The sequence below is a fragment of the Paraburkholderia steynii genome (assembly GCF_900100565.1).
Classification (GTDB): Bacteria; Pseudomonadota; Gammaproteobacteria; order Burkholderiales; family Burkholderiaceae; genus Paraburkholderia; species Paraburkholderia terrae.
Map to the genome: position 1 here is coordinate 57,672 of NZ_FNDI01000030.1, position 53,253 is coordinate 110,924.

At 61.0% G+C, this 53,253-nt stretch carries 43 protein-coding genes and 2 pseudogenes; 34 read left to right on the plus strand and 11 right to left on the minus strand.

The window, feature by feature from the left end; all coding sequences use genetic code 11:
- Positions 1-41: 41 nt before the first annotated feature.
- Positions 42-725, minus strand: coding sequence for a TetR/AcrR family transcriptional regulator (locus BLT65_RS37170; protein ID WP_091787810.1), 684 nt, complete (start codon positions 723-725; stop codon positions 42-44).
- A 212-nt stretch (positions 726-937) separates the two neighbouring features.
- Between BLT65_RS37170 and BLT65_RS37175 the strand changes: the two genes are divergently transcribed.
- The 16 genes from BLT65_RS37175 to BLT65_RS37250 all read left to right on the plus strand — a co-directional run bounded on the left by BLT65_RS37175 (position 938) and on the right by BLT65_RS37250 (position 19,800).
- Positions 938-2,446, plus strand: coding sequence for an aldehyde dehydrogenase family protein (locus BLT65_RS37175; RefSeq protein WP_091787813.1), 1,509 nt, complete (start codon positions 938-940; stop codon positions 2,444-2,446).
- Between the two features lie 95 nt (positions 2,447-2,541).
- Positions 2,542-4,215 (plus strand): GMC family oxidoreductase, encoded by a 1,674-nt coding sequence (locus BLT65_RS37180; RefSeq protein ID WP_091787816.1) that lies wholly within the window; start codon positions 2,542-2,544, stop codon positions 4,213-4,215.
- Between the two features lie 90 nt (positions 4,216-4,305).
- Positions 4,306-5,385, plus strand: a complete 1,080-nt coding sequence (locus BLT65_RS37185; protein WP_091787819.1) for a sugar ABC transporter substrate-binding protein — start codon at positions 4,306-4,308, stop codon at positions 5,383-5,385.
- Positions 5,386-5,465: 80 nt separating this feature from the next.
- A complete protein-coding gene (locus BLT65_RS37190) occupies positions 5,466-6,401 on the plus strand; it encodes an ABC transporter permease (RefSeq protein ID WP_244186913.1) in 936 nt (311 codons plus the stop codon).
- Between the two features lie 17 nt (positions 6,402-6,418).
- Positions 6,419-7,918, plus strand: a complete 1,500-nt coding sequence (locus tag BLT65_RS37195) for a sugar ABC transporter ATP-binding protein (RefSeq protein ID WP_091787825.1) — start codon at positions 6,419-6,421, stop codon at positions 7,916-7,918.
- 7 nt (positions 7,919-7,925) lie between these two features.
- A complete protein-coding gene (locus tag BLT65_RS37200; protein ID WP_091787828.1) occupies positions 7,926-8,885 on the plus strand; it encodes an ABC transporter permease in 960 nt (319 codons plus the stop codon).
- 52 nt (positions 8,886-8,937) lie between these two features.
- Complete coding sequence (locus tag BLT65_RS37205) at positions 8,938-9,687, plus strand: electron transfer flavoprotein subunit beta/FixA family protein (protein WP_091787831.1); 750 nt, start codon at positions 8,938-8,940, stop codon at positions 9,685-9,687.
- A gap of 11 nt (positions 9,688-9,698) precedes the next feature.
- Positions 9,699-10,631, plus strand: coding sequence for an electron transfer flavoprotein subunit alpha/FixB family protein (locus BLT65_RS37210; protein ID WP_091787834.1), 933 nt, complete (start codon positions 9,699-9,701; stop codon positions 10,629-10,631).
- A gap of 24 nt (positions 10,632-10,655) precedes the next feature.
- Entirely contained in the window at positions 10,656-11,663 is a 1,008-nt protein-coding gene (locus tag BLT65_RS37215; RefSeq protein ID WP_091787837.1) for a Gfo/Idh/MocA family protein, read from the plus strand.
- Positions 11,660-12,511 carry a shikimate dehydrogenase family protein gene (locus BLT65_RS37220; protein WP_042304693.1) on the plus strand — a complete coding sequence of 284 codons (852 nt, stop codon included), beginning with the start codon at positions 11,660-11,662 and terminating at the stop codon, positions 12,509-12,511. Before BLT65_RS37215 ends, BLT65_RS37220 begins: the two co-directional genes overlap by 4 nt.
- A 184-nt stretch (positions 12,512-12,695) precedes the next feature.
- Positions 12,696-13,712 carry an aldo/keto reductase gene (locus BLT65_RS37225; RefSeq protein ID WP_042304692.1) on the plus strand — a complete coding sequence of 339 codons (1,017 nt, stop codon included), beginning with the start codon at positions 12,696-12,698 and terminating at the stop codon, positions 13,710-13,712.
- A 128-nt stretch (positions 13,713-13,840) separates the two neighbouring features.
- Entirely contained in the window at positions 13,841-14,863 is a 1,023-nt protein-coding gene (locus tag BLT65_RS37230) for a zinc-dependent alcohol dehydrogenase (protein ID WP_208545860.1), read from the plus strand.
- Positions 14,864-14,933: 70 nt separating this feature from the next.
- Positions 14,934-16,421, plus strand: coding sequence for a sugar ABC transporter ATP-binding protein (locus BLT65_RS37235; protein WP_091787843.1), 1,488 nt, complete (start codon positions 14,934-14,936; stop codon positions 16,419-16,421).
- A gap of 3 nt (positions 16,422-16,424) precedes the next feature.
- A complete protein-coding gene (locus BLT65_RS37240; RefSeq protein WP_208545861.1) occupies positions 16,425-17,417 on the plus strand; it encodes an ABC transporter permease in 993 nt (330 codons plus the stop codon).
- A 27-nt stretch (positions 17,418-17,444) separates the two neighbouring features.
- Positions 17,445-18,383 carry a substrate-binding domain-containing protein gene (locus tag BLT65_RS37245; protein ID WP_052426772.1) on the plus strand — a complete coding sequence of 313 codons (939 nt, stop codon included), beginning with the start codon at positions 17,445-17,447 and terminating at the stop codon, positions 18,381-18,383.
- Between the two features lie 115 nt (positions 18,384-18,498).
- Positions 18,499-19,800, plus strand: coding sequence for an MFS transporter (locus tag BLT65_RS37250; RefSeq protein WP_091787850.1), 1,302 nt, complete (start codon positions 18,499-18,501; stop codon positions 19,798-19,800).
- A gap of 657 nt (positions 19,801-20,457) precedes the next feature.
- Here the strand turns inward: BLT65_RS37250 and BLT65_RS37255 are convergent.
- A complete protein-coding gene (locus BLT65_RS37255; RefSeq protein WP_091787853.1) occupies positions 20,458-21,408 on the minus strand; it encodes a LysR family transcriptional regulator in 951 nt (316 codons plus the stop codon).
- A 100-nt stretch (positions 21,409-21,508) separates the two neighbouring features.
- On the opposite strand from BLT65_RS37255, the gene BLT65_RS37260 reads away from it, so the two are divergent.
- Together BLT65_RS37260 and BLT65_RS37265 are read left to right on the plus strand one after the other, a co-directional pair.
- A complete protein-coding gene (locus BLT65_RS37260; protein ID WP_091787856.1) occupies positions 21,509-22,528 on the plus strand; it encodes an aldo/keto reductase in 1,020 nt (339 codons plus the stop codon).
- A gap of 10 nt (positions 22,529-22,538) precedes the next feature.
- On the plus strand, positions 22,539-22,967 hold the full coding sequence (locus BLT65_RS37265) for an SRPBCC family protein (protein ID WP_042304686.1): 429 nt from the start codon (positions 22,539-22,541) through the stop codon (positions 22,965-22,967).
- 80 nt (positions 22,968-23,047) lie between these two features.
- On the opposite strand, the gene BLT65_RS37270 is transcribed toward BLT65_RS37265, so the two are convergent.
- On the minus strand, positions 23,048-23,983 hold the full coding sequence (locus BLT65_RS37270; protein ID WP_091787859.1) for a LysR family transcriptional regulator: 936 nt from the start codon (positions 23,981-23,983) through the stop codon (positions 23,048-23,050).
- Positions 23,984-24,163: 180 nt separating this feature from the next.
- Between BLT65_RS37270 and BLT65_RS37275 the strand changes: the two genes are divergently transcribed.
- From BLT65_RS37275 to BLT65_RS37290, 4 genes are all read left to right on the plus strand, one after another.
- Positions 24,164-25,303, plus strand: coding sequence for an iron-containing alcohol dehydrogenase (locus BLT65_RS37275; protein WP_091787864.1), 1,140 nt, complete (start codon positions 24,164-24,166; stop codon positions 25,301-25,303).
- A 68-nt stretch (positions 25,304-25,371) separates the two neighbouring features.
- Positions 25,372-26,688, plus strand: coding sequence for an MFS transporter (locus BLT65_RS37280; protein ID WP_091787867.1), 1,317 nt, complete (start codon positions 25,372-25,374; stop codon positions 26,686-26,688).
- Between the two features lie 69 nt (positions 26,689-26,757).
- Entirely contained in the window at positions 26,758-27,960 is a 1,203-nt protein-coding gene (locus BLT65_RS37285) for an alpha-hydroxy acid oxidase (protein WP_091787870.1), read from the plus strand.
- A 17-nt stretch (positions 27,961-27,977) separates the two neighbouring features.
- A complete protein-coding gene (locus BLT65_RS37290) occupies positions 27,978-28,766 on the plus strand; it encodes an SDR family oxidoreductase (RefSeq protein ID WP_091787873.1) in 789 nt (262 codons plus the stop codon).
- Between the two features lie 63 nt (positions 28,767-28,829).
- Here BLT65_RS37290 and BLT65_RS37295 read toward each other — a convergent pair whose 3' ends face one another.
- Both BLT65_RS37295 and BLT65_RS37300 read right to left on the minus strand, forming a co-directional pair.
- Entirely contained in the window at positions 28,830-29,798 is a 969-nt protein-coding gene (locus tag BLT65_RS37295; RefSeq protein WP_007740930.1) for a cyclase family protein, read from the minus strand.
- 71 nt (positions 29,799-29,869) lie between these two features.
- Positions 29,870-30,184, minus strand: coding sequence for an NIPSNAP family protein (locus BLT65_RS37300; protein WP_091787876.1), 315 nt, complete (start codon positions 30,182-30,184; stop codon positions 29,870-29,872).
- Positions 30,185-30,424: 240 nt separating this feature from the next.
- Here BLT65_RS37300 and BLT65_RS37305 point away from each other — a divergent pair, with 240 nt between their 5' ends.
- Entirely contained in the window at positions 30,425-32,014 is a 1,590-nt protein-coding gene (locus BLT65_RS37305; protein WP_091787879.1) for an aldehyde dehydrogenase (NADP(+)), read from the plus strand.
- A 1,119-nt stretch (positions 32,015-33,133) separates the two neighbouring features.
- Here the strand turns inward: BLT65_RS37305 and BLT65_RS37310 are convergent.
- The 4 genes from BLT65_RS37310 to BLT65_RS37325 all read right to left on the minus strand — a co-directional run bounded on the left by BLT65_RS37310 (position 33,134) and on the right by BLT65_RS37325 (position 36,804).
- Positions 33,134-34,099: a hypothetical protein gene (locus BLT65_RS37310; RefSeq protein WP_091787919.1), complete on the minus strand. Its 966-nt coding sequence runs from the start codon at positions 34,097-34,099 to the stop codon at positions 33,134-33,136.
- A gap of 11 nt (positions 34,100-34,110) precedes the next feature.
- Positions 34,111-34,980, minus strand: a complete 870-nt coding sequence (locus BLT65_RS37315) for a DUF2092 domain-containing protein (RefSeq protein WP_091787922.1) — start codon at positions 34,978-34,980, stop codon at positions 34,111-34,113.
- A gap of 45 nt (positions 34,981-35,025) precedes the next feature.
- On the minus strand, positions 35,026-35,325 hold the full coding sequence (locus tag BLT65_RS37320; RefSeq protein ID WP_091787882.1) for a hypothetical protein: 300 nt from the start codon (positions 35,323-35,325) through the stop codon (positions 35,026-35,028).
- A gap of 300 nt (positions 35,326-35,625) precedes the next feature.
- Entirely contained in the window at positions 35,626-36,804 is a 1,179-nt protein-coding gene (locus tag BLT65_RS37325) for a porin (protein WP_091787885.1), read from the minus strand.
- A 221-nt stretch (positions 36,805-37,025) separates the two neighbouring features.
- Here BLT65_RS37325 and BLT65_RS48840 point away from each other — a divergent pair, with 221 nt between their 5' ends.
- Positions 37,026-37,217 (plus strand): DUF2950 family protein, encoded by a 192-nt coding sequence (locus tag BLT65_RS48840; protein WP_425273193.1) that lies wholly within the window; start codon positions 37,026-37,028, stop codon positions 37,215-37,217.
- Positions 37,218-38,008: 791 nt separating this feature from the next.
- Here BLT65_RS48840 and BLT65_RS37330 read toward each other — a convergent pair.
- The gene (locus BLT65_RS37330) at positions 38,009-38,632 is read right to left on the minus strand and encodes a lipid-binding SYLF domain-containing protein (protein WP_091787888.1); all 624 of its coding nucleotides are present in this window, start codon (positions 38,630-38,632) and stop codon (positions 38,009-38,011) included.
- A gap of 703 nt (positions 38,633-39,335) precedes the next feature.
- Here BLT65_RS37330 and BLT65_RS37335 point away from each other — a divergent pair.
- The 10 genes and pseudogenes from BLT65_RS37335 to BLT65_RS37380 form a co-directional block, all read left to right on the plus strand.
- Positions 39,336-40,730, plus strand: a complete 1,395-nt coding sequence (locus BLT65_RS37335; protein WP_143036635.1) for a PAS domain-containing sensor histidine kinase — start codon at positions 39,336-39,338, stop codon at positions 40,728-40,730.
- Between the two features lie 20 nt (positions 40,731-40,750).
- On the plus strand, positions 40,751-41,383 hold the full coding sequence (locus BLT65_RS37340; protein WP_229513636.1) for a response regulator transcription factor: 633 nt from the start codon (positions 40,751-40,753) through the stop codon (positions 41,381-41,383).
- Positions 41,384-41,508: 125 nt separating this feature from the next.
- Complete coding sequence (locus BLT65_RS37345) at positions 41,509-41,904, plus strand: response regulator transcription factor (protein WP_091787894.1); 396 nt, start codon at positions 41,509-41,511, stop codon at positions 41,902-41,904.
- A 367-nt stretch (positions 41,905-42,271) separates the two neighbouring features.
- Positions 42,272-42,658, plus strand: coding sequence for a response regulator (locus BLT65_RS37350; protein WP_091787898.1), 387 nt, complete (start codon positions 42,272-42,274; stop codon positions 42,656-42,658).
- Between the two features lie 159 nt (positions 42,659-42,817).
- Positions 42,818-43,273: a lipid-binding SYLF domain-containing protein gene (locus BLT65_RS37355; protein ID WP_208545862.1), complete on the plus strand. Its 456-nt coding sequence runs from the start codon at positions 42,818-42,820 to the stop codon at positions 43,271-43,273.
- A 546-nt stretch (positions 43,274-43,819) separates the two neighbouring features.
- Positions 43,820-45,103, plus strand: coding sequence for an efflux RND transporter periplasmic adaptor subunit (locus tag BLT65_RS37360; protein ID WP_091787900.1), 1,284 nt, complete (start codon positions 43,820-43,822; stop codon positions 45,101-45,103).
- A 12-nt stretch (positions 45,104-45,115) separates the two neighbouring features.
- Positions 45,116-48,307, plus strand: a complete 3,192-nt coding sequence (locus tag BLT65_RS37365; protein WP_091787903.1) for an efflux RND transporter permease subunit — start codon at positions 45,116-45,118, stop codon at positions 48,305-48,307.
- 1 nt (position 48,308) lies between these two features.
- Positions 48,309-49,808 carry an efflux transporter outer membrane subunit gene (locus BLT65_RS37370; protein ID WP_091787906.1) on the plus strand — a complete coding sequence of 500 codons (1,500 nt, stop codon included), beginning with the start codon at positions 48,309-48,311 and terminating at the stop codon, positions 49,806-49,808.
- Positions 49,805-51,094, plus strand: coding sequence for a paraquat-inducible protein A (locus BLT65_RS37375; RefSeq protein ID WP_091787910.1), 1,290 nt, complete (start codon positions 49,805-49,807; stop codon positions 51,092-51,094). The genes BLT65_RS37370 and BLT65_RS37375 overlap by 4 nt, the downstream gene beginning before the upstream one ends.
- A pseudogene (locus tag BLT65_RS37380) lies at positions 51,063-51,890 on the plus strand (PqiB family protein); the annotation flags it as partial. The gene BLT65_RS37375 and the pseudogene BLT65_RS37380, both read left to right, overlap by 32 nt.
- Positions 51,891-52,051: 161 nt before the next feature.
- Here the strand turns inward: BLT65_RS37380 and BLT65_RS37385 are convergent.
- Positions 52,052-53,199 (minus strand): annotated as a pseudogene (locus BLT65_RS37385) (IS3 family transposase); the annotation flags it as partial.
- Positions 53,200-53,253: the final 54 nt, after the last annotated feature.

Below are 53,253 nucleotides of genomic sequence, written 5' to 3' on the forward strand. Positions count from 1 at the left end.
GGCGCGCGAAGGGCGGTTGCGTACTCCGCGCGCCCGGGTTGTCAGGGGCGCACGATTCGCAGGATGGTCTCGATGTTGAACTCGAGACGGCTTTTCAGCGCTGCCTTGTCCATGAAGTCGATGTCGAAGATGACACCGCTCGTGAAACGGTTCGTCAGGTAGTAGTAGCCGATAGCGGCCATCGTGATGTGCAGTTGCCGTGCGTCGACACCCGAACGAAACACGCCCGCTTCGACGCCGCGATCGAGGATGCGCTGCAACATGGAGATAAAGCCCTGGTGCAGATCGTGGAACCGCTGAGACTTCTTGACGTGGCGTGCCTTATGAAGATTTTCGCTGTTCACGAGCGTCATGAACTCCGGGTTTCGAAGGTAGTAGTTCCAGGTATGCGTGGTCAGCGCAACGAGCGCGTCGTCCGGCGAGAGATGGTCGAGATTGAGCTTCTGCTCGGCAGAACGGATGTCGGCGTAAGCATCTTCAAGAACGGCGACGAAGAGCTCCTCCTTGCTGCCGAAGTAGTGATAGATCATCCGCTTGTTGGCTTTGGAGCGCGTCGCAATGGCTTCGACACGCGCGCCGGCTAGGCCGAGTTTCGCGAATTCTTTTTTCGCCGCTTCGAGGATGTTGGCCTTGGTGACCTCCGGGTCACGCTGCCGGGGCTGCCGCGTGACAACCGCTTCTGCGGACTTCGATGCGCGTCGTTGGGGCGTGGTTGCAGCGGTCATATGGGTCGTAGAGAAGTAGGGTTGATACGCCGGTACAGGGGCCTAATGACGGTGACTATAAACCAAAAGGCCGGTTGTCAGGAAGTAACTGGATGGTGCAGAATTGGGCCAACAACATCGCGCTTCAGGCCAGGGACAGGGCGACGACACTGCCCTCGACGAGAAATGGTTGCGAGCGACGCCGTAAAGAATTGCACATATTGGAGGCAGGAATGAAAGATCTGGGTGAACTGGCAGCCTCGCTGCGCTTACCGTCCGAACCGGTGCGTACGCCGATGTTCATCGACGGCAAGGACTATTCGGGCGCAGATAGCGAATGGGTAACGCGCAAGAGTCCGGGGCATGGCGTGCCGGTGACGGCCACGACGCGGGCATCGAAGCGTGACCTGGATGTCGCCGTCGCCGCCGCGCGGCGTGCATTCGACGACGGCCGCTGGTCGCGGCTGTCGGGCGAGGCGCGTGCAGCGGTGCTGCTGAAAACGGCGCAACTGATTCGCGACAATGTAGAGACGCTGGCGTATCTCGAGACCCTCGAAAGCGGCAAGCCCATCGGCCAGTCGCGCGGCGAAGTCACTGCGGCGGCAGGGATCTGGGAATATGCGGCGGGGCTTGCCCGCGTCGTGCATGGCGACTCGCACGACACGCTCGGCCCCGACATGTTCGGTCTGGTTGTGCGGCAACCGGTCGGCGTGGTGGGCATCGTTACACCGTGGAATTTCCCGTTCTTCATTCTTTCGGAACGTTTGCCGTTTGCTTTGGCTGCGGGATGCACTGTGGTCGTCAAGCCCGCGGAACTGACGTCGACCACGACGCTCAAGCTCGCCGCGTTGCTCACCGAGGCAGGCCTGCCCGATGGCGTAATGAACGTCGTGACGGGGCTCGGTTCGGTGGTCGGCCAGGCACTCGCCGAACACATGGACGTCGACATGATTTCATTCACCGGCTCGACGCCCGTGGGCCGCTCGGTGCTCACGGCCGCTGGCGGCAACATGAAAAAGGTCGGGCTGGAACTGGGCGGCAAGAATCCGCAGATCGTCTTCGCCGATGCCGATCTCGACGATGCCGCCGATGCCATCGCCTTCGGCATCGCTTTCAACGCGGGGCAGTGCTGCGTGTCGGGTAGCCGCCTCGTCGTTCACCGCTCGGTCGAAGAAGAACTGGTCGAACGCGTGAAGGCGGTACTTGGAAAGGTGCGTGTCGGCGATCCGCTCGACGCGTCCAACCACGTCGGCGCCATCGTCGAAGCGCGGCAGTTCGACAAGATTCGCGGCTTCATCGACGCCGGCACGCGCGATGGTGCGCAACTCGTCTGCGGCGGCACTTCCAGCAACGAAGGCGAGCGCTTCTTTATCCAGCCGACGGTGTTTCGCAACGTGCAACCGGGCAGCACACTCGCCCAGGAAGAAATTTTTGGGCCGGTGCTCTCGGTCACCGCCTTCGATACCTTCGAGCAGGCCATCCAGTTGGCGAACGGCGTGCCGTACGGCCTCGCGGCAAGCATCTGGACTCGCGACCTGCAAGGCGCATTCAAGAGCTTGCGCGAGGTGCAGGCCGGGCGCATCTGGATCAACTGCACGATCACGGGCGGTCCCGAACTGCCGATCGGCGGTGTCAAGCAATCGGGCATCGGTCGCGAGACGGGGCGCTATGGCGTCGAGGAGTACACGGAACTCAAGTCCGTGCATGTTCAACTCGGCAACCGGCCACGCTGGATCGCGTAAGGCCATTTTTCAACGAAAGCGGTCGCTGAGAACCGCGCGCAACGGTTGGGCCACGCGGAAATGCGCGGCCGCGGAACGCAGAATCGGAGACAGCAATGTATGACTATGTGATCGTGGGTGGTGGCCCGGCAGGCTGCGCGTTGGCAGCACGTCTGAGTGAAGACGCAAGCAACCGGGTACTGTTGCTCGAGGCCGGCCCCGCTGATACGAATCCCTACATCCATATGCCCGTCGGCTTCTTCAAGATGACGGGTGGCCCGTTGACATGGGGCTATCGCACCGCGGCGGCAGCCGAGACACAACGCCGCCAGATTCCGTTCGCGCAGGGCCGTGTGCTCGGCGGCGGCAGTTCGATCAATGCGATGGTTTATACGCGCGGCCAGCCGTCCGATTACGACGCCTGGGAGCGCGACGGTTGCACGGGCTGGGGCTTTCGCGACGGCGTGCTGCCCTATCTGCGTCGGATGGAAGACAACGAGCGCCTGTGCAATGAGTATCACGGCGTTGGTGGCCCGCTCGGCGTGTCCGACCTCATCAGCGTCAATGAACTCACCAAGGCCTTCGTCCGCGCCGGTCAGGAAGCCGGCCTGCCGTACAACAGCGACTTCAACGGCGCGCAACAGGAAGGCGTCGGCGTGTATCAGGTCACGCAGCGCAATGGGCGGCGTTGCAGTGCCGCAGTGGGCTATCTGCGGGACGCGCGCGCTCGCAGCAACCTGACGGTGAAGACGAATTGCCTAGTGTCGCGCATCGTGATCGAGAAGGGGCGCGCGGTGGGTGTCGAATTCGCCGACCAGCACTCGCGGACGAACGTTGTCGTTGCGCGGGCCGAGCGCGAAGTGATCGTGACGGCGGGTGCGATCGGTTCTCCCAAGTTACTGATGCTCTCCGGCATTGGCCGACCCGCGGCCTTGGAGCGCGCGGGCGTCAAGCCGTTGCATTCGCTCAATGGCGTCGGTGAGAACCTGCAGGATCATTTCGACATTGATATCGTGTACGAGCTCAACGGCCACTATAGCCTCGATAAGTACGCGAAGAAGCACATGATGCTGCTCGCCGGCCTCGAATACAAAATCTTCAACAAGGGTCCGGTCACGTCGAACATCGCGGAGGGCGGGGCGTTCTGGTATTCCGACAGCAGCGTGCCGACGCCCGATCTGCAGTTCCACTTCCTGCCCGGGGCTGGCGTCGAGGCCGGCGTGCCGCCTGTTCCGTCAGGTTCGGGTTGCACGCTCAATTCATATTTCCTGCGCCCGAGAAGCCGTGGCAGCGTAACGCTGCACAGCGCGGATCCCGCCGATGCGCCCGTCATCGATCCCGCTTATATCCGCGATCCCTATGACCTGAAGGTCGCCGTGGAAGGCATTCGTCAAAGTCGCGAAATCATGACGCAGAACGCATTGCGCAAGTTCATCAAAAGCGAGCACTTCCCTGGCGGAACTGTGCGCACGCAGGCGCAATACGAAGAGTACGCGCAGCAATACGGGCGCACCGGGTATCACCCGGTTGGTACCTGCAAGATGGGTGTGGACGACATGTCCGTGGTCGATCCGCAGTTGCGGGTACACGGCATCGAAGGTCTGCGCGTCGCAGATTCATCCGTCATGCCACGCATCGTCAGTTCGAACACCAATGCGCCGACACTGATGATCGCAGAGAAAGCGTCGGACCTGATTCGCGGGCGCGTAGCGGCGCAGGCGCCGGCGGCAGGCCAGTTGGCCAGCTATTCCGGCCGGGCAGTGCCCGTTGCCGCCGCGACGCTGGCGTAGGGTTGGGCCGCACGGCCTGAGAGGGAGAGTTCTGGTATCGAACTCCATAACAATGAGTAACTATCTATATATTTATTGGAAGGAGACATCATGTCCAAACACGATCAACACTCGGCTCTTTCACGCCGTGACTTCATCAAGCTCGGTGCAGGGGCGGCCTTTGCCATGGTAGGCAGCAGTGTTTCGGGTTTATCGCTCGGTGCGGGCCAGACCACCCTGGCCTGCTCGTTCCGGTCGCTAACGAACCCGTATCACGCGGCCTTCAACAAGGGCGCGCAAAGCTTCGCGGCAAGCGTCGGCTTGCCGTATGTGCCGCTCACCACTGAAGGGAGCTCCGAGAAGGGCATCGCGGATATTCGCGCACTGCTGCAACGAACGGGCGGCAATCTCGTGCTCAACGTCGATCCGAATGATTCCGCCGATGCGCGCGTGATCGTCGAGGCCTGCTCGAAAGCGGGCGCGTTCGTCACGACTATCTGGAACAAGCCGAAGGATCTGCATCCGTGGGACGTGAACCCGAACTATGTAGCCCATCTTTCCTATGACGGCGTCGCGTACGGTGAAGAAACCGCCACGCAACTGTTCAAGCAGATGGGCGGCAAGGGAGGCGTCGTCGCGCTTGGCGGCATTTTCAGCAACGTGCCGGCGATCGAGCGTAAGGCCGGGCTCGACGCGGCGCTGAAGAAGTTTCCTGGCATCCAGCTGCTCGATTTCCAGGTCGCGGACTGGAACTCGCAAAAGGCGTTTCCGATCATGCAGGCGTGGATGACGCGATTCAACTCGAAGATCAAAGGCGTGTGGGCCGCGAACGACGACATGGCGCTTGGCGCGATCGAGGCACTGCGCGCCGAAGGTCTCGCAGGCCAGATGCCCGTGACGGGCATGGACGGCACGCCACCCGGTCTGAGCGCGATCAAGGCCGGTGAGCTGGTCGCTTCCGTCGACTGGGATCCGTACTGGCTGGGTGGCATCGGTCTCGCAATGGGTCTTCAGGCGAAGGAGAAAAAGATCGACGTGGCAGCGCTGCCTAAAGACCGGCGCGAGTCCTATTGCAAGGCAACGTTCGTGACCAAGGCTAACGTCCAGGACGTGCTGAAACGCGCGGCTGCGCCTGGCGGCGAATGGAACAATCTCTATGCCCGCGTCGCGGGTCCAGTGGTGTATCGATGAACAAGCTGACCTTGGCGCCCACCCGGCAGGCCGTGCCCACAAAAACAACCGGGACCCCGATCGTATCGAAGCAGGCACTCGTGCGACGATTTGCACCGCTGCTGGTGCTGGTGGCGCTCGGTCTTTGCATCGGCGCGCTGAACCGCGACTTCTTCGATCCGATGAACCTGTCACGGATTGCGATAGGTGCCGCGATTCCTCTCACCATCGCACTCGGTGCCGCGTTCGTCATTCAGCTCGGCAGCATCGACCTGTCGGCCGAAGGCATCGTCGCGGTCGCAGCGATTGCGGTATCGATGCTGGTCGAGAACTCGTACAACGACAACCACTTCGGGCTGTGGGTGCTGGCCGTGGCGATTGCCGCAGGTACCGCGCTGGGTCTTGCCAACGGCGTGCTGCACGTGTTTCTGCGCATTCCGTCGTTCATCACGACACTGGCGATCGGCTTCGTTGCAACGGGGATCGGTACGGCGTGGCTGTCGGGGAACACGATCCGTGTGAGCGACCCTTCGCTGCGCGCCATCTCGATTACGCGCTATCTGGGTCTGCCTCTGTCGGTCTGGATCGCGATATCGATGCTCGGGATTGCGTGGTTTGTCTACAAACACACACTGCTCGGCCGACACACGCTCGCAATCGGTGGCGGGGAGGATCTCGCGCGGCTAAGTGGGGTGCGGGTATCGCGCGTGCGCATCGCGGTGTTCGCGCTGGCAGGCGCTTTCTATGGCGTGGCGGGCATCCTCGCTGTTGCGCAATACGGGCAGGGACACGCACGCATTGCCGATGGTCAGTTGTTCGTTGCGATTACCGCAATCGTAGTGGGCGGTACTTCGCTCGCAGGCGGCAACGGCAGCCCGATGAACACATTGATCGGCACGCTGATCGTGATTGTGCTCGGCAACGGCATGGTGCTGCTCGGTGTGCCGCCCTACGTGCAACAGGGCATCCAGGGTGTATTGATCATAGCGGCCGTGACCCTCGCGCTCAATCGCTCGCGCCGGCGCATCGTCAAATGAGCGTGAGGAGAACAGACATGCTTTCACTGAAGAACGTCACCAAGCGCTTTCCGGGTGTGCTCGCCCTGGACGACGTATCGATTGAAGTCAGGCCGAATGAAATCGTCGGTCTGATTGGCGAAAACGGCGCGGGCAAGTCCACGCTGATGAAACTCCTGACGGGTGCATACCGTCAGGACTCGGGCGAGATCGAGCTTGGCGGCAAGCCGCTCGTGATCCGCAACCCGCGCGACGCGACGTCCAAGGGTATCGCGATGGTCTATCAGGAGCAATCGATCCTGCCGAATCTGACCGTTGCCGAGAACCTGTTCCTCGGTCGCGAAGAAGACTTCGTCACCTTCGGCCGGATGAACTGGGCAAAGCTCAAGCGCGCCGCGAAGAAGGAACTCGCCACGGTGCGTCTGGACGTTGATCCGCTGACGCTGTGCGAGGACCTGTCATTTGGCCAGCGACAGATGGTGGAACTCGCGCGAGCTTTGTCGCTTGCTAGCCGCACGGGCGGCACGCCGATCATCCTGCTCGATGAGCCAACTTCTGTGCTCGAAGCCGGGGAGATCGAAATCCTGTTCGGGCTAGTGCGTGAACTCAAATCGCGTGCGTCGTTCGTGTTCGTATCGCACCGGCTCGATGAACTGCTGTCGCTCAGCGACCGCGTGTATGTGATGAAGGATGGGAAGGTGGTGTCGGAGATGTCGTCGGGCAATGCGTCGGTGACGAAGCTCCACGAACTGATGGTCGGCCGGTCCCTGCATAGCGAGTACTACCGCGAGAACCTGCAAAAGCCTTGCCGCGCGGAGGTCGCACTGTCGGTGCGCCATGCGTCGCTGCGGCACGTGCTCAACGACGTTTCCTTCGATGTCCACTGCGGCGAAGTGTTCGGTGTCGCGGGCGTGGTCGGGTCCGGGCGCGAGGAACTGTGCCGGATCATTGCGGGGCTGGAAAAGCTCGACGCGGGGGAGGTGATGGTCGGTAAGACCCGTCTGAAGCCGCAGGCCAATCATGCCGTCGCGCTTGGCATCGGATACGTTCCGCGTGAGCGAAAGGTCGAGGGGCTCGTCACCCAGATGAGCGTTGCGCAAAACCTCACGTTGCCGCGTCTTGGCGCCGTTAGTCGTGGTGGCGTGGTGCGCAAGGCGAGCGAACGCGCGCTTGCCAACGAATGGATTCAGCGGCTACACATCAAGACGCCAGGGCCTGATGCATCCTGCCGCAACCTGTCGGGCGGCAACCAGCAGAAGGTGGTGCTCGCGAAATGGCGTTTTGCAGGCAGCCGGATTCTCGTGCTCGATCATCCGACGCGCGGCCTCGATGTCGGTGCAAAAGAAGAGGTCTATCAACTCATCCGCGAACTGACAGCGGAGGGTGTCGCCGTCGTGCTAACGGGCGATACGCTCGAAGAAATTCTCGGGCTTAGCCACCGCGTGATGGTCATGCGAGACGGCCGCGCCGAAAAGGTGCTGCCATGCGAGGTTGGGCACAAGCCCTCGCAGGTCGAAATCGTCGAACACATGGTCTGAGGTCAACATGCCACAACTGAACCCATCACTCGCGGCGAAGCTGCGCGACAACGCGCCCTTTCTCGCACTCATCGTGCTGTACGTGTTGATTGAAATCGCGCAGCCGAGCTTTCTGGCACCTTCGACGCAACTCGGCTTGCTCGCCGACAGTTCGACGCTGTTCATCATGGCGGCCGGCACGACCTTTGTCGTGTTGCTCGGTAGCATCGACCTGTCGCTGCAATCCGTGGCGTCACTTGCGAGCGTGATCGTGGCGATGCTGCTGCCACGTTACGGAGCGATGGCTGCCGTCGTCGCACTCGCTGCGTCGTTTGGCATTGGCCTGCTTAGCGGCTTGATCCAGACCATGCTGCGCATTCCGTCCTTCATCGCGACGCTTGCGGTGGGCGGGATTGCGTCGGCGGCTGCGTTGACGCTCTCCGGCACGCGCTCCATCGCTATCAGCGACGAGATGCGCAACGCTTCGCTCGGCTGGACCACGGGCACTTCGTTCGGTGTGCCGCATGAAATCCTGCTTGGCGTCGCAGTGTTTGCGTTCTGTCTGTTTCTGCATCGATCGACGGTATTCGGCCGCCACGCTGACGCGATCGGTGCCGGCGAGCCTGCGGCGATCGCTTCGGGTGTGCGCGTCTGGGTGACCAAATGCCTGGTGTTCGGCACGTCGTCTTTCTTTGCCGGGCTTGCGGGTGTCGTCATGGCAGGCCGGCTGGGCAGCGGTTCGCCAACGCTGGCAGATCAGTTCCTGCTTCCCGCCATCGCCGCAGTGATCGTCGGCGGGACGGCGCTGACGGGTGGCGCGGGCGGCATCGGCAGGACCCTGGTGGGTGCGCTCCTCGTGTCGGTCGCGCGCGTGGGCATGACATTCGTTGGCATTAGCGTGTTCGCGCAGCAGATCGTGTTCGGACTGATCCTGATCGTCGCGGTGACGGTGGCGTTCGATCGTTCGAAGGTGCTGGTCATCAAGTGAGATTCGACCCGGCCCGTTGCGCGCCGGCTTTTGTTGAAGGAAGAGGTTGCACATGAAAATTCTGGTCACGGTCAAAAGAGTGGTCGATTACAACGTCAAGGTTCGCGTGAAGTCGGATGGAAGCGGCGTCGATATCGCGAACGTGAAGATGTCGATGAATCCGTTCGACGAGATCGCCGTTGAAGAAGCGGTTCGCCTGAAGGAAGCGGGCGTGGCGACGGAAGTCGTTGCGGTGTCGTGCGGCGCGACGCAGTGTCAGGAGACGCTGCGCACGGCGCTAGCCATTGGAGCGGATCGCGGGATTCTCGTTGAGTCGACGGAAGAATTGCAGCCACTCGCGGTCGCGAAGATTCTCAAGGCGCTTGTCGACAAGGAACAGCCGCAACTGGTGATTCTCGGCAAGCAGGCCATCGACGACGATTCGAATCAGACGGGTCAAATGCTGGCCGCGTTGGCTGGCTTGCCGCAGGCGACGTTTGCATCGAAGGTCGTGGTTGCGGACGGCAAAGCTACGGTGTCGCGTGAAGTCGATGGCGGCGCGGAAACGCTCTCGCTCAAGCTGCCTGCAGTCGTCACCACTGATCTGCGTCTGAATGAGCCGCGCTACGTTACGCTGCCGAACATCATGAAGGCGAAGAAAAAGCCATTGGAGACGCTGAAACCTGCCGATCTCGGCGTCGATGTCGCACCGCGCCTGAAGACGGTGAAAGTCGCCGAGCCGCCGAAGCGCTCAGCCGGCGTGATGGTGCCGGACGTGAAGACGCTGGTCGAGAAGCTCAGGAACGAAGCCAAAGTACGCTAAGGACGGTTGAAATGACGATTCTGGTAATTGCAGAACACGACAACGCATCGATCAAGGCCGCAACGCTGAACACGGTTGCCGCTGCGTCGAAGATCGGCGGTGATATTCACGTGCTGGTTGCGGGTTGCAATGCGCAGGGCGCAGCCGACGCCGCCGCGAAGATCGCGGGCGTTTCCAAGGTGCTGCTCGCCGACGCGCCGCAACTCGCCGACGGACTGGCTGAGAACATCGAAGGCACGGTGCTGAATATCGCGAGGGACTATTCGCATATCCTGGCGCCCGCTACCGCTTACGGCAAGAACATCGCGCCGCGCATTGCCGCGCATCTCGACGTCGCGCAGGTCAGCGACATCACGGCTGTGGGTAGCGCCGATACATTCGAGCGCCCCATCTACGCTGGCAACGCGATCGCGACAGTGCAATCGGGCGATCCCGTCAAGGTCATCACCGTGCGTACGACGGGCTTCGACCCCGTGGCGGCCGAAGGCGGCAGCGCGTCGATCGAGAAAATCCAAGCCGCGGCAGACGCGGGGATGTCCGCGTTCGTAAACCGCGAATTGACGAAGCTGGACCGGCCGGAACTGACATCGGCTTCGGTCATCGTGTCGGGTGGCCGTGGACTGGGGAACGGCGAGAACTACACGAAGGTGCTCGAACCCCTGGCGGACAAACTCGGTGCGGCGTTGGGCGCGTCGCGTGCCGCCGTAGATGCGGGCTTCGTTCCGAATGACTATCAGGTCGGCCAGACGGGCAAGATCGTCGCGCCGCAGTTGTACGTGGCCGTCGGCATTTCCGGCGCGATCCAGCATCTGGCCGGCATGAAAGACAGCAAGGTCATCGTCGCCATCAACAAGGATCCAGAAGCGCCGATCTTCAGCGTCGCCGACTATGGTCTGGCTCAGGATCTGTTCGAAGCCGTGCCAGAGTTGACGGCGCTTATCTGAAGTAGCTTCGTAGAGGACGTACCGATGCGTAAAAGTCGAATTGCGATCGTTGGCGCCGGTCTGGCCGCAACACCTCACGCGCTTGCACTAAACGAGCTGAACGACGAAGTGGAGGTGGTGGGCGTAGTCGGCCGGTCGGCCGAACGGCTGGAGCGCTTCGCCAACACGTATGGCTTCCCGATTGCCAGCTCGTTCAACGCCGTATTGGATGATGCACGTGTCGATGCCGTTCTGGTGCTGACGCCGCCGCACACGCATCTCGAACTCGTCGAGCAGGCCGCTGCCGCGCGCAAGCATGTACTGCTTGAAAAGCCGCTCGACATATCGATGCCTCGCGCAGAACGCGCGGTCGAGGTCTGTCGCAAGGCCGGTGTTCAACTCGTTGTGGTCTTCCAGAATCGCTTTCGTCCCGCTGTTGAGCGGCTTGCAACGCTCGCGAAGAGCGGCGCACTGGGCGCCATCGCCTATGCCGGGGTCGATCTGCGCTGGTGGCGGCCCCAGTCCTACTACGATGAGCCCGGTCGCGGGACGTATGCCCGCGATGGGGGCGGCGTGCTGCTGACGCAGGCCATTCATTCGCTCGACATTCTGATGTGGCTGGCGGGAGACGTATCAACGGTAGTCGGTGCAACGGCAACAACAGCTTTGCATTCGATGGAAGCAGAAGACTTCGCGAGCGCCACACTCACGTTCGAAAGCGGCGCCGCCGGTCACGTGCTTGCGACGACGGCGGCGTATCCAGGTTTTCCTGAGCGAATTGAGCTGATCGGCACCAATGGGACAGCGGTTCTCGAAGGGGGACATCTGCGCGCGTTTTTCCACGATGGTCGTGTCGATGAATTTCATGATCCTTCGTCGTCGGGATTTGGCGCAAAGCCGATGGACTTTTCCCATACGGCCCATCGCGATTTGCTGAAGGATTTTCTACGCGCGATTCGCGAGGACCGCAGCCCTTTGGTAACCGGCGACGATGCGCTGCGCGTGCAGCGTCTGATCGAACGCATTACCGCACAGACAGGACGCCGCCCGTGACGCACATCGATGGAGAAACACGGATCGTTGCCATTCTGGGCGACCCCATCGCGCAGGCAAAGTCGCCGCAACTCTTCAATGCTTTCTTCGAACGGCACGGCGTGAATGCGGCCCTCGTACCGTTTCACGTGCCCGCTGCGGACCTTGGCCTTGTGCTCGATGGGCTGCATGGCATCGTCAACCTGGCCGGTGTGGTCGTGACGGTGCCGCACAAGCTCCAGGCGACCGCTTACGCGGCGCGATTGTCGGAAGCGGCGCAGCAAACTGGCGCGGTCAACTGTCTACGGCGCGAAGCCGACGGTTCCTGGACGGGCGCGATGTTCGACGGTGCCGGCTTCGTCAAAGGCCTGCTTGGTCGTGCGCATGTGGTTCGCGGCAAATCGGCGCTGATTGTCGGTACAGGCGGCGCGGGTGTGGCAGTCGCGCATGCGCTGATCGACGCGGGTATCGCATCGCTCGATCTCTTCGACAGCAATGCAACGTCGTTGCAGCGGCTCACGCAGGCATTACAGGGGCGTGGGAGCGGCGTGGTCGTCGGAGAGAGTGCGGCGCGCGCTCGGGCCGGTCACGATTTCGTCGTCAACGCGACGCCATGTGGCATGCGCGCTGGCGATCCACTTCCGATCGACCTCGCCGATGCTGGTCCGCATGCCGTCATCGCCGACCTGATCATGAAGCCGGCCCAAACGCGCCTGCTGGAAGAAGCGGAAGCCCGAGGTTTAGCCACCCATCCGGGGCGGCATCTGCTCGAAAGCTCGGTCGAAGAGATGGTCGCGTTTCTAGGTCTGCTTGCGCAATCGCAAGAACGTTCAACAGCCGCCTGCAAGGCAGAGATCGAATCTCCGTAAGGCGGCGAAAAGGCTTCGGGAAAACCCCCTTTGATTGCTCCAGGATCGGGGCATAGTATGAGTCGTAAGTAACTATCCGGTGGGTTATGAAATAAGTCCGGAGATAGCCGATTTTCCTTCGCAACGAGTTGCATCGGACCAGACCACGCGCGAAAGCGCCGACTCTGGTCGACAGGAGATAACGATGAATCCAGCAGAAAAGCGCAAATGGCCGCGCTCGGGACTCGAAACAACGCTAATGGGCTTCGGCGCCGCGCCGATCGGCAACATCTTCCGGCCGATCACGGAGGAGGATTCCGCGGCCCTGATCAAGGCCGCCTGGGACGCCGGCGTGCGGTATTTCGACACCGCTCCCATGTACGGCCATGGTTTGAGCGAAGCTCGCTGCGGGCAGGGGTTGCGCTGGTATCCGCGCGACCAATATGTGCTGTCGACGAAGGTGGGACGGCTTCTCAAGCCCCGCAAGCGCGCGGAAATCGACTTTACGCCGTGGGTCGACGGCCTGCCGTTCGAAATGAAGTTCGACTACAGCTACGACGGTGTCATGCGGTCGATCGAGGACAGCCTGCAGCGACTGGCGTTGGAGCACATCGACATCGCACTGATCCACGACATCGACAGCTATACGCATGGAGACAGGCAGCCGGAAATGTTCGAGGCGGCCATGTCGGGCGCGGCGAAGGCGCTGCTGAAGTTGCGCGACGAAGGCGTCGTGAAGGCGGTAGGCGTGGGCGTGAACGAATGGCAGGTTGCGCATGAGGCCATCAAATGCAACGACTTCGACTGTCTGCTGCTCGCCGGACGTTACACGCTGCTCGAGCAGGACGCGCTCGATGGCTTCCTGCCTCTGTGTGAGGAGCGGCAGGTGTCGGTCATCCTGGGTGGCGGCTACAACAGCGGCATCCTCGCGACGGGCGCGGTTCCCGGCGCGAAATACAACTATTCGGCCGCGCCCGATACGGTTCTCGAACGGGTACGCAAGATCGAGGAAGTGTGTCGGGAATACTCGGTGCCTTTGAAAGCGGCGGCGCTGCAGTTCGTCCTCGCCCACCCGGCAATACCCACCAACATTCCCGGCGTGCGCACGGTCGCCCAACTGGAAGACAACCTGCAAACGTTCCGGGCACAGATCCCGTCCGCTTTCTGGGCCGAACTGAAGCGTCGTGAGCTGATCCGGCAGGACGCGCCCACTCCTCAATAGCGTTTCGTCGCCAACCCGCAATCGGGTAGCAAAGAACGTCTCACGGGTTCCGCGCCCGCCTCCTCCACCGCGCGATTGCGTGGCGGATGGGACAGGTCGTGCCCGCGTTTCAATGTCAGGGAGAAGTCATGAAAGCTGCTGTACTTGTTGCTCCGATGCAGTTCGAGCTGCGCGACGTGCCTGTTCCCGATTGCGGCGCGTCCGATGTGCTCATCAAGGTCGAGCGCTGCGGGATTTGCGGAACCGATTTGCACATCTATCACGGCAACTACTCAAGCGACCGTCTGCCGTTGATCCCGGGACACGAGTTCTCCGGGACGATCGCCGAAGTTGGCTCAGCCGTTAAAGGGCTAAAGGTCGGTCAGGCGGTCACCGCCGACATCAATCTCGGTTGCCGCAGCTGCTTCTATTGCCGCAAGAACGAGATTCTCAACTGCACGCAGATGGTTCAGCTCGGCATCCATGTGAATGGCGGCATGGCCGAGTACGTGCGCGTGCCGGCCTATGCGGTCGTCCCGTTGCCCGCGGCGATGCCCGTTGAAGAAGGCGCGATGGTCGAGCCGCTTTCGTGCATCGTGCGCGCGTTTCGCAAGGGCCATCTGCGGCTTGCCGAGAGTGTGCTGGTCATCGGCGCGGGACCGATCGGCCAGATGCATATGCAGCTCGCCGTCCGTGCGGGCGCGGCGCCTGTCATTGTCGTCGAGCCGAATGAGCAGCGGGCGCGACTCGCAAAAGAACTGGGCGCGGATATGGTCGTGACCGACCCCGCCCAGCTCGAGGCCACGGTGCGCGGCGCAACCAATGGACGCGGCGTCGATGTCGCGATTGAAAGCGTCGGTTCCACCGAACTATACGAAAAGGCATTCACGCTGATCCGTCCTGGCGGCCGCGTGATTGCGTTCGGACTCGCCAAGCCGGGTCATACGTTCAGGATTTCCGCGCTCGACTTCGTGCTGCGCGAGCAGGGCGTGCAAGGCAGTGTCGCCGGCATGGGCGACGACATGCACGAAGCCGCGACCCTGCTCGGCTACAGGCGCGTGAACGTTGCGCCGTTTCTTACCACGATCTATCGACTCGATGACGTTCAGGCGGCGTTCAAGCGCCTTGCCGAAGACAGGAACGTATTGAAGATCCAGTTGCAGGTCGCATGAATTGCCCGGGCCGCCGCAGCGGTTCGAAGTCGTGTCAACGCGGTGTCGTTTCGCTCAGCAGAGGCAGTCCATGAAAGCTCTTGAAGTGAAGGGAATCAGCAAGTCCTACCCCGGTGTACGAGCGCTGGATCGCATCGAGTTTTCATGCAGCCGTGGATCCGTGCATGCGCTGGTTGGAGAAAACGGTGCGGGCAAATCAACGCTAATCAAGATTCTGAGCGGCGCCACTGCACCCGATGAGGGCGAACTGTTACTCGACGGCAAATCCTACTCACCGGCATCGCCGAGCGAAGCAGCGACGGTGGGCGTATCGACGATTTATCAGGAGTTCAACCTGATCCCCGGCTTGAGCGTTGCCGAGAATATTTTTCTGGGCCGTGAACGGATCAGTCGCGGCTTGCTCGATGCCGCATCCATGCGCAGCGAAGCGAAGGCGCTGCTCGCGCGCATCGGTGCACCGATCGACGTGCGAAGGCGTGTCGGCACACTGTCGGTAGCTGAACAGCAGCTCGTCGAGATCGCGAAGGCGCTCGCCGTCTCAGCGCGCGTGCTGATCATGGATGAACCGTCCGCGACGCTTTCCGATCGTGAGATGACCCTGCTCTATAACGTCGTGCGAACCCTGTCGCGCGATGGAGTGACGATTCTCTATGTGTCGCACCGGATGGATGAGATTTTCGACCTTTGCGACACCTGCACGATCATGAAAGACGGTCGCTCGGTCTGCACGCACAAGGTGGCGGACCTCGATCGCGCGTCTCTGATACGGCTCATGGTGGGCCGCGAAGTCGATACACGCTTTCCTGATCGGCGCGACAACGGCGACGAACCTGCTGCGCAGATCGTGCTCGATGTAAAGGCGCTGCGACTCGCGGAACGCGTAAAGGACGTCACTTTTAGCATACGTGCCGGTGAGATCGTTGGTCTCGCGGGACTCGTGGGTGCGGGACGTACGGAAGTGGCTCGTGCGATCTTCGGACTCGACGACATCGCGTCGGGCGAGATATCGCTGCGAGGGCGCGCACATCGCCCGAAGACGCCCGCCGAGGCGATCGAATCAGGCGTCGCATTGGTGCCGGAGGATCGCAAGGCTCAAGGGCTGGTGCTCGGCCTCAGCATCCGCGAGAACGCGATGCTTCCCACACTCAAGAGCATTTGTCGCTTCGGCTTCGTTAGCCGACGCCGCGAACAGTTACGAGTGGCGTCCGTGTGCCGGCAACTCGCGGTGTCGGCATCGAGCGCGGAAGTGCCCGTCGGAACTTTGTCGGGTGGCAATCAGCAGAAGGTCGTGTTCGGCAAATGGATTGCCCACGACTACACACTTCTGATTCTCGACGAACCGACGCGGGGCGTTGATGTCGGCGCGAAGGTCGAGTTCTACAGGTTGATTGACGAGATTGCCCGCTCTGGCAAGGCGGTTCTGTTGATCTCCTCGGAAATGCCTGAACTCCTGGGCATGGCGGACCGCATCGTCGCGCTGCGTGATGGCGTAGTGACGGGGGAAGCTTCCGCTCATGGCGCAACAGAAGAGTCGGTCCTTCAAATGATAGCGAGGTAAATCATGGCATTCGCAGAACCTATGTCGGGCACCGCTTCGAGCGGAAGATTTTCAGGCGGCGCGTATCGGCGCATTGAGCTCATCCAGCGCTTTGGCATTCTCGCCATCTTCATGCTCCTGTGCGTGACGGCGGCAGTGTCATCGCCTTACTTTCTCACGGCCGAAAACCTGTTGAATGTCGTACGCCAGGTGTCGGTGGTGGGACTGACATCGCTGGGCATGACGTTCGTGATATTGACGGCGGGCATCGATCTTTCCGTCGGATCGATTCTCGCGCTCACGACGCTCGCCATTGCGGGTCTCAAGCCATATGGGCCGGTGGCATCGCTCGCGGGCGGCCTCGCAATCGCGCTGATTTGCGGGTGGGCCAACGGCGTTGTCACGACCAAAGGCCGTATCCAGCCGTTCATCGTCACGCTTGGCATGATGACGGCGCTTGTCGGCGTCGGACTCGCTTATTCCGATGGTCAGCCGGTCATTGGTGTTCCGGCGTCGCTTGCATGGATTGGACGTGGACGCCTCGCAGGCGTGCCCGTTCAGGCGCTGCTTTTCATCGTGATGGCGGTGGCATCGGCGGTAATTCTGAGAATGACGCGCTACGGAAGGCACGTGTATGCCGTGGGCGGCAATGCGGAAGCCGCGCGGCTGTCGGGCGTACCTGTCGACAGGATTCGCTTGATTGCCTACTGCCTTTCCGGGTTGTTCGCGGGGCTCGGCGGTCTCGTGATGTCGACGCAACTGAACATCGGTGAAGCGAACCTCGGAAAGGGGCTTGAACTCGATGCGATTGCCGCTGTAGTGGTCGGTGGTACGAGTCTGTCGGGTGGCGCGGGTGGCATCGGAGGCACGATCGTTGGTGTCTTGCTGATCGGCGTGCTGAACAACCTTCTCAATCTGCTCAACATCCCTGCCTATACGCAGTTGATCGTCAAGGGCGCAATTATTGTCGGCGCGGTGTTGATCCACGCGCAACTCAGTCGTTCAAAGGGCCGATAGACCGGTCGTAAATCCCAGGAGACAACGATGTTCAACACGAAGCTGATGCAGATAGCGGCAGCCACGACTCTTGCATTCGGATGTGTCGCGAGCGCGCTCGCTGCCGACACGATTGGCCTTTCGCAGGAGAGTCTCGATCATCCGTGGCTCGCGACCCAGCGCAAGCAGATCAACGACGCTGCCGCCGCGGCCGGCGTACGTGTGCTCGCCACCGACGGGCAGGGCAATGTCGCGGGCCAGATCGCAGGCATCGAAGACATGGAGTCGAAGGGGATCAAGCTTCTTCTGGTGCAGGCCGGGAAAGCAGAGGGTTTGCGTCAGGAGCTGGCGTCGCTAAAGGAGCGAGGCGTGCAGTACATGTTCGTCGGCAAGCCGATCGAGAACGCGGGCGCAATCACAATGGTATCGGGAGATAACCGCGCACTGGGTGTGGATGCCGGTCAGTACATCGTCGAAACGCTGACAAAAAAATACGGCAAGCCCAAAGGCAACATCGTATTGCTCGAAGGCATTCCAGGTGACGAGACATCCGTGAACCGGATAGGCGGCGTTACGTCGGTGACCGGGAAATCCGCGGACATCAAGGTAATCGCGAAACAACCGGCCGATTACCGCCGGCCGAAAGCCTACGCTGTGATGCAGAACATCCTGCAGGCGCATCCGGCCGGCACGGTCGACCTTGTATTCGCCGCGAACGGCGAGATGGCGCTCGGCGCGATCCAGGCGATCAAGGAGAGCGGCCGGTCGAGCGAGATCAAGGTGTTGGGCCTCGACGGGCAGAAGGAAGAGTTTGAAGCGATCCGGGCCGGTGACGAAGCTGCCACGTGGCTGTATCCGCCCGCTGGAACTGAAAGCATGGCAGTCGCGATAAAGATCCTGAAAGGGGAGAAGGTGCCGCCCAAGGTTGTGTTGCCAACTGTGCGGGTCACGAAGGAAAACATTGACTCGGTGAAGCCGGCCTTCTAACACGGCCGACGAAATTACTTCAGTCGCTGAAACGCGCAGATCTCTTCTGGCGTTCGGCAACTCGCATTTCAGATCCCGCGAACATCGGGATCTACGAACGTTAAAGGGGTAGCGGATGGATCGAACAAGATTTCGGTGGCGTATTTGCGCCTTGCTTTTTTTCGCAACGACGATCAATTACCTTGACCGGCAAGTCCTCGGCCTGTTGAAGCCCGAACTCGCGATGCGTTTCAACTGGACCGAAACCGAATATAGCTACATGGTGGTGGTGTTTACTGCCTGCTATGCGATCGGCTTGATCCTCTCCGGAAAACTGGTCGACAAGTACGGCGTGAAGCTAGGGTACGGGATATGCGTGCTTGTCTGGAGCATTGCCGCCTGCGGACATTCCCTCGTGCGCAACACGCTTGGCTTTTCCTTCATGCGTGCGTTGCTTGGCCTGGCGGAGTCGGGAAATTTTCCGGCAGCTGTCAAGGCGGTTTCCGAATGGTTTCCGAGAAGAGAACAGGCACTGGCGGTTGGCATCCTGACTTCCGGCACCAGCATCGGTGCGGTGGCCGCGCCAGCGCTGGTGCCTTGGCTCGCTGCGTCCTACGGGTGGCAAGCCGCATTTCTCGTCACGGGGTTGACAGGGTTCGTCTGGCTAGGCTTCTGGTATTTGATGTACTACGCGCCACAAAAGCACAAGGCGATCTCAGTGGAAGAGTTGAAATACATCAACGAGAATCGAGCCGGGGATGACGACAAGGGACCATCTGTGAACTGGATTTCGCTGTTGAAGATCCGGCCCACGTGGGCGTTTGTCATGGGCAAGCTGCTGACAGACCCGATATGGTGGTTCATGCTGTTCTGGCTCCCTTCGTATTTTTCTTCCCGATACCATCTTGATCTTAAGAATCTAGGGTTGCCGCTGGTGGTCGTTTATGTAGCGACCTCGATTGGCAGTATATCGGGCGGGTGGCTATCGTCGCGCCTGATCGCTCGCGGATGGGATGTCACTCGCGCACGTCAGATCACCATGCTTGGATTGGCGTTCCTCGTGGTACCCATAGCGTTTTCGCCCTGGATCGACAACATGTGGGCAATGGTTGGACTTCTCAGCCTTGCCGCCGCAGCACACCAGGGCTGGTCTGCGAATCTGTTCACGACCGCGTCGGACATGTTCCCGAAGAGGCTCGTGGGATCGATTGTCGGAATGGGAGGCATGGCTGGCGCAATTGGTGGAACTGTCTTTCCCTTGTTCGTCGGTGCGCTCCTTGATCACTTCAAGGCTCTCGGAAACGTCAATGCGGGCTACAACATATTGTTTGCTATATGTGGGTCGGCATACGTGATCGCATGGACTATCATGCGCCTGATTCGGTCTTCGAATCCGCGAACGGACCTTGGGTCCATGCCAGCCGATTCGGTGACTTGATTGCAGTCTGAGGTTAATGCCGGAGCCGTTCAAACATCGAATGGATTGGCGTCTTCATGTGCCAGCCTAACGCTACCGAGAAGAAAGAAATCTGGGGCGGCGTGCCATTCGACACGTCGCGCGAATGTCGAGTAGCGGGGGATTGGATGGCTGCGCTGACATCGCCAACCTCTCCACCGAAGGCGTGGTTCTCTTCTCCTCAGATGAGCACTGAGCGTGGGCAGGAATAGAACGGCTGCACAATCTGCGCGTAAATGCATTGAAGGTTCGTAGGTCGGCTGTAGCTGGTTTGCGAATGTCCGTTGTGCCCTCGGAAGCGGCCTTTGGCTCTACAGCAGAGCGAACGGCTGATGTGGGTCGAAGATCGACTACTCCGCAAAGTGCGCAATCGATCTCTCTTCTTTGAAGAGGAGATTGTCATGGAAACGCTACTTCTTCCGGCACTCGTCGTGTGCCATGGAACAAGGGGAGGTTGACCCGAGGTAGATGACGCGCTCGAGATGGCCGAGCAAACCGAAGTCTGATAGCCGTTGGCCGGTGAGCGGGTGCTTGCCGGCCAGTTGCCGCCGTTCGCCATCGACGTTACACGGTCATTCGAACGGCCATTCCCCATCACGCAGCGGACGTTCGGTCGGGCGAGCAAAATGCCTTCGCGGGTCACGCGTCACTGCGCAAGTCGTCGCTATGCCGCTTATGTATTGAAGACATTGGCGGCACCGCGCTTGAATGCAGCAGCGTCTTGCGGAAATGCTCTACCAGTGGTCTCAGGTTGACCCGATGCCACGCCGCCCATAGCGCCGTCCGATAACTGAGCCACGACAGTTCATGCAGCACCACGCCAGCGGGCGCATGGCGCCGCAGGCTTTGCTGGATCATCGTGACGCCGAGGCCCGCCGCGACGAGACCGAGTGCAGCCAGCGGCTCGGTGGCTTCCATCGCGATATCGGGTGTGAACCCGGCTTTCGCGCATGCTGCAATGAAATTATCGTGGCGCAGCGCGCCTTCTTCGTACATCACAGCAATCCACTTCTGCGCCGCCAGATCGTCCGGTGTGAAGCGCGACGCGTTCGCCAGCGGATGGTCCTCGGGAATCGCGAGCAGCATGGGATCGTCGAGCACTAGCGCTGATTCGAGGTCCGGGTCGTCGGACGATAGCGGCTCGCAAACGAGCGCGATATCGAGGCTGCGCTGACGCAAGCCGGTTAGCTGATCGGCCGACCGGTAGCTGTAAAGGGCGATGTGTACGTCGGGCTTCTGCGCGCGCAGTTGCCGCAGCGCGCGAGGCAACACGCCGGAGTGCATCGCGTTCTCCAGATAGCCGATGCACAGCCCCCCTTCGTCGCCGCGCCCAAGACGCCGCGCCAACGATTCCAGCCGTTTTGCGTGCGTGAGGAACGCCTGCGTTTCCGCGAGAAAGGTGCGCCCATCGGTAGTCAGCCGGATCCGCTGCTGCGAACGTTCGAATAGTGTAAGACCGAGATTTTCCTCGAGCTGGGCGATCTGGCGGCTCAACGGCGACTGCGAGATATGCAGCTTCTCGGCGGCGCGCCCGACGTGCTCCTCTTCGGCGACCGCGACGAAATAATGCAGTTGACGGATATCTAGCATATAAGACCTCATCGGACTCAAGTTTGTCAAATTATGTCTTAGACAGACTTAACTTGTCACCCTAGACTTTGCGCTACCGACTCAATCAAAGGAGCAAGTCATGAGCATCAAGGACAAACTGCCGGCCGGCACGCAGCTGGGTTTTGGCGCTGCGCCGCTGGGCAACATGTTTCGCAACATCCCCGAGGAAGAAGCGCTGGCAACCGTGAAGGCAGCGTGGGATCAAGGCGTGCGTTATTTCGACACGGCCCCGCTGTACGGCGCCGGCCTTTCGGAAATCCGGCTTGGCGATGCGCTTTCCGACCGCAGGCGCGACGACTACGTGCTGAGCACGAAAGTAGGCCGCGTGATTCTCGACGAAATCGAGGATGTCAGCGCGCGCGATCTCGGCGAGAAGGGGGATGTGTTCGCCTTTGGCCGTCCGAACAAGATCGTCAACGACTGTTCGGCCGACGCGACGCTGCGCTCGATCGAAGACAGCCTGACGCGCCTGAAGACGGATCGTCTGGACATCGTCTGGGTACACGACGTCGCGCAGGACTTCTACGGCGACGAGTGGCTCGCCATGTTCGAATCGGCACGCAAGGGCGCGTTCCGTGTGCTGAACCGTCTGCGCGACGAAGGCGTGATCAAGGCGTGGGGGCTGGGTGTCAACCGCGTCGAGCCGTGCGAACTGCTGCTCGATCTCTCGGAAGTGAAACCGGATGGCTTCCTGCTCGCAGGCCGCTATTCGCTGCTCGATCACGAGCGTGCATTGCAGCGGCTGCTGCCGGCCGCTGCCGCGAAAAACGTGGAGATTGTCGTCGGCGGTCCGTATAGCTCGGGCGTGCTCGCGGGCGGCGCACACTTCGAATACCAGAAGGCGTCGCCTGAGATTCTCGCGAAGGTCGAACGTATCAAGGCGATCGCCGCGCGTCACAACGTGAGCGTCAAGGCCGCCGCGCTGCAGTTCGTGCTGGCCAATCCGGTTGTCGCCGCAGTGATCCCCGGCGCGAGCAAGCCGGAGCGCATCGCGGAAGACCACGCTGCCGTCAAGGAAGCGATTCCCGCAGACTTCTGGCGCGAGTTGCGCGAGCAAGGTCTGGTCGCCGCCAATGCACCGCTGCCCGTCAAGGCTTAAGGAGACTGACATGGCCCAAGCCAATGCGTCGATCCGCATTCCCGTTTCGCCCGACAAGGTGTGGCAACTGATCGGCGGCTTCGACTCGCTGCCGGACTGGCTGCCCTACATTCCGTCGAGCGAATTGAGCGAAGGCGGACGTGTGCGGCGTCTTGCCACGCCGGCCGGGGATGTGATCGTCGAGCGTCTGGAAGCCTTCGACAACCGCGCGCGCAGCTATACCTATTCGATTCTCGAAGCGCCGTTTCCCGTCACGGGCTATCGCTCGACGCTGCAGGTGCGTGAGAGCGAAGAGGCGGGTGCATCGCTGGTCGACTGGAGCGGTGAGTTCACGCCGACCGGTGTGAGCGACGACGAAGCATCGAGGCTTTTCGAAGGTATCTATCGCGACGGTCTGCGCGCGCTGGCGGCATCGTTCGCCGACAAAGGCATCGCGTAACTTGCGTGGATTCGGGCCCGATGACGCACTATCAGGCATCCGGGCCCGTTATCACGCGGGACGCAGGGCACCCGACGGCATTACGCTTCGCCGCCATGTTTGGCGTTCAGCTCCTCGATCAGTTGTCGCGCGCCGGGCGAGAGCTGCGCGCCTTTTCGGGTGACGAGTTCATAAGGCTCGCTACGCGAAGCAAGATGCAGCGGAAGGATGCACGTCATCTCGTGACTGGCGAAAAACTGCGCGACGTCGATCGACACCAGCGCGACGAACGACGGATTGCTCTGCAGCAGCGCGAGCGTGGCGAATGCAGACGTCGTTTCGAGCAGATGCATGGGGAAGCGAAGATCGGCTTCGCGAAACTCGCGCTCCAGCAATAGCCGCATAGGCATGTTCGCGCGATACACCACCCAGCGGTATTCCGCGACGTCCTGAAGCCTGACCTTCTTCGCGCGCCGCAGCGGATGCTGCACATTGGCCACGACTGCGAGCGTTTCCTCCTGCAGCCGCGTGGTTTCGTAGTGCTGCGGCGTCTGACTGATCGTCGTCCGGCAGATCGCCAGATCCAGCCGGCCTTCGTCGATCTGGCTGAGCAATGTTGCGCTCGTGTCTTCGACGATTTCGACTGAGATTTCGGGGTTACGCGCGATCAGCGAAGTAATCGCATCGGTGAGCAGCGGCACGGCGCCCATGATCACACCGACCGCCACACGGCCGCCCTGGCCGCGCATGATCCCGACGATCTCTTCACGCATGTGCGACAGATCGGTGTGGATCAGGCGTGCGTAGCGAATCACGCAGCGTCCCGCTTCGTTGGGCTCGAGTCCCCGGTTCGTGCGATTGAACAGCGGTGTCCCGAATGTCGTTTCGATTTCCTGCAAGGCCTTGCTGGCGCCCGGCTGCGTGAGCGCGACCTGCTGCGCCGCCTTCAGCAACGACCCGTGATCCCCGAGGGCGATCAGGAGTCGCAGTTGCTTCAGATGCAGGCGGGAAATGATGGAGTTGAGCGGCGGTGTCATGAAGGTTGAGGGAAAGTTATATCTGTATCAAATCTTCTCAATTACTGAGAAATGGGCGCCTCCTTATACTGGCCCACACACGGCGTCTAAAAAGCGCCAGCATCAACGCGACGGCCCGGTTATGGGCCGTTGGAGTCCGGCGCCGAGGCGCCACAGCCACTATAACTTACGCTCATTCCCATGTCTCTCATCAACTACATCACGCAGATTCAGTTCGACTACGGTGCGATCCGTTTGCTTGGCAGCGAATGCGAGCGAGTAGGTATCAGGCGGCCGTTGATCGTCACGGACAGAGGTATCCGGGCAGCAGGCATCATCGATACCGTGCTAGACGCGCTCGCTGGCACGGCGCCCGTCCCGATCTATGACGGCACGCCGCCGAACCCCAACGAGGCTGCGGTGCGCGACGCGGTGGCGGCCTATCGCGCGGGCGACTGCGACGGCATCGTCGCCGTGGGCGGCGGTTCGGCGATCGATCTGGCCAAGGGTGTTGCCGTTTGCGCGACTCACGAAGGGCCGCTGCAACGATTCGCCGTGATCGAAGGCGGCGCGACGAACATCACCGCGAAAACCGCGCCCGTGATTGCCGTGCCCACGACAGCGGGCACCGGCAGCGAAGTGGGGCGTGGCGCCATTCTGATTCTCGACGACGGCCGCAAGGTCGGCGTGATCTCGCCGTTCGTGGTACCGCGCGCGGCGATCTGCGATCCGGATCTGACGCTGGGCTTGCCGCCCGCGTTGACGGCGGCGACCGGCATGGACGCGATCGCACATTGCATCGAGACCTTCCTCGCGAGCGCGTTCAATCCACCCGCCGACGGCATCGCGCTGGACGGACTGTGGCGCGCATGGCGTCACATCGAGCGCGCGACGCGTGAACCGGGTGACCGTGTGGCGCGACTGAACATGATGAGCGCATCGATGCAAGGCGCGCTCGCATTCCAGAAAGGCCTGGGCTGCGTGCATAGCTTGAGTCATTCGCTTGGCGGCATCAATCCGCGCCTGCATCACGGCACGCTCAACGCGATCTTTCTGCCCGCGGTGCTCGAATTCAATCAGCACGCGCCATCCGTGCGCGACGAGGACAAGCTCAAGCGCATGGCAACCGCTATGGGGCTTGGCAACGGTGCGGAGGTGGCGCCGTCAGTGCGGACCATGACGCAGCGGCTCGGCTTGCCGACCGGCCTCGCGCAACTGGGCGTCACGCCCGCGATGTTCCCCGACATCATCAGGGGCGCACTCAAGGACCACAGCCACAAGACCAATCCCCGCGAAGCGTCCGATGGCGATTACCGCGCCATGCTGGAAGCATCGCTCTGATGCATCGCATCTGACTGACTCAGTGCCGCGCAGACGGCACTCCAACAAATCAACCGGAGACACTCAACATGCAGGCGAGCAAAAAGCTGCGTCGTATCCAGCGCATTTCCATTTTCTTTTTGACGCTGGCGGGCTGCGTCAACTATCTCGACCGTAGCGCGCTATCGGTAGCCAACAGCACCATTAGCGGCGAAATGGGGCTTAGCGCGTCGCAAATGGGTCTGTTGCTTTCCGCGTTTTCGATGTCCTATGCATTCGCGCAGTTGCCGGTCGGCGTCCTGCTGGATCGTCTGGGCGCACGGCTGATGCTCGGCGCAGGCATGCTGCTCTGGTCGGTCGCGCAGCTGTGCACTGGCTTCGTACATGGCATCCAGCAGTTTTTCCTCGCACGGGTGTGCCTTGGCATCGGCGAAGCGCCGCAGTTTCCTGCCGGCGCGAAGGTGATCGGCGAATGGTTCGCGCTGCGTGATCGCGGCGCGCCAACGGGGATTTTCGTGGCCTCTTCGACGATCGGCCCCGCGATTGCGCCGCCGATCCTCACTGCGCTCATGTTGACCCTCAGCTGGCGCGAGATGTTCATCGTCACGGGTGTGTTCGGTATCCTGGTTGCGCTCGGCTGGTACGCGGTGTATCGCAACCGCAGCGAAGTGGAGCTGACAGCCGACGAGCAGGCCCATCTCGCCGAAGGTGCGCAGGAAGAACCCAACGCAGCACCGCTGAACGGCGCGCAGTGGCGCAATCTTTTCGCGCAACGCACGACGTGGGGCATGCTGTTCGGCTTCATGGGCGTCATCTACATGGTGTGGCTGTATCTGACCTGGCTGCCCGCGTATCTGGAGCACGAACGCGGCATGAGCATCGCGCGCGCGGGCTGGGTCGTGGTGATTCCGTACCTGGTCGGCACGCTCGGCATGGTGGGAAGCGGCTATATCGCCGACTGGCTCTACAGCAGAGGCATGGCGCCGATCACGAGCCGCAAGTGGCCGATCTGCGTGGGGCTCGTCGGCGCGGCGGCGGCCACCGTCCCGGCTGCATTGACGCCTTCCGCCTGGATGGCCATCGTGTACATCTCGGTGGCGATGTTCTTCCTCAACATGGCATCCGGCGGCGCATGGTCGCTCGTGAGTGTCGCCGCGCCCCGTCACGCCGTGGCGTCGCTCGGCGGCATCCAGAACTTCGGCGGCTTCCTGGCGGGATCGGCTGCGCCGATCGTCACCGGCCTTGTGGTGGACCGCACGCATTCGTTCGTGAACGCGCTGATCGTGAGCGCCGCCGTCGCGCTGCTTTCCGCCGTTGCTTACATGGTCATGGTGCGCAGGCCCGTGAGCGTCACGCAAGAGCACGAAGAGGGTGCCGCGCTCGCAACCGTGCAGCCGGCCGACTGAACGGCAGCGAGCGCTGCAGCCAGATCACGGCAGTTTCAAACCGATAGACAGTCAAGGTGCAGGGATCGAATGTCAGTCATTACGTGTGTTGAGGATTTGCGTCTGATGGCGAAGAAGCGCGTGCCGAAGGCGTTTTACGATTATGTCGATAGCGGCTCCTATTCGGAATCGACGTACCGCGAGAACAGCCGCGCGTTCGACGACCTGAAGCTGCAGCAGCGAGTGGCCGTGAATGTCGAAGGCCGGAGCACGGCCAGCACGATGATCGGTCAGCCAGTGACCATGCCCGTTGCCATCGCGCCAACCGGCCTCGCCGGCATGCAGTGGGCGAACGGCGAGATGCTCGGCGCGCTTGCCGCAAAGCGCTTCGGCGTGCCGTTCACCTTGTCGACGGTCAGCATCTGCTCGATCGAAGATGTCGCGCGTCATACCGCCGCACCGTTCTGGTTTCAACTCTACGTGATGCGCGACCGCGGCTTCAATGCGTCGCTGATCGAGCGCGCGAAGCTGGCTGGCTGTTCGGCGCTCGTCGTCACGCTGGATCTGCAGATCAACGGCCAGCGGCACAAGGACCTGAAGAACGGCATGACTGTTCCGCCGCGTCTCACGGCTTCCAACCTGCTCGATTTCGCGTCGAAGCCAGGCTGGATGATGCGTGCGCTGCGCGGCGCCAAAACCTTCGGCAATCTGGCGGGCTACGTCAAGGGCGGCGACGACGTCATCGCGATCAGCAAGTGGGTGGCGCAACAATTCGACCCGACGCTCGGCTGGGACGATCTCGTCGCCATCCGGCGCGGCTGGGATCGCAAGCTCGTGCTGAAGGGCATCCTGAGCGTCGAGGACGCGCGCATGGCCGCATCGATCGGCGCCGATGCCATCGTCGTGAGCAATCACGGCGGGCGGCAACTGGATGGCGCGCCGCCCACCATCGAAGCGTTGCCGGCGATCGTCGAGGCTGTCGGCGACAAGATCGAAATATGGGTGGATGGCGGCATTCGCAGCGGGCAGGACGTAATGAAGGCGCTCGCGCTGGGCGCGAAAGGCACCATGGTCGGACGTGCATTCATGTACGCACTCGGCGCAATGGGCGAGGCCGGCGTCACGCGAATGCTGCAGATACTGCAAAGCGAACTCGACGTCAGCATGGCCTTGTCGGGCGTGCGAACGATCGACGAAATCGGCCGGCACAATCTTTTTCAGCGTCGTCATGATCTGCTGTCGCGCGGCAGCCTGGGCGAGTCGCAGGATCGCGCTGAGACGGCAATCGTTTAAATCAAGGAGCAAGCGGGATGGATCTGAACATCAAAAGTCGGTGGGCGCTGGTGTGCGCGGCAAGCAAGGGTCTGGGAAAAGGTTGCGCACAAGCGCTGGTCGCGGAGGGTGTAAACGTCGTCATCACGGCACGCGGCAGTGACGCGCTCGAGGCGACCGCACACGCGCTGCGTATGCTCAATCCCGCGGTCACGGTCAAGACCGTGCCCGGTGACATCACGACGAGCGAAGGGCGCGCCGCTGCACTGGCGGCGGCGCCTCACATCGACATTCTCGTGAACAACGCGGGCGGCCCGCCGCCGGGCGATTTTCGCAACTGGTCGCGAGAGGACTGGATCGCCGCAGTCGATGCGAACATGCTGACGCCGATCGAGTTGATCAAGGCAACCGTGGACGGGATGGCCGAGCGGGGCTTCGGCCGCATCGTCAATATCACTTCGGGCGCGGTGAAGGCGCCGATCGACGTGCTGGGACTATCGAACGGTGCGCGTTCGGGGCTGACGGGTTTTATCGCGGGACTGGCGCGGCAAAAGCGTATTGCGCAGGCCAATGTGACCATCAACAATCTGCTGCCGGGGCTGTTCGAAACCGACCGTTTGCGTCAGTCGACGCGAGCAGCGGCCGATGCGCATGGTCAGAGCTACGACACGGCGCTGGAAGCGAAGCGCCAGATCGTTCCGGCTGGGCGCTTCGGAACGCCTGAGGAGTTCGGGGCGTTCTGCGCCTTCTTGTGCAGCGCGCAGGCCGGATATCTGACGGGTCAGAATGTGCTGCTGGACGGCGGCGCCTATCCGGGCACCTTCTGACGCACGGACTGCGGCTGACGTAGCGCGCATGCCCGACAACCGGGGCATGCGCGCTACGCGTGCTTATTTGATGACGAGAGGATTGACGGGAGCACCCGTGCCGCCAACGATCTTCAGCGGTGCAGCCGTATAGAGGAATTGCCATTGACCGTCGCGTTCGCAGTCGCCTGCGAGTTCGTCGAGCAGCACGACCTCGGTAAATACGACACCCAGGTTGCGCATCAGCGCGTTATGCAGCGGAATCATCACGCCCGACACGGGATCGACAGTGACTTCGTTGCCCATCGTATCCGTCACGAGACAAGGAATTTCCATCTCCCGAAACCACTCGACGAGTTCACGGCTGAACGTCAAGCCCGGCTCCATATAGTCCTGATAGAACTCATCCGCGTCGCGCTCGTAGAACGAGCCGATCCAGCCGGTGCGGATCAGCAGGATGTCCCGCGGCTCGATGGTCACGCCCTGCGCGCGCGCGGCATCGAGCAGATCCCGATGGTCGAATGTTTCGCCCTTGTCGAGCACGGGCTTGTTGCGGTGACGCGCCATATCGATCAGCACGGCGCGGCCGGCAATGCCGCGCTCGGCGATCGGCAGAATGCTGGCGCGCGCCAGGCCACCGACGGTGCTCATCGCGTCATAGCCGTTCCAGAGGGTGTCGTCGTACCAGACGTGGCCGAGTGCGTCGCATTGCGTCGATCCTTGAACATGCATGAAGATCACATCGTCGGCATATTCGACGTTACCGTCGAAATGTGCCTTGCCTGCCAGAAAATGGCCTTTATCGAGCACGTTCATGCGCATCGAAGGGCGCCGGCCGGGAAATAGCGGCTCGCCTTTAGCATGACCGATATCGACTTGCAGCGTGAATGTCTTGCCCTGTCGCACCGCGGCGATGCCGCGCAGAATCTCCGCCGATTGAAGATAGTTCAGCGCGCCGACTTCGTCGTCGGGTCCCCACTTGCCCCAGTTTCTGGGCAAGCCTTCGAGCAGTTGCTTGACGTCTGGATTGCCTTTGGGGTTCGGCACACACATGATTGTCTCCTTGGTTGTTGAAGCAAGCACGAAGTGGCTTGCCTTTGAGTTGTTGCCTGACGGATGCTTGCCTAGCGGATCGGCGAGAAGGAGGCGGCCAGCATGATGCGGGATTCCTGATCGATGAGCAGCGGCGTGGCCTTTGCGATGAACCTGTTCATCCAGTTCGGATCTTCGAGCAGCGCAGCACGGCGCCTAACGCGCTCGTCGAGGCTTTCCCATGCCCAGATGTGCACGACCTGATTCAATGTGCCGACTTCCGTGTACCACCAGCCGATCAGCTTCGCGTGACGCGAAATGATGGGCAAGCCTTCCGCTTCGAAGTTCTGAAGATATTCCTTCAGCTTTCCTGGTTGAACCGTATAGGTTCGCATTTCATAAAACATGAACGAGTACTTTCCAGATTAAGCAGAAAGTCAGTATAGAAATCATCCAATAGCCTTGAAATTGAGAGCTTCTTATAGCGCTATAAAGAGTTGTCATGTCCAAAGCGTTGACGCTTGCCAGCCGGTTTGAAATCATTCCGTGAAGGTGCTGCGAGGTCGAAATTGCGGCGACGCGAGCACAGTCGAGTGAATAACGACGCCCGGGACAGGGCGTCGACTTATCCCATCAAGGAAATGAAAATGAACATCGCAGGGAACTTGTTGATTGGCCAGAGCGTGCGACGCGGAACGAACGGCGTGTCGTATGCCATCGACGCGGCGAGCGGCGAACGATTGGAACCGGGCTTCGGTGGCGCGACGCTCGAAGACGTCGATGCAGCGTGTGCATTGGCATGGTCCGCTTTCGATATCTTCCGCGAAACCACGCTCGAAGCCCGCGCGGATTTTCTGGAGACGATCGCGGCCAACATCCTCGCGGCAGGCGATGCGTTGATCGAGCGCTGCGCCGCGGAGTCGGGCTTGCCGCGCGCGCGAATCGAAGGTGAACGCGCGCGAACGGTGGGCCAGTTGCGGATGTTCGCGGGTGTCGTGCGAGCAGGCGACTTTCTCGAAGCGCGCATCGATCCGGCTCAGCCCGAGCGCAAACCGGCACCGCGCGTCGATCTGCGTTTGCGGCACATCGGGCTCGGCCCCATCGCGGTGTTCGGTGCCAGCAATTTTCCGCTGGCGTTCTCGGTGGCAGGGGGCGACACCGCTTCCGCACTGGCCGCTGGGTGCCCGGTGATCGTCAAGGCCCATGCCGCGCATCCCGGCACGTCGGAACTGGTCGGCATGGCCGTGCAGAAGGCGGTGAAGGACTGCGAAATGCCAGAGGGGACCTTCTCGCTGCTGTTCGGAAGCGGCCGTGAAATCGGCCAGGGGCTGGTTCGCGATCCCCGCATCAAGGCGGTCGGATTCACCGGCTCGCGCCATGCGGGAACGGAGTTGATGGCAGTCGCCGCCGCGCGTCCCGAGCCGGTGCCGGTCTATGCGGAAATGAGCAGCATCAATCCGGTGTTGCTGTTTCCGCATGCGCTTGAGCAGCGCGGCGAAGCGATCGCTCAGGCCTTCGTGCAATCGTTGACGCTCGGTGCCGGGCAGTTCTGCACGAACCCGGGTTTGATTCTCGCGGTGGAAGGTCCCGCACTCGATCGCTTCGTGGCTGCGGCTTCGGAGGCGCTGAGACGGGCGCCGGCCGCAACGATGCTCACGCCCGGCATTCATCGGGCGTTTGAAACGGCGGTGTCGAAGTTCGCCGAACATCCGCAGGTGCAGACGGTGGCGCGCGCGCAGCCTGCGACCGGCGCGAACAAGGGACAAGGCGCGCTCTTTGTGACAAGCGCCGCCGCGTTTCGTGAGCAAACGGAATTACAGGAAGAGATTTTTGGCGCGGCGTCATTGATCGTGCGTTGCCCAGATCTGCACACGATGCGTGAACTGATCGAGTCTCTGGAAGGACAGCTGACGGCGGCGTTGCAGATCGATGAAGCCGATTACGCAGCGGCGCGTTCGTTCCTTCCGTCACTGGAGCGACGCGTGGGCCGCGTGCTCGTCAATGGCTTTGGTACGGGCGTCGAAGTCGCGCATGCGATGGTCCACGGCGGTCCTTATCCGTCCACCGCCGACGGTCGTTCGACTTCGGTCGGCAGCCTCGCGATCCGCCGCTTTTTGCGGCCGGTTAGCTATCAGGACATGCCGGAGGCGCTGCTGCCCGAGTCGTTGAAAACGGGCAACCCCTGGCGAATCAATCGTCTCGTCGACGGGAAGATCGCATTGGCGCAGCGCGCTTGATCGTCGTTGCCCAGGTCGGCGCGATTACACCGCCGCCTTTGCGGCGGCGAGGTCATGAGAAGGGCAAGACGTACTGGTTTAAAGGAACACGCTCGACGGTCGTTCGGTCGGGGTAAGCGACTGCCTGATCGATGCCAGCCTGGGCGAACTGTTCTGATCTAACCGCAAGGACAACGACAATGCATCAAGCCAATCAGCAATGCTTGATTCATATAGTCCGCCGAGCCCGCGAAGGCCAGGCAGTGCCTAGGAGGTGACATCATGTCCAGCCGGAGACGATGGTTCCTGCCGGTGGCCATCACGGTCAACCTCACAGTGGCGGAGCTTCTGGTCGGCACCGGCGGACGGAAGAGTGTGCAACCGTGCTCCCGACAAGAGTCGGAATAACTGCCAGCGAAGGCCGGGACGTAGAGAAATCACATTGCTTCACCGCGCAAAGGGACTGACCAGCGAAAATTTAAGTGTCCACCTACCAAGGCGACATGAATTGGTTGAATATGGAGCGGATGGGGGCGAAATTGGCTGGCTTGCCGCCCCCCAATATCTCGGCTCTTGAATCGTAGTGTAATTCTCCCCGACACGACCCCAACGAACAAGGCGCCGTCAGCCCCCGCAGCCACCAGCCTGGACGCATGACAGATATCGATTTTGTGCGTCCGCCTTGCAAAGTTCTGCTCGTCTGTCGGCGTAATTTCCACACGCACCGATGTCCCGATTGTAATTGTCGATGCAATTGGTCTTTACATCGTTGCAATTCGGGGCGGCAAGGCACCCGAATGAGAGGCCCGCTAAAACGCCCATCAAAATGCTCTTCATGGTTGCTCTCCTTGCGGCAAGGCTCGATCAAAGCGAACCGATCCAGATCTGCACGATCATATTCCGGTGACGTACACCACCAGGTCCGATGTCGTGCCGCCAACAATGCCCGATTGACCGATGGACTCCGACGCACGCATCGGCGGACACGTACGGAGTTCTAGCATGGACATTGACACCGTCGAGTGGCCACATTCGGGTGTCACGGTCTACGTGTCGATTGTGCCCATGGTGCAACCGTTCAGTCCTCCGTCAGATGTCGTGCGGGCGCGGACCCGCTCGACGCCGTGCGCCTCGCGTCCCTCAGGGCGCGGGCACGACGCGGTAGTAGACACCGTTCGCGCCATACGAAGGTTTGAACCACGAATTGCCGCACAGGTAGTAGGTGCCGCCCAGCCCGGAGGGCGTGATGCAACGGGCGGGCAGCGTCGCGTAGATTGCGCCCATCGCGAAGTACCCGCTGACAGGGGCGGGCAGGGGCGCTGCGGCTGTCGCGCCGGCCACGTAGCCGGCGTTGTAGGTGTTCACCGTATTCGCGGCCGCATAGCCGCTGTTGTACGCGTTCGAGGCGACCGCCGCCGTGTTCGCGGAGGCGATCGCAGCGCCGGCCGCGACGCCGACGGCCGCGCCCGCGGCAGCCGCTCCCGCCGTCGACCAGCCGCCGCAGTTGTAGCAGCCGGACCCATACACGTTCACCGTGGTCGGCGGGTGGTATGCGGCGTAGCTCGCGCCGCCGTAGTAAGTGCTGTGATATGCGGTCGCGCCCGATGCGTTCGTGTAGGTCGTGTAGCCCGATCCCTCGACATGCGTCGCGGAACCGCCATAGGCGTTGGTCGCTGTGGTGCCCTGGCCGTAAGTGTGGGTCGCGCTCGCTCCGTACCGATTCGAGTAGGTGGTCTGCCCGGAGCCCGCGACATGCGTGGCCGTGCCACCATACGCGCCGGTGGCCGTGGTGCCCTGACCGTAGGTGTGGGTCGCGCTTGCGCCGTACCTGTTGCTGTAGGTGGTCTGGTTGGAGCCTGCGGCGTGCGTGGCCGTATCGCCGTAGCGGTTGGTCATGGTGGTGCCCTGCCCGGGCGTGTGCGTTTCGCTGCCACCCCAGACATTGCTGCGCGTCATCGAGTCGGAGCCGGACGGGCGCGACCAGCCGCCGGTGTGTCCCCAACCGCCCGCGCCTCCCCAGGCACCCGCATGTCCCCAGGCGCCGGCGGGGCCCGACGCGAAAGCGGGAATCACGCACGCGGCCACGTAGATCACGATTGTCTTCACGATGCGCCTCCTCATTGAGGATTGGCGGGTCTGGCCTTCGGCGGCGGCTTCATACCAGGCGCGTTGACGGCGTCGGGGCGCTCGAACGCGATGTGCGCCGCGCCGGACGCGTCGGACGACACGAACACGTCAGCGGCAAACGGCGGGTCCAGCACCCAGTTCGTGAGCGCCACCACGTGGCGCAGCCGCGCGGGATCGTTCAGATAGACTGCATCGATCCGGTGCGGCAGCTTGTCCTCCGTGCCGATCCAGGCCTGCACGAACACGTCACCCGTCACGTACGCGACCATGTCCGTCGTCGTGTTGTCGACGACGCTTGACTGGCCAATATAGAAGGCGATCTTCAGGCTGTCGGCGATGTCCTTGTACGGATCCGCGACGATCACGTCGGTGAACGGGAAATAGATCGCACCGATGTCGTAGGCTTTCTTGAGCGCGTCGTCGATCGTCGGCGGCGCGTCGGACACGGCCACAAGGTTCTCGGCCGGCGAGAAGGCCGTCATCGTCTTGCCGTCGTAGTAGAACTCCGAGCGCGGACCGTCGCTGAGCGTGATCACGCGTAGCTTGTCGGGCCGCTGCATGATGACTTCCGACTTGGTCGAGTAGATGAGGGGCGGGCCGAGTCGGCTCGGGCTTTCGTACGAGACGATGGCCATGAACGCCATCGACTTCGCGGCCGCGAGGCGCTCGCACGCGGCCTTGATGACGTCGAGCGCATGCTGGTCGAGCCCCGGCTGAAAGTCGGGCGCGGCGGCCTTGCGGGCATGTTTCGCCGCAACTTTCGAGGTCGCGTTCGCTTGTTGCTGCGCGTCGCCGCTCGAGGCCAGGCATACGCCCAGAGCGACGACCGCTGCGCACAAGGCCTGATTCCATAAAGTCATCGCAGCCTCCGTGATCAGCCAGCGTGACGGCACGCCCAGCGGCGATCAGGGGATCATCCCGCATTCGAACATCTTGTTGGCTATCGGCGCGGCCACGCGGTCGATGAACGCGGCGCGCATCTGCGGGTCGTTGTGCATCGCCTGGATCGCCATGTCCTCGCCCTGCGGCTTCGGCTTGCCTTTCTTCTCGGCGCGCTCCTGCCACAATTGCTCGCAACTCGAGTTCTGGTACTTCTGCACGATCCGGTTCGCGACGGCGTCGAGGATCGGGTATTGCTGGGCCGCAGCGACGTTCACGAAAAGCAGCGCGGGCGCCATTGCAAACCACAGACTGTGCTTCTTCATGATTTGCCCTCAGAGGTGGGGGAAGATAAGGGCGGCGAGACGCCTCCGGGCGTTCGCGCTTCCCGGACCGTGGCGTGAGGGTGGATTCCGTGGGACGACATGGCCGGGCGATGCGCGGCGGGCCGCATTCGCCTGTTCATCGACAGAGTAGGAGACCGCGGGCGATGCCGATAGTAGACCTTGGTTCTATATATGCGCGCCGCTGCAGCGTCTCTCGCGTGGTGCGTGGCAGGACGGGCGTCGCAGAGACGGGGATGCCCGCGATGCCACCACTCTTCTCGGGGTCCAGCGCGGCGGGCCTTAGAAACGGTGACGCAGGCCGATGGTCGCTTCGACCTGATTGTTCGTGGACGAAGGCGCGCTCACGCCGTTGATCCAGGCGACCCCCAGTGGGGAGTTGCTGCCCGCGCTCAGTCCTTGCCAGGTTCCCTGTATGTATGCATCCGTTCGGCGCGAGAAACTGTAGTCTGCCATCGCGCTCACCTGGTTCCAGTGCGGACTGCCACTGCCTGAGTTTCCACCTGCGCGCGAATACGTATAGGCGGCCGAGAGCTCAACGGTTGGGTTTAGCGCATATCGGAAGTTACCTTCGAAGTTCTGGAAGTGCGTGCTAAAGCCAGTCTGAAACAGGCCCGTCAGATTGGTCTGCGTGTAGACGAAGCCGGCAACAGCCGGGCCGAACGTGTAATTCACGCCCGCGCCCCAGGTTTGCTGGCGCGCGGCAAGCGCGCCTAAGGGAACAGCGGTTGGTGCCAGTAGTCCCTGAAGCGAAGCGCCCGTCGTATCGGTCACTGCGCCACCTGTATTGACCTGGCCAGGTGTCCTGGCCGCGCTATTCAGATGCAGATAGCCCGCCCCAAAGTTCAGGGGCCCCCAGAGGTAGGACATGCCCACACTCCAGGCACGATTGTTTGCAAAGCCACCGGCTTGATTCGAGAAACCATACAGCCCGCCCATCTTGAATCCGTAATATTCCGGACTCTCATACTTGACCGAGTTGTTGATCTGGAATGAGTCGTTCAGGTTGTCGACGTCAAATGGGTGAGCAAAATGCACACCGCCATACTCTGTTCCCGTCAGCGAAAGCGGTGCCACGAAGTCGACCATGTCATCGGTCTGGCGACCGAATGTGAGCGTGCCATATTCGCGGGTGGTCAGACCAACAAAAGCCTGGCGGTTAAAGAGACGATTGTTCGATGACAGTTGTCCATTGTTGACGTTAAAGCCACTTTCCAGAGTAAAGATGGCCTTCAACCCTCCACCCAGATCTTCGGCTCCACGTAGTCCCCAGCGACTGTATTGGACCGATCCGCTGGTCATCTGCCAGTTGCTGTGGCCACCCGAACCCGTTCCGGAAATCTGGCTATTCGTGTAGGTCAGCCCAGCGTCAATCAGGCCATAGAGCGTTACGCTGCTTTGGGCATGCGCCGTCCCCGTCAGGGTGACGAGCGCAGCGCCGGCCAAGAGGCACTTTTTCATGCGCTTTCTCCAGCTAGTACCGAGCGACGGCATACTTCTGGAATGCTTCACACAGAGCGTTGCCGCACCCTGGTTGCGAACGTCTTGCCAGAAAAGTATAGGGCGTTTCTGTCAGGACGCAGCGTGGGTTCGGTTCCCAGGTTATCCGGCTGCTACCGGGCATTGCCGTCATCCGGGACCTCCGCTGTCAATGCCTGTCAACTGCTGGCTGAACACTGTCAATTCCGCTCGTGCAGACACCAGACGGTTGGCAGTTTGATCCCGTTGCTGGGCGGAGCGAGCCAGAGACGCGCCGGATCTGCCACACCGAACGGGCGACAATGTTGACGTCGCTGGCATATCTCGACGCGCAGAGTGAGTATCGCAATTTGACCGGACGCCATGTCGAGCGCTTCATGAGCGCGCTGAGGTAGCACGATGGCCTTTACTGTTCGCTTGCGCCCATAAGGCGCAAAGCCTGCTTGGCTCGCATGTCGCTGCGACGGATATCACGGGCATCATTACCCGATACTGACGCGGCAAGGGTACGTGCAAAAGGCGGTGCGCAAGGTTACATCCGGGATGGCGTGATGGCGAATACCTGCGCGCCGATAGCATGGGCCGCCCGATGCGGAACGAGTGGCGTAATGAGTTTTCCCGGGGAAGAAGCCATCACTTTTGAGCTCAGAGAATTTCTTTCGAATGACCGCCTTAATACTTCTGAGAAAGAGAATCAATTGTGCGATAAACGGCTGCCCTCCGTGGCGCTCATATAAGCACCCGAATTACGCGGGTTGAATCGGAATCGTGTGCGTCGAAGCATCGGTAGCCGCTTCGTGTTGATGTTGCACAGTCACTTGATGAAGGCTGGCAGTTAGCACTAAAGAAAGTCCGATCAGGAGGATGACGTCTATGGCGTGTCCCTTAGAAACTTGGCAACATGGCACCTACCGCAAGCCGCGATTGTCCACGGGTGAGCAGGACACTGGCTGGCAGCCAAGGGTGGGGCTAGCGCGGTTGAAATCGCCACGCCAACAAGTGCGACGTCTAACCGGGGGTTACGGTCGCGTAGGCTACCGGCGCCTCACCAGTCGCGGCAACCATCAGGTCTTATAGATCCAGGGCGGCTCGTGCCTTGATTTCCCGTGAAATCGCAATGTCCCGACCGACCACGCTAACGAACTGGTGCTTCATTGATTGCCGATTGCTGGGTGCCACACTGAATTTATCTGCTGATACGACTGATCTTCGTCCCTCTCAATGATGACCCGGCCATCAACCCTTTCTGATCAAAGATGATGGCGTAGACATCCGATTTCGCAGTTTCAGTATTCAGATTTTTCGCCATCCCCTGGTCAACAACGACCACGGTCGGTCCAACCCCGATCTCGAAATCGCGACTCGTCTTCAGGTTGTTGAGTGCCGCGTCTGTCATGAAAAGCATTGCATACGAGTATCGCTCCGCACCCGCCTGGAAACCGTAAGAAAGCGAAGTCGTTGCGTAGTATCCGGTCACCTTCCCGTTTTCGATCATCTCACCGACACCATGAGATACACCCGCGAGAAATCCCGCCCTCACAACGATCGGAAATACCAGGATTCCCTTGGCACGATGAGCCAGACCATCCATCTTCGGATTCGTTGAAACCAGACTGAACATTGCGGCGCGGGTGTCTGCGTCCAGAACCCTGGAGGCACTTGTCGGTTGTATCGTTGGAGGTGGCGCAACTGCTATTGGCTGTTCCGGTATCGACGACACTTCGGTGTTGTCCCCAGAACTGGTAGTTGTGCATGCCACCACGAACGTTATAGCGGAAATGATGGCGAGCGGTGTAACAATTTTCGACATGGTACACACTCCTTCCGGTTAGCCATGGGCTCAACGTGCCCCGATCCGTCAGTACGACAAGTTCCAGTGTGGTATTTCTTTAGAGAGAACACTATTGATCTTTAGTCTTATATGGTCGAAGTACGAAGAATTACTCGCCGCGCGCGGAGGTTGGATCGGAGGCAATCGACCAGAGAGCGAAGAACGGGAGGTGGAAAATGCCAAATGAGCACCGACTAATTGACCCGCGTGAACCATGTCGGTCGGACACAGTTGACCCTCGGCATGCAACGATTCAGCTGACGGACCGATCGCAATCCTGGACGTTGGTCCGACCGTTCGCCGATAACCCAATGAAGCGTCGCGGGTGTCGTCTCCACACCGCGCTTACGCTGACCGCGTTTAGTAACTGGATCACTAAGTTAAGCAAGCTTACTATCGCGGTCGATTAAAAATCCCATTTCTTAAGGAAAGCTTAAGAGAGGGGGGGATTGAAGCCCTTCAAAAAGCTAACGATTTTTCTTGTGATGAAGACAAGGAAAACAATACCGAAAAGTTCACAGAATCGACCTATCATCAAGCAAGAATATCCCTGTTTGACGCACGCAGTCGTTCCGCATTCGCGACTATCAAAGAGGTCGAAAGACCGCAGCGACGGTTGATATCCGACTACCCTTGAGGAGCCCATCGACTATGTGTGGGTTCGGCGGCAAGGAGACCGGTAATGGTCACCACGGCAGCGAACTTCTATGGTGCGACCATGCTCATGGTGTCAAAAATTCTTGTTCGAAAACGACACCTGTTCGATGCGAGTTCGGTCGTCGATCCTGGAGTGATCCGGGCGAAGCGAAACTTTGACATCGATATTATTAGCAGACTGGTTAAAGCTAGAGTCACGCAAACTGCATCTGCCACGAAAACGATTGCAGCCCAAATTTTATTCTCTTCCGAAGGGACCACTGGAAGGACGTTGCGCAGACCATTGGCACAATCTCAATGGCTGGAACGGGGAAGGAGCCGTAAAAAACCCGGCAATGCACCTGTAACCAGCGACCTGCTGGAGAGTCTTCCGATACCCATCGTTGGGTTTTGTGAACGCGAAGCGATTTCATTTGCGAACCCCAGTGCAATTGAACTGTTCGGTTATAGAGGAAAGTGTATTCAGGGCATGCCGGCAAGCGTGCTATTCCCCGATCCGCAGAATCAGCGAGACCACTCGATCCCGGATGCGTTCGTTGCGGGCAATGACCGGAAGTCCAGAACAATGACAGTCGTGGCCAGAAAAGCAGACGGCACAGAGTTTCTGGCTGAAGTATTAACGAACGTATGCAGAATCAGCGAAATCGATATACTCCTGGCCGTCGTCGTCGACCGGAGTGAACGGTATGAGCTTCACCGCAACGCACAGGAACTTGCGCATCTCGCTCGCGTTTCATCATTGGGCGAAATGGCAGGGTCGCTCGCACACGAACTGAATCAGCCGCTTACGGCGATATTGAGTAACGTACAGGCAGTGCAGCACTTCATCGAAAAGACTCCCATCAATCTTCGCGAAATACGCGAAACCTTGAAGGACGTCGTCGCTGATAACTGTCGTGCGAGTGAAATCATACGGCGGATTCGGACATTGGTTCGAAAGGGAGAAATTGAAGTTCAGAGACTTGATCTGGCCAGTCTGATTCATGACGTCGTGTCGCTGGTCCACAGCGATGCGATCGTTCGCGGTATTCAGACGAAGGTCCATGTCGACGATGATCTTCCACCGGTATGCGGTGACAGGGTGCAGTTGCAGCAGGTTGTACTTAATCTCCTTTTAAATGCGTTCGAGGCTGTCTGTGATCCCCGGAGTCCCGATCGCACGGTGGAGTTAGACGTTACTTCAGATAGAGGAGGCTCCGTGCAGATCGCGGTACGAGACCGGGGACCCGGCGTGACGGTCGAGCAACTCGACATGATCTTCAAACCATTTTTCACGTCGAAGCCACACGGGTTAGGGCTCGGTCTCTCAATAAGTCGCACAATTGTGCTGAAGCACGGTGGATCAATCTGGGCAAGGAATAATCCAGACTGCGGTGCGACCTTCTATGTCAATCTTCCAGTTGAGGGCACGGCGGGTTAATCCCGCTGTGAGCGGTGATCGTGAACTACGAAAAGCGGGTTTTCATCGTTGACGATGACGGATCGGTTCGTCGCGCTCTTTGCCGACTTCTTTGCTCGGTCGGTTATCAGGCGGAAGCCTTCGATACTGCTCAGTCGTTTCTGGATAATGCGGACCTCGCCGATCGGCCAGCCTGCGTTGTGCTAGATCTGCAGCTACCTGATCTGAGCGGGCTCGAAGTTCAACGTCGATTGAACATGAAATTTCCAGTCATCTTCATTACTGGACACGGTGATATCGATGCAAGCGTGGATGCAATGAAAGCTGGCGCCCTTGACTTTATGACCAAGCCAATCATTGAGGAAGTTTTGCTTGAGGCTATAGATCGCGCACTTCACCGTGCAATGGCAGATTTCGAGCGGCGTCGGGAGCAGGCAAACATTCAATCGCGGATGGCAAGTCTGACTCCGAGAGAACGCGAGGTGATGACTCATGTCGTCGCCGGACGTTTAAACAAACAGGTTGCGGACAACCTCGGGATTGCAGAGGCGACGATCAAGATCCATCGCGCGCGAGTGATGACCAAGATGCATGCAGGATCACTCGCTGATCTGATTCACCTTGTGGACAAAGCTGGCAATGGAGTGTCGGCCAATCCTGAATCGCGGATCTGAATCTGTGAGATTGAGAGGATTGTAATCGAAGGGTGTTCGGGCAAAGTCCGACGTGGCGTGCCTGTCGCTTTGTCGAATCGTTATCGCCGTCGTGAGGGGTGGGTTTAAAGGTCGACAGGCTATCAATGGAAAACGCCAAACCATATGTTGCGATAGTAGATGACGATGCGTCGGTATGCCGGGCGATCAGGCGTCTTCTTCTGTCGATCGGAATTGACGCTGACACATTCCTGAGTGGGGATGAGTTTCTGAGCGCATGGTCTGACGTTTCGGTGCGTCGCCCGGGTTGCGTCATTCTCGACATTCATATGCCAGGTACGAATGGCCTCGAGGTACAGCGTCAATTATCAGGCTATGGAATACCGGTCATTGTCATCACGGCGTTTGACGAAATCGACCTTCGTCAACAAGCACTGACTTCTGGCGCGGCCGGTTACCTTCGCAAACCATTCACGGACTCGATTCTTTTAAGCACAGTAGAAATGGCACTGCAGGGCGCACCTTCTCCTGACACGGAATAAATGAAAAAATTAGTGTAGATCGAGAACGGTGTAGTGTCGAACGCGAATCGCATTCGTTTCGGGAGTTGATCTCGATACGTCAATGCGTCAGCGCACCGTGTGCTTTGTTAGCAAATGTAGGTCTCCCTCTTCGCCTCTTCGGAAAGCACCGTTGACGGTGTCCCGGTCCTGCCAATTCGTTATCCAGATCAGTCTTGAAAGAGTGTCACTATCCGCGGGCTGTGGACAGTGAGTGTGGCCTGTGATCCCCGCCACGTCACGAGGCATCTCACCAAAGTCTTATATCAAATGGGATTCTGACGTCCTAGTGTTAATCGAGTATCCGAACAGATGAATGCCATGGTGTACTTGCACTGGATCTTTCGCCATGACCAGAGTGAAGCCGTTCGTTGCGGTAGTCGACGACGATACCTCGGTAAATCGTGCGATCCGAAGACTGCTGCGGTCGATCGGTGTCGCGGCAGACAGATTTGGAACGGGAGATGAACTGCTGGAGACAATGCGCTCGATACCATCGTATCGCCCGGCCTGCGTGATTCTTGACGTTCAGATGCCAGTGTCCAATGGTCTGGAAGTTCAGAGGAGGCTGGCTGCCTATGGCGCTCCTGTCATTTTCACAACGGCTCACGAAGGTGTCGCTGAGCGTGACAGGGCGTTGGCGGCAGGTGCCATTGCCTACATCAGAAGGCCGTTTGATGACGAACTGTTTATCAAGGCGGTACGCGCAGCAATCGACCTGGTACCGCGGGAATAGCGACACTACAGGATAGGAAGTGGACTATGAAAGATTGAAGGATGTCAATGTCCGCGTGCCGGGTCGGGTGAATTCACGACTGAATACCTTTGAATCTTTTGACGACATTTGTGTTTCATCAACTTTGGGATCCTCGCGTCCTTGATTGGAGATTGCGTCATGAACAGGTACCTGCGCACTGTTATTTTGACGCCTTTATTGATGATTGCGATGGGGTGCCAGACACAGCAGATGTCTTCAGGGGGCGGAGATCCCCAACTTCACCAGGCAGCACGTACAAAACTGAACAAGCTGTATGACACGACGCCCAAGGCAAAAGAACTTCAGGGCCATGCTAAGGCAATACTGGTTTTTCCGACGATCTATAAGGCTGGCTTCCTCGTTGGTGCACAGGGAGGAAACGGAGTCATGTTCGATTCATCGGGAAAAGTACTTGGCTACTACAATGCCTCCGCATTTTCGTATGGACTTCAGGCCGGTGCGCAGGAATTTTCTGAAGCAATGTTTCTCATGAATCAGGACGCAGTTAATTTCCTCCAGACAAAAGCGATGGATGGTCGATTGGTGTCGGTCCAAGCGTCGTCGTTCTGGATGATGGGGCTGCCAGGGCATTGACAATGACAACGATGCAATCAGATGTGTATGCGTTCCTCTTTGCGCAGGAAGGATTGATGGTCGGGATTGGGGGTGCAGGGCCAGAAGATATCGAAGCTTGGCCGACAAGCGTGGCGCGGCCAGATGAACCACAGGGCATTACTGGAGAGTTCTAGCACGGTGTATGCCGCTTGTTCGTCGCGTCCGGGTTGTGCAGGTTCCTTCGAGATGACCTTAGGCGCTCGCTACCTCCGAAGGGTTTGGCGATGCAGGTCAGGCAGTGGGCGGCCGGGCCGTTTGGAGAGCATATGGTTAGCACTTCTTTGTACACGAGCGCTGGCAACTCGCAAAGTAGCCCGCACGGGTTAGCGTTGCGGATCGCCTCGTGCAGCGTGCTGCTGTCACTTGCGAGCTTCGATGAACCCAGCATTCGCTCGCGCTCGCGCTCGCGGTAGCCGGTGGCGTGTGCCCACGCGCCGGCCGTGCGAGGTCCGGCTGGCCGCATGTGGCCGCCAGTCGCAGGATGCATGCGCCGCACGTTTGCCGGTGCGATGTGGGAGGTCTGACATGAGCGGTCTGTTCTTTCCAATCCGTCGACCATCAGCCGGGTTTGCGGCACGCCGAAGCGGCCTGCCGCTGCTGCTCGTTGTCGCGCTTGCGCTCCTTGGCGGCTGCAAGAAGCCGGCGGGGCCGCCCGCGCTCGGCGCGCCGGAGGTGACGGTGATGACCGTCGCCGCGCGCGATACGCCGGTCGATATGGAGTTCACTGCGCAGACGCAGAGCTCGCGGGAAGTTGAGATCCGTGCGCGCGTGGACGGCTTTCTTGACAGGCGGACGTACTCCGAAGGCGAGCAGGTGAAAGCCGGTCAGACGTTGTTCCAGATGGACCCGAAGCCGTTTCAGGCGTTGCTGCAAACGGCGAAGGGGCAACTCGCGCAGCAGCAGGCCCGGCTCCTCGTCACGCAGCAGAACCTTGCGCGAGTGAAGCCGCTCGCGGCACAGCAGGCATTGAGTCAGAAGGATCTCGACGACGCGATCGGCAACGAGAAGCAGGCGCAAGCCGCGGTGATCGCCGCGCAAGGGCAGGTCGAGACCGCAGATCTTAACCTCAGCTACACGACGATCAGGTCGCCGCTGAACGGCCTCGCGAGCTACGCGCGGCAACAGGACGGCAGCTATCTGATCGCGAACTCGTCAGGGCTTCTCACCTACGTCTATCAACTTGACCCGATGTGGGTGAACTTCAGCGTTTCGCAAAATGAAATGCTTCGGTACCAGGACCAGATCGCGGCGGGCAAGCTGATCTTTCCGCCCAACAGTGAGTTCGTCGTGGCGGTCGAGCTTGCCGACGGCACCGAATTTCCGCAGCACGGCAAGATCAGCTTCGCGAACCCGGCGTTCAGTACCGATACCGGGACCTTCCTCGTGCGGGCGGTGCTCGCCAACCCGAAGGGGACCCTGCGCCCGGGGCAGTTCGTGCGCGCGCGCATCTCGGGGGCAATGCGGCCCAATGCGATCCTCGTGCCGCAGCGCGCGGTGCTGCAGGGCGCGAGGAGCCATTTCGTGTGGGTCGTCGACGGCGAGTCGAAGGCGCATCAGCGTGTCGTCGAGGTCGGCGAATGGAACGGCGACAACTGGTTCATCAACGACGGCCTGAAGGCCGGCGAACGCGTCGTCGTGGACGGCGCGATCCGCGTCGCGCCCGATGTGCCGCTCAAGATCGTCGGCACGCTGGCGTCGACGGACACGGGAGGGAAGACGGTCGTCGAGAAAGGTGGCGCCTCGGATACGCAAGCGTCTGCCCCAACCCAACCGGCGGCGCCGGGCGCGCCCGGCGGCGCATCGCAGTAAGGGGCGAACCCGATGAACATCTCGCACTTCTGCATCGACCGGCCAATCTTCGCGTCGGTCATCTCGATCGTCATCACGCTCGGCGGCGCGTTGACCCTGTTCTCGCTGCCGATCGCGCAATACCCGGACGTCACGCCACCGCAGGTCACGGTCTCCACGTCTTACCCGGGGGCGAGCGCGGACGTCGTCGCCAACAACGTGGCCGCACCGATTGAGCAGCAGGTCAACGGCGCGGACAACATGATCTACATGTACTCATCGAACTCGTCGACCGGCGACTTCACGCTCAACGCCTTCTTCGAGATCGGCACCAACCCGGAGCTCGCGCAGGTCGACGTGCAGAACCGCGTGAACCTCGCGCTGCCACAGCTGCCGCAATCGGTGCAGGCGCAGGGCGTGCAGGTCCAGAAGAAGTCGAACGCGTTCATGATGGTCATTGCGATCTACTCGCCGGACCAGCGCTTCGACTCGACGTATATCGCGAACTACGCGAACGTCTATGTGCTCGACACGATCAAGCGAATTTCGGGTGCGAACCAGTCGGCGATCTTCGGCACGCCTGACTACGCGATGCGGATCTGGCTGAAGCCGGATCGCATGGCGCAGCTCGGCATCACCGCGGGCGACGTGCAGAACGCGGTGCGAGCGCAGAACCAGCAGTTCGCCGTCGGCACGGTCGGCCAGTCGCCGACCGGCAGCCCCGTCGAGCAGTCGTTCGCGGTGACGACGACCGGGCGGCTCGCGACGCCGGAGCAGTTCGACAACATCATCATCCGCGCGGCGAGCAATGGCGCAGCGATCGTCCGCCTGAAGGACGTCGGCCGGACCGAGCTGGGGCAGAAGAGCTATTCGAACCGCACCACTTTCCAGGGCAAGGCGGCCACGGTCCTCGCGGTCTACCAGCAGCCGGGCGCGAACGCGCTCGACGTGTCGAAGCAGGTGCGCACGACGCTCGCCGAGCTGAAGAAATCGTTTCCGCAGGGGCTCGAATACCAGATCGCGTTGGACACGACCGACTTCACGCGCGCGTCGATCGCCGACGTGGTCCACACGTTCTTCGAAGCGCTCGTGCTGGTCGTGATCGTCGTGTTCGTGTTCCTGCAAAACCTGCGCGCGACTATCATCCCGGTGCTGGCGGTGCCGGTGTCGATCGTCGGCACCGCGATGGGGATGGCGGCGCTCGGCTTCTCGATCAACATGCTGACCCTGTTCGGGATGGTGCTCGCGATCGGCATCGTGGTGGACGACGCGATCGTCGTGATCGAGAACGTCGAGCGCAACATGACCGTCCACAAGCTCAGCCCGAAGGACGCGGCCAAGCGCGCCATGGACGAGGTGTCGGGTCCGGTCGTGGCGGTCGTGCTCGTGATGTGCGCCGTGTTCGTGCCGGTGGCGTTCCTCGGCGGAATCACCGGGCAGCTCTACAAGCAGTTCGCCATCACGATCGCGATCTCGGTGGTGTTCTCGGGCATCGTCGCGCTGACGCTGTCGCCGGCGCTCGCCGCCATCCTGCTCAAGGCCACGCACCACGAAAAGAAAGGCTTCTTCCGGTGGTTCGACAACAAGTTCACGCAAATGACGGCCGGCTACGGGCGCGCGGTCCGGTTCATCATCAGGCGCTACGTCATCGGCCTCTTCGTATTCGTGGGCATGATCGTGTTCGCGGTGTTGATGGCGAAGTCGATTCCGGGCTCGTTCCTGCCGCCGGAAGACCAGGGCTACCTGCTCGGGGCGGTCATCATGCCGGACGCGGCGAGCCTCGACCGCACCGCGGACGTCGGCGACAAGGTCACCGAGTACTTCATGAAGCAGCCGGCCGTCAGCAGCGTCACGGTCGTGAACGGCTTCAGCCTGCTCGACAGCCAGAACAAGAACAACGCGGGCACGTTCTTCATCGGCTTCAAGGGGTTCGACGAGCGCTACAAGTTCTCGAACATCAAGGAGGACAACGCGCGCGCCGTGCTGATCAAGGCTTACGAGACGCTCTCGAAGGTGCAGGAGGGCATCGTGGTGCCGGTCAATCCGCCGTCCATTCCGGGCCTCGGCACGACAGGCGGCACCGAGATGTGGATCGAGAGCCAGGGCGACGGGTCGATCCAGCAGCTCGCGGGCGTCGTCGACGACTTCGTCAAGAAGGCCAAGGCGCGGCCGGAACTGTCCGGGGTGACGAATACTTTCACCGCGGCATCGCAGCAACTGCTCGTCGAGGTCGATCGCGACCAGGCGGCCACGCTCGGCGTGCCGGTCGAAGAGGTGTACAGCGCGATGCAGACGATGTTCGGCTCGCTCTACGTATCGCAGTTCAACAAGGACGCGCGGCTCTGGCAGGTCATCGTGCAGGCCGATCCGCGCTACCGGATCACGCCGAAGGACCTCGACCAGATCTACGTGCGCAGCAAGACCAACAACATGGTCCCGATCAAGGCCGTGATGACCTACAAGTACGTGACCGGTCCCGCCCTGATCACGCGTTTCAACAACTTCCCCGCGGTGAAGATCACCGTAAACGCGGCGCCCGGCCACAGCTCGGGGCAGGTCATCTCGACGCTGCAGGAACTCGCCGCGCAGATGCCGGCCGGCTATGCGGCCGGCTGGAGCGGCGAGGCATTCGAAGAGCTCAAGGCGGGCAGCACCGGGAACCTCGTGTTCGTGTTCGGGATCATCATGGTGTTCCTGATTCTCGCGGCGCAGTACGAGAAGTGGAGCCTGCCGTTCGGCGTGCTGATGGCGGTGCCGTTCGCGCTGTTCGGCGCCTTCCTTGCCATCCTGCTGCGCGGGCTCAACAACGACGTCTACTTCCAGATCGGCCTGACGATGCTGATCGCGCTCGCCGCGAAGAACGCGATCCTGATCTTCGAGTTCGCGGTGCTGAACCGTGAGGAGGGCAAGTCGCCATACGACGCCGCGCTGACCGCCGCCGAAGAGCGCCTGCGCCCGATCGTGATGACCTCGCTCGCGTTCATCCTCGGCTGCGTGCCGCTCGCGATCGCGCTCGGCGCATCGCAGAATAGCCGCCATTCGATCGGCACGGGCGTGATCGGCGGGATGCTGGGTGCGACGGCGATCGCCGTGTTCTTCATTCCGATGTTCTACTGGGCGCTCGAGTCGCTGTCGTCGCGCGGCAAGGGCAGCACGAAAACGCCTGCGTCGGGCGGCCCGGGCTCGCCGCACGTCACGCCGTCCGCGCGGCACGAGGACGACTGACATGCGCGCCTCCATTGCGCGCGTGGCCGCGCCTCTCCTCCTGACCGGTGCGCTGGGCGGCTGCCTGCTCGGCCCAAACTACGAGCGGCCGAGGGTGGAAACGCCCGCGACGTTCCGCTTTGCGCAGGCGCAAGCGGAGGACGTCGTCAACACGACGTGGTGGGAGCAGTTCCAGGACCCGGTGCTGAACGAACTCATCAAGACCGCGCTCGCGAACAACCTCAACGTCAAGGAGGCGTCTGCGCGCGTCGACGAATTCATGGGGCAGTTCGTCAGCACGCGCTCGGCGCTGTTCCCGCAGGTCAGCGCAGGGTTCCTGGCATCGCGCCAGCGCGCGTCGCAGAGCGGGCCGACGCCGATCCCCCCTGGCGTTTCGCCGGTCTTCAACGAGTTCCAGCCGAGCGTGTCCGGATTCTGGGACATCGACCTGTTCGGCAAGGTGCGGCGCGAGACCGAAGCGGCGCGCGCGAACGTGGGCGCGGCGGAGCAGGGGCACCGGGCCACGATCCTGACGCTGGTGTCGTCGGTTGCATCATCGTATATCGTACTGCGCAGCCTCGACAGGCAGCTCGAGATCGCGCAAAGCACGACCGCGAGTCGCGCCGATTCGGTTCACGTGTTCACGCTGCGCCAGCAGTTTGGGCAGACCTCGCAGATGGAGCTCGCGCAGAGCCAGTCCGACTATGAGGCGAGCGCGGCGACGATACCGCAGCTCGAGCAGCAGATCGCGCAACAGGAAGACGCGCTGTCCGTGCTGCTCGGCAGCAATCCGGAGCCCATCCTGCGCGGCCGAGCGCTGGACGCGCTTGAAGCGCCCGCCGTCCCCGCGGGTCTGCCGTCGGAGCTGCTGGATCGCCGGCCGGATGTTCTCCAGGCCGAGCAGAACCTGATCGCGCAAAACGCCCTGATCGGCGCGGCGCGCGCGCTGTACTTTCCGGACATTTCACTCACGGGGCTGTTCGGCTCGGTCAGCACCCGGTTCTCGAACCTCTTCACCGGACCCGCCCGGGTCTGGGCGTACGCTGGATCGGTCACGGTGCCGATCTTCACCGGGGGCAACATCTACGGCCAGAACAAGCAGGCGGAGGCGCGGCAGCAGGAGGCGCTGTTCGCGTACGAAAACGCAATCCAGGTGGCGTTCCAACAGGTCGACGACGCGCTGATCGCCGTGCAAAAGTCAGGCGAGCAGCTGGTTATCCAGGGCCGGCAGGTCGACTCGCTGAGCACCTATCTGCGTCTCGCGCGACAGCGTTACGATGCGGGCTATACGAGCTACCTGGAGGTGCTCGACGCGGAGCGCAACCTGTTCAACGCGCAGCTCCAGTACACGCAAACGCAGGCCGCGACGCTGACCAACGTGGTCAGCCTGTACATGGCGATGGGCGGCGGCTGGGTCGTGGAGGCGGAAAAGATGACGGCGCCCCCGCCGGCAAGCGGACAGCCGCCGCCGCCGCAGGTGCCTCCCGCCGCGCCGCAACCCGTCGCAGAGGTGCCGCAATGACGCGCGGGACCCTCATCGCCTGTCACCAGTGCGACCTGCTCCAGCGCGAATCGCCTCTCGGCGATAACGCAACGGCGCGTTGCACGCGGTGTGGTGCGCCACTGTATCGTAACCGTCCCGGAGGACTTGACCAGACGCTCGCGTGTACGGTGGCAGCGCTGGTGACGTTCACAGCCGCGAATGCGTTCCCGGTCGTCGGCCTGTCAGTCAACGGGAATCTGGTCGACACCACGTTGCTCGGTGCCGTTCTCGACCTCTATCACGATGGTGTCTGGCCAATTGCGGGTCTTGTTTTTCTGACAACGCTTTTCGTGCCCTTGCTCGACATGCTGGCGTTGGTGTATCTGCTGCTGCCGTTGCGCGTCGGATTGGCGCCGTATAGACCGGATCTGGCGTTTCGCGTCTTACATCTGGTCGAGCCCTGGTGCATGACGGAAGTGCTGATCCTTGGATTGCTTGTGGCGCTGGTCAAGCTTTCGGTTATCGCGACAGTCGTGCCGGGTATCGGATTGTACGCATTCGGTGTCCAGATGTTGCTCCTCGCTGCGATATCGTCAGGTTTCGAACCACGTGATATCTGGGCGCGAATTTGTGCTGTGAACAGGTCCAGGCTGAATGCGTATCCGGCGCCATGTACGGCTTCAGCACCAACAGCCGCTTCCGCTGGCTTTTACGTATGCCATCACTGTGGTCTGCTTTCGGTTGCTGCCCGGCTACACGACCCTCATTGTCCCCGCTGTGGCGCACATCTGCACTTCCGGACGCCGGATAGCATCAGCCGAACGTGGGCGTTCGTAGCTGCCGCGGCGTTCCTGTATGTTCCTGCCAACGTGCTACCGGTGATGAATACAAGCTCGCTGTTCGGTGCAGAGAAAGACACGATACTGAGCGGCGTGGTCTACCTGTGGACATCCGGTTCATGGCCGCTTGCGATAGTGGTGTTTATCGCGAGTATCGCGGTGCCGATGCTGAAAATCATTGCGCTGGTATTTCTTCTCGTGACCGCACAGTGTCGCTCGCGATGGGTGCCAAGGCGCAGGGCAGGCATTTATCGCCTCGTCGAACTGGTCGGACGCTGGTCGATGCTCGATATCTATGTCATCACCATGCTGGTTGCCCTGGTCCAGTTCAACGCACTAGCGACAATCGAGGCAGGTCCCGCTGCAATCGCATTTGGTGCCGTTGTCGTACTGACAATGTTTGCCGCGATGTCATTCGACCCGCGGCTCACCTGGGATACGGTTGAGGCCCATCATGGACAAGCCACCACCGGCTCAAGCCAATGAGCCACAGGATCCTGGTGGACCGGACTTCCCTGAAGTCGCTACGGTCCGTCGCGCGCGCTGGCGTCTGCAACTGGTCTGGCTCGTACCTCTCGTTGCCGTATTGATCGGGGGCTGGCTTGCGGTCAAGGCAGTACTTGAACAAGGACCGACCGTCACGATCAGTTTCAAGACGGGGGACGGCCTGGAGGCAGGCAAGACCAGAATCAGGTTCAAGAACGTTGAAATTGGGACCGTCAAGAAGGTTGTGTTATCGAATGACCACACCCGTGTCATCGCGACAGCTGAGCTGACCAAAAACGCGTCCGACATGCTTGTCGATGACTCACGGTTCTGGGTCGTTCAGCCCCGCATCTCAGGTGGCACCGTCTCCGGTCTGGGGACGTTGTTATCCGGCTCGTTTGTGAGTATGGATCCTGGAAAGTCGAAGGTCGTGCGACACGACTTTATCGGCCTTGAGACTCCGCCGGTAATCGCAACCGGTGAGCCCGGGAGCGAGTTCGTGCTTAAGGGCGAAGACATGGGGTCGCTCGATGTAGGCTCGCCCGTCTTCTTCCGTCGGCTGCAGGTCGGACAGGTGACTTCATACGCGCTCGACCAGGATGGAAACGGTGTCACGGTACACGTATTCGTCAACGCGCCTTACGACAGGTATGTGACTACGGGTACGCGGTTCTGGCAGGCAAGCGGCATCGATGTGTCGCTTGACGCGGCGGGTGTCCGGGTCAACACCCAGTCGCTTGTGTCCATTCTTATCGGCGGTCTGGCGTTCCAGACGCCGAAGGAAACTGAGGGTGACCCGCTTCAACGGAAAGATCTGCAGTTGGGTTAATACGATATTGATCCTCCTTTAAGCGTTGAGTCGCGGGTTGTCCACGGGCGGGCGGCGGGTCGCCTGTCACGACCATGACGCTGTCCGCCGGTGGGCAACCCGCGAGACGATGATTTTTGTTCTTGCGCATGCAGACTTTCGAATTCGAGCGGCGAGCAATAGCCGATGCTGCTATGAAGGCGACGGATGTTGTACCAGCCTTCCAGAAAGGAGAAGATGCGCCGCCGCGCCTGCTCGTGAGTAGCGAAGTGTTCGCGACCGAGCAGTTCGGCTTCTAGTGTTCCGAAGAACGACTCGCACATCGCGTTGTCGTAAGCATCACCCGCAGTCCCCATTGACGGCTGCACACCTGCTTCGCGACAGCGCCTGCCAAAGGCAATGGACGTGTACTGACATCCCTGGTCCGAATGGAGAATGACGCCCTCGTGGCGCCGTTGCTGCAACGCCATGTCCAGGGCACGCAACATCAGTTCCGTGTATAGATGATTCGACATCGCCCAGCCGACGATGCGCCTGCTGAATACATCCAGCACCACGGCGAGATACAGAAAGCCTTCATCGGTGGGCACGTAGGTCGCGTCAGCCACCCACAGCACGTTCACTGCGTCAGCGCTGAAGTGCCGGCGTACCAGATCCGGTGCTCGCCGGGCTCCCGCACGTGAGCGCGTGGTGCGCGGCCAGCGGCCCCGGCTCGCGCCACATAGCCCTGCCATGCGCATCAGACGCGCGACCCGCTTGCGTCCAACGTGCACGCCTTCGCGCCCGAGTTGCGCATGAATACGCGGCGCCCCGTATGTGCCGCGCGAACTCGCATGTAACGTACGGATACGCGTGAGCAGTTGCGCATCGCTACATGTGCGGCGCGATGGTTCGCGTATCAGCCACGCGTAGTAACCGCTCGTCGAGACCCCGAACAGCCGTGCCATCGTGGCAATGGGCCAGCGGGCCCGGTTCGCTTTCATGAATCCGTACCGCCCTTCGGTGGAATAGATCCCGTCTCCCTCGCGAACCAGGCCGCCGCGTGAGAGAGGATGTCGCGCTCCATCTTCAGTTGTCGAACTTCACGGCGCAATCTTGTCAGTTCCTGCCTCTCGGCCGTGGTCAGTCCGTCATGACGCACACCTGCGTCACGATCGGCCTGCGCCACCCAGCTGTAGATGGTCTGCGCGGTCGGTTCGAACTCCTTCTCCAGCTCCTCAGGTCTGCGACCAGCTCTCACCAGCTCGACCATTTGCGCCCGGAATTCCGCCGGGTACGGGGTACGATGCTTGCCCATCATCGGCACCTCCTGATCAAAAGGATAGGTGTCCGTTTTCGCGGGTCAACTTCA

Coding starts and splice junctions, on each gene's coding strand:
- BLT65_RS37170 (WP_091787810.1), bottom strand. CDS start 725: ATGACCGCTGCAACCACGCCCCAACGACGCGCATCGAAGTCCGCAGAA.
- BLT65_RS37175 (WP_091787813.1), top strand. CDS start 938: ATGAAAGATCTGGGTGAACTGGCAGCCTCGCTGCGCTTACCGTCCGAA.
- BLT65_RS37180 (WP_091787816.1), top strand. CDS start 2,542: ATGTATGACTATGTGATCGTGGGTGGTGGCCCGGCAGGCTGCGCGTTG.
- BLT65_RS37185 (WP_091787819.1), top strand. CDS start 4,306: ATGTCCAAACACGATCAACACTCGGCTCTTTCACGCCGTGACTTCATC.
- BLT65_RS37195 (WP_091787825.1), top strand. CDS start 6,419: ATGCTTTCACTGAAGAACGTCACCAAGCGCTTTCCGGGTGTGCTCGCC.
- BLT65_RS37200 (WP_091787828.1), top strand. CDS start 7,926: ATGCCACAACTGAACCCATCACTCGCGGCGAAGCTGCGCGACAACGCG.
- BLT65_RS37205 (WP_091787831.1), top strand. CDS start 8,938: ATGAAAATTCTGGTCACGGTCAAAAGAGTGGTCGATTACAACGTCAAG.
- BLT65_RS37210 (WP_091787834.1), top strand. CDS start 9,699: ATGACGATTCTGGTAATTGCAGAACACGACAACGCATCGATCAAGGCC.
- BLT65_RS37215 (WP_091787837.1), top strand. CDS start 10,656: ATGCGTAAAAGTCGAATTGCGATCGTTGGCGCCGGTCTGGCCGCAACA.
- BLT65_RS37225 (WP_042304692.1), top strand. CDS start 12,696: ATGAATCCAGCAGAAAAGCGCAAATGGCCGCGCTCGGGACTCGAAACA.
- BLT65_RS37230 (WP_208545860.1), top strand. CDS start 13,841: ATGAAAGCTGCTGTACTTGTTGCTCCGATGCAGTTCGAGCTGCGCGAC.
- BLT65_RS37235 (WP_091787843.1), top strand. CDS start 14,934: ATGAAAGCTCTTGAAGTGAAGGGAATCAGCAAGTCCTACCCCGGTGTA.
- BLT65_RS37240 (WP_208545861.1), top strand. CDS start 16,425: ATGGCATTCGCAGAACCTATGTCGGGCACCGCTTCGAGCGGAAGATTT.
- BLT65_RS37245 (WP_052426772.1), top strand. CDS start 17,445: ATGTTCAACACGAAGCTGATGCAGATAGCGGCAGCCACGACTCTTGCA.
- BLT65_RS37250 (WP_091787850.1), top strand. CDS start 18,499: ATGGATCGAACAAGATTTCGGTGGCGTATTTGCGCCTTGCTTTTTTTC.
- BLT65_RS37255 (WP_091787853.1), bottom strand. CDS start 21,408: ATGCTAGATATCCGTCAACTGCATTATTTCGTCGCGGTCGCCGAAGAG.
- BLT65_RS37260 (WP_091787856.1), top strand. CDS start 21,509: ATGAGCATCAAGGACAAACTGCCGGCCGGCACGCAGCTGGGTTTTGGC.
- BLT65_RS37265 (WP_042304686.1), top strand. CDS start 22,539: ATGGCCCAAGCCAATGCGTCGATCCGCATTCCCGTTTCGCCCGACAAG.
- BLT65_RS37270 (WP_091787859.1), bottom strand. CDS start 23,983: ATGACACCGCCGCTCAACTCCATCATTTCCCGCCTGCATCTGAAGCAA.
- BLT65_RS37275 (WP_091787864.1), top strand. CDS start 24,164: ATGTCTCTCATCAACTACATCACGCAGATTCAGTTCGACTACGGTGCG.
- BLT65_RS37280 (WP_091787867.1), top strand. CDS start 25,372: ATGCAGGCGAGCAAAAAGCTGCGTCGTATCCAGCGCATTTCCATTTTC.
- BLT65_RS37285 (WP_091787870.1), top strand. CDS start 26,758: ATGTCAGTCATTACGTGTGTTGAGGATTTGCGTCTGATGGCGAAGAAG.
- BLT65_RS37290 (WP_091787873.1), top strand. CDS start 27,978: ATGGATCTGAACATCAAAAGTCGGTGGGCGCTGGTGTGCGCGGCAAGC.
- BLT65_RS37295 (WP_007740930.1), bottom strand. CDS start 29,798: ATGTGTGTGCCGAACCCCAAAGGCAATCCAGACGTCAAGCAACTGCTC.
- BLT65_RS37300 (WP_091787876.1), bottom strand. CDS start 30,184: ATGTTTTATGAAATGCGAACCTATACGGTTCAACCAGGAAAGCTGAAG.
- BLT65_RS37305 (WP_091787879.1), top strand. CDS start 30,425: ATGAACATCGCAGGGAACTTGTTGATTGGCCAGAGCGTGCGACGCGGA.
- BLT65_RS37315 (WP_091787922.1), bottom strand. CDS start 34,980: ATGACTTTATGGAATCAGGCCTTGTGCGCAGCGGTCGTCGCTCTGGGC.
- BLT65_RS37320 (WP_091787882.1), bottom strand. CDS start 35,325: ATGAAGAAGCACAGTCTGTGGTTTGCAATGGCGCCCGCGCTGCTTTTC.
- BLT65_RS37325 (WP_091787885.1), bottom strand. CDS start 36,804: ATGAAAAAGTGCCTCTTGGCCGGCGCTGCGCTCGTCACCCTGACGGGG.
- BLT65_RS37330 (WP_091787888.1), bottom strand. CDS start 38,632: ATGTCGAAAATTGTTACACCGCTCGCCATCATTTCCGCTATAACGTTC.
- BLT65_RS37335 (WP_143036635.1), top strand. CDS start 39,336: ATGGTCACCACGGCAGCGAACTTCTATGGTGCGACCATGCTCATGGTG.
- BLT65_RS37345 (WP_091787894.1), top strand. CDS start 41,509: ATGGAAAACGCCAAACCATATGTTGCGATAGTAGATGACGATGCGTCG.
- BLT65_RS37350 (WP_091787898.1), top strand. CDS start 42,272: ATGACCAGAGTGAAGCCGTTCGTTGCGGTAGTCGACGACGATACCTCG.
- BLT65_RS37355 (WP_208545862.1), top strand. CDS start 42,818: ATGAACAGGTACCTGCGCACTGTTATTTTGACGCCTTTATTGATGATT.
- BLT65_RS37360 (WP_091787900.1), top strand. CDS start 43,820: ATGAGCGGTCTGTTCTTTCCAATCCGTCGACCATCAGCCGGGTTTGCG.
- BLT65_RS37365 (WP_091787903.1), top strand. CDS start 45,116: ATGAACATCTCGCACTTCTGCATCGACCGGCCAATCTTCGCGTCGGTC.
- BLT65_RS37370 (WP_091787906.1), top strand. CDS start 48,309: ATGCGCGCCTCCATTGCGCGCGTGGCCGCGCCTCTCCTCCTGACCGGT.
- BLT65_RS37375 (WP_091787910.1), top strand. CDS start 49,805: ATGACGCGCGGGACCCTCATCGCCTGTCACCAGTGCGACCTGCTCCAG.